The organism is Pedobacter suwonensis, from assembly GCF_044762335.1.
GTDB lineage: Bacteria > Bacteroidota > Bacteroidia > Sphingobacteriales > Sphingobacteriaceae > Pedobacter.
Genome location: NZ_JBIWEB010000002.1, coordinates 173015 through 230685, shown reverse-complemented (window position 1 = coordinate 230685; position 57671 = coordinate 173015). Strand labels below are relative to the sequence as shown.

The following is a 57671-nucleotide window of genomic DNA, read 5'->3' as shown; positions in this document are numbered from 1 at the left end:
TAAGTCCAGCCGTGATTAATCAACCCACTCTTTACCATAGCATCAGCAGCACGTTTTATTTTATCTGCAGATACCTCATGGGCAAAACAGTTCCAGCTGTTCCAGCCCATTGGAGGCGTTAAGGCAATGCGATCGCCACATACTATTTTGAATTTTCGTTCGGCCGTACCCTTAGCATTTTTCGCCTTTAAGGTAACCAGATAGGTTCCTGCTTGAGTAATTTTACCGGTAATCATACCATTTTTGTTGTCGATTTTCAATCCTTTAGGCAAATTCAAAGCGGCAAAAGTCAAAGGTCTTTCGCCTGTTGCCGTAACCCGATGCTGGAACGGGGATCCGGGCCGCACACCAAATACTTTTGCTCCGGTAAATTTGGGAAAAGCTGCTGGTTTTGGCGTTAGTATATAAAGGGTAGAAGAAATTGGATTATACGTTTTGAAAGTGTTTACCCCTATTGCCTCAAACTTAGCATCTGCCCAGTTTACATGATCGTAATAATCGCCATTACCTCCATCTGTAACCATAAGTTCTAATTTGTTTATCCCTTCCAGGTTAACCTGACATAATTTAGCTTCCTCTCCTACTTTCATTATACCACTGCTCCAGAGTCGCTTACCGTCGCCCATAACCATAAATTCGGCTGCTGGTTGTTGTCCTTTCACTTCATCATCAATGCCCACCATGGCAGAAAAGGATTTTGCTTTTCCATCTAGAATAACAGTTAACAGGCTGGTTGCATGGCTTCCGAAACCTCTTTCGAAGGTTTTGCCTGCTATACTCATTGTTCTGCCATCAATGGTTTTGTTTTTTCTGGGGGTTCCATATCCCTGGGTAGCACTGCTTAAGTCTAACTCATCTAACCACACGGTTTTAATAGAAGATTGAGCAATGGCCAAAAAACTTAACATGACAAAGCTGATGCTAAGCATTAGGTGTTCTATTAATTTCATGATGATTTCGAAATAAGTTTGTTTATCAGTGTGCAATAAATATTTGGTTTAAGCATTAATGTATATGCCTATGGTAAATCTAACTACCGTAACAACAAATTTAGTTGGGCGAGGTATAGCAATAGGGTACACTTGTATGGTTAACTTACAATAATGTTAATTAACGGGTTTATCCATCAGCGCTGCACACGGTATTTCGTTTTCAGGCATATCATATCCGGTTTGTGGTTTGAATCAGCAAATGTAACATTTACTTTGTGAAAGGAGTATTTGAATTGGCGGCATAAACTTTACAGCTGCAGTCAAACATTTTTGTATTAAACAGGGTTAGTTTGATACATGAACATTAAATCAAATAACGGAATCTTTAGGACGGTTACCTCAATTATCCTCTACACGGCCGGACTTATCATTCTGCTCTGGTTTCTATTAAAAATTCTAAGCATTGTGCTTCTGGGTATTTTTGCTATCGTTTTAGGACTAATCATTAATGCTCCGGTAAGCCGGCTTGAAAAAAAAGGGATGAAGCGCTGGCTGGCTAGTTTGATTGTGTTTTTTATCATTTTTGGTATTACGGCATTGCTTGGCTGGATGGTGGTTCCACACATGAGCGATCAGCTGGATGTTTTGATCGGTAACCTGCCAAAGTATTATGCCAGCGTATCGGGTTACCTGGATTCGTTGTTACGCAAATTTCCTGAACTGAGGAAAGAAATGAGTGAGGGAGGCTCGTCCATTTCTTCAGCTATACCTTCTATTGGTAACACCGTAATGGGAATTGGAAACTTTTCGTTTTCGATTCTGGGAGGTATTTTTGTATTCATTGTTTTTGTATGCATGGTTGTATTTTTTGTAGGAAATCCCAAACCTATCATCGAGCTTTATCTAACTGTATTTCCGGTAAAACAAAGGGAAAAAGCAGAAAATGCAATAAAACACACTTCGGTAATGCTTGTCGGCTGGATGAAGTCTAATCTCATTGGCGGCGCTATTGAGGCGGTATTGGTATATGGTTTTCTAACCTTAATGAGCGTTCCGGGTGCGTTGGTATGGGCTGCACTGGCTTTCTTTTCTGAACTTGTTCCAAAAATCGGATTTTATATCATGGCGATTCCCCCTACCCTGGTTGCACTCTCCGTGAGCCCGGCAACCGCACTTTGGTGCCTGGTATTCTTTTTATTATTGAATGAACTGATTTCAGATTTTTTGATGCCGAAACTTCGCTCCTCAACCATGAACATCCACCCGATGTCGTCTCTGTTTCTGCTATTGGCCATGGGAACGGCTTTTGGATTAACAGGGGCATTACTGTCTACACCACTTGCAGCCATTATCAAAGCCTATTATGAAGAATTCTATTTACGGCAGTTTCCGGAAGATCCGCAATTGGAGCGACGGACCAATGATATCGTTTATTGATGATTGCATTTAAGCAGCATGGTGCGCAAATGTTACGGCGTAAGGAATGTTCTTATGGCGAAGACCTGGCCAGCTTACTCATCTTATGGATGGGTAGCTATCTATGATAGAAAGATGTGTCGCATAACCTTCGGTTAGTTTTCGCGACATATTTATTATAAATTGATGACAGGGTCTGATTTACCAAAAATTATTTGACCAAATTCACATCAAAGCCTTTCCGGTTTTTTTAAGTGATCTACAAAATAATTACTGATCAAACCGCTGTAGTAATCGCCACTGATCTCATGAACATTACCTGGCAGGATCATTAAGTCAAATCTTTTATTATTTTTAATCAGGGCATTGGCTAGGCTCATGGTGTTTGCGGAATGTACATTACTATCCATATAGCCGGTCATCAGTAAGATCCGGCCTTTCAATTTTGTCAACACTATAATAGTTGCTGCACTGCTGCTAAACGAAGCGTGCAATTTACCTGGCGAATCTACCGTAGTAGGTTTGGTTTGCTCAAGCCCCTGATACGTTTCAGTCCAGAATTTTCCGTAGATGTTATTGTCACGATTGCAAAATGGTAGCGATATTGGCCCTTACTTTTGAAGATGGTCACACTCAAAGCACATTGATCTTGTTCATCTACCTGGTAATTCCCAATAAGGTCGTAGGGCAACGATGGGATAGTTTTATTGGTTTGGGTTAACCGTATGGGATATACTTTTTTCGAAGACAAATTTCCCATTTGCCATTAAAATCACCCTTGGTAAACTTGCCGGTAATTTTTGCCCTTTTTACGTTTAGGTAATCAAGCTCGTAAACAGTAACAATACCATTAATCACTTCCCCTGCAAGCCTGATTTCTGCGCCTATGTTCTCGTAATAGTAAAAACCGCTCAGCTTTCCTTTGGTATTTTTTAAGCTGAAAACAACACCAATTTTACGCCCTAATTTACCAGTGAAGTTGCCGTTAAAGCTTTGTAAATTAGTTGCTGATACAATATCTGCAAAAACAATAAAACCTAGAAACAGCAGGCAGGGAAAATGATTTTCATATTTAATTCCTTTCTTTAAATTCCACCCAATCTTTAAGCATGTAGACAGATGTAGGTTTAATATCAGACTCCTTAATCAAATGCACTTCTACAAAAGCGCCGGTTTTCTTAATATATTTAATTTTGGTATTCTGCATGGCTCCAGACGAATAGTAAGCACCAAACTTACATCTGTAAGGATTATTTTTTACGTCAGAAGTAAAAACAGAGAATAAGATCATCTTTCTGGAGTTGGTATCTGGTTTTTCGTAACCAAAAATTCGATAATCTGCCCTAATATTTTCATAAACAGTAAGCGAGCTGTCGCTGAGGTTGATCATTGCCTTTTGAAAAAACGTCTCATTCATTTGGGTGTCTTTGTCATTTCTAATGGCATCTTTTTTTTCTGTTTTTTTAGCAGGGATGCGATCTTGTTTAACCACAGTTACGCCATCCTTTTTAGATTTTAAAGTATCTGTTGTTGTATTTACTATCTCCGTATTTGGCGTATTTCGGCAACCCAAAAATGTAACTATTATTAATGCAGTTATGATACCTTTCATTCTGTTTAAGCTATTTTTTATGTAGTTATCCATTCGGCTGTATAGATTGACAATGCTCCGTATTTATCCTCTTTTTTTATAATCCCTCACTTTCACCAACCTGGCATTTTCGATTTTGCATTCCTCATAATGCGTATAAGTATCGTTTTCATAAACACGTTCTGCTTTCTGTAATAAGAGTTTTCCGTTTTGCCAGCGATAATACATCTTTGCTTCATTCCCGTTACCATCTGCATCATATTTATAAATTTGTTTTTTAACATCCAAATCATCTAAAGTTTTGTTTTTAATAAAGCTTTTACGTGTTACATCGTATACGAAATACTCATAGCCATAATCTCCTTTTATTCTATCCGGATAAAAAACAGGCAATTTTATATCCAGATAACCATCGAAATTTACATCTTCCAGTTCCACCTTATCTTTAACTAAATCATATTTATCAAAATCATGAAGTATCCATCCGGAATTTTTATTGGCATTAATTTTCAGGGAGAGCAAGGTGAAATAGCCCACCGAATTTTCAGTCATCGAATCCTCGTCAGGCTTGGTCTTCGACATGATAAAATCGAAGCCAAGTGGATTAAAAGCCGGCAAATTTTCGCGACATTGCGACTTGATGTCCAGCGTTTTTTCTCTATCCGGTTTTTTGCCCCAGCTACCCGCTAAGGCCTTTTGCAAGATATAAGCCATTTTGAAATAACCTGTAGTTTCATTTTTTTTGATTTAGCGTTATATGCACTTTCTTTGAGGAACATTTCGTCATCTTTTAAAGTGCCCTCCAGATAGAGCTTGCTACCGTAACCATTTTTGATATAGTAATATTCTCCAAAAATACTGTCATTATAGCTGTTTAAACTCAGTTTCATTTCTATTGGGTATTTACCAATATTACCTGTAAAATTTAGATTAGCAGTCAACTTTGCTTTTTGTGCATTGGCCCGACCAAAAATCATTGCCAGTATCACTATAAGTATTGTTTTCGCCATACTATTTATAGTCTTTATTATTTCGCCCTGATCTACTGCTCGGCCAGATGATCGCTACGGCAACAAGAGGTACGATGAAAATTTAATATATTTTTATAGCGCTGTATCTCCTGCGCACTGGAAATAAAAGTATAAAAATAATATGATATCGGATATTAGCCTGGAAAGACAGTTTAGAATAATTGTAGCCAATTGACTGGGTTATATAATGATCTACAAATCTGCCATAAAGTATATTTCAATAAAAAAGCTTCCCATTTTTATAAGAAGCTTTATATTCCCCGCTGGCACTTTTAACCATTAACTGTGAGCATAAAGCAAATTTTTAGGACCTGATTATACCTTCCTGAGGAACTTGGTTAAAGCGTTGCGCTTGTAAGCGGTCGTACTCTTTTACATAATCCGGATGTTCCGTGCCCATCACCCTATCCCAGATCCTGAAATACAAGCCGTAATTCCCCTTAAATTTGCTGTGATGCAGGTTATGATGGACCGAACTATTCAGGATTTCGAATGCCCAGGTTGATCTGAATCCTTTAGGCATAATTTCATAACCCAGATGCCCATACACATTAATGATGAAGCCAGTTACCGTAAATAGTAATATTGTTAAGGGATGCATTGGCAGCAGCATCACGACGGGCACCAACACAAATCCTTCGGTGATGGCTTCCAGTATATGAAAACTATAGGATGTCCATGGTGAAGGATTGGTGCTCTTATGATGGACCAGATGGGCAAGTTTAAATAATTTTTTGTGATGTAATAACCGGTGCATCCAATAAAAATAAGTGTCGTGTATAATCAGGCTCAATAACAGCATCACACCCACATACCATATCGGGAAATCATTAATATGTGTGTAAATCAGGGTATATTGTTGCAACGGCGTAAAAAACAAGACAACTGCGATGATTGAAAACACCAATGTACTCTGCATAGAGTGCCATACCTCACGGACAAAGTCTTTTTTTGTGGCCAGTTTTTGCTGAATTTTAAATTTAGCCACCTTATCAGCCATAAGCAGGTAAAACAGCGCAAAAGGAATTCCGGCGATTATAAAATACCGGATAGCTGAAATACTAAAAATACTGATGGTGGCTTCTATTATCTTTTCCATATCTTTTATTATTGACAATCCAAAAGTATGAGACACATGGATTTTGTGGCGTTAACAAAAGATAATTTCAAGGCTTAACAAAGGATAATTTATTTTACTGTTTACCTTTTGTATACATCCTTTTGCGAATCCGGCTTAATGACACCGGCGTGATGCCAAGCATGGATGCGATATATTTATCGGGCACGCGGTTTACCAGATCGAAACGCTCTGACAGGAGTTCCCGATAACGTTCTTCCGGCGATTGTGTAACAAAGGATTCCAGCATTTTTAAAGATTCCGCCAGCATTTTCATCAAAAAAAAGTTACGGAGTGGTTCATATTCCGGATGGGTTTTCAGAATCTCTTCCAGAACACCATAATCAATCTGCAGCAATTTCACAGGTTCCAATGCACGGTAAATAAACCTTGAAGGCTGGCGATTAATAATGGTATCATGCGAGGCGATAAACTGGCCTTCCCAGCGCAGGAGAAGTGTAGCTTCATCTCCATTTTCCTTAATGGTATATGCGCGAATGACGCCTTTTTCAATAAAGGCCAACCGACGGCTGTTTTCTCCTTCGCGAATGTAGGCTTCATTGGTTTCCAGCGATACCGGAGTGGTCATTGCAAATAACGGTTCCGTATCGGCAGGTAATACACCAGCTAAATCGAACAACAATTTTTGTAAGGTATCAATTGTACTCATGTTAAATAGAAAACGGTGTTGACCAATTACTAAATTAAAAATATCCGGCAAACCTGCAAAAAGTAGTGCACCAACACTGAGCAATATAAAGCTAATCTTTCACATCAATTAAAAGAGGCCTTATTCGCAGAAAATATTGAATTATTTACCACCTTAGCAACTGCTAAACTTTTAGTACAGTAGATGGTTGATGAGGCAATAATAGCCATTATTTAGTATGACTGGAAACAAATTTAATTGTTGAATCAATGAAAAACAATTTACAAAAAATAACTTTTTTTTGTCTTTAATAGGATTCTGTTATATACCCTTGCGCATGTTTGTTCAATCGCAACAGCTGGTAGCAATCAATGGAAGAATAACACAGGTTAGTGCTTCAAAAACCAGAATACCCTACTTCTCTTTTCAAATTGAGGGCAAGCCCTGTATATTTTTTAACCCAGGCAATGGTTCGCTGTCATTATTTAAAACTAAAATAATTGATACCGGACAGCCCGTTTCTTTCAAGATCAGAAAAGAGGACCTACCAAAGATAAAAGTGGACAACAGGATACTATATTTCGCTTATAATGGACATTATCTATGGATCGATTTATATTACAGTATCGTGAGGCCCAATTTAATTACGCAATTCGTCCATATGATATATTTCTTTTTCTTAAGTATTGCGAATCTGATTTGTATCTACCGCCATAACCAGACCAAATTATTTACTAATCTGTTTAAGTGTTCTATGATATTTTTCTTCATGATGATGTTGTTGTAAGAGAAATCCTCTGCAAATTGATTTACCACAATATCCTTATTTCCTCTTGGTGAGGGCTGGAAAAAATTTTGCGTTTTCGTAAGAATAAATAACGCTTACAATTTTCCATTTTCCGTCTGCTTTGATAAGGTGCCAGTATTCACTTCCCCAATTGGTGACAGTATTTTCTTCCAGGAATGAGTAATCGAAACTCACACTGGCAATCACATCATCATTAATGATCCTGATCTTATCAAATTTTTCTTCTTTGCCACCTTTTTCCATGATATAGCGGAAGAAATTTTCATAAGTATCTTTGAAGTAATTTTTACGGTTCGCCGGATTAATTTCCAAACGCTTCTGTTGAGATCTGTTTTTCACAACACCAATCCAGACTACCGGGTTTTCATGGAACAGCCTGTTAAAAGTGGCCGAATCTTTTTTAATGATGCTTTCTCTGAATTGCCAGACCACACGTTGGATTTCTTTTTTCTCCTTAGTGAAGTGCTGAGCTACAGCAAAATGAGACATCAGGATGAAGATGCTTAAACTAATTGTTTTCATAAAATAATTGTTTAGTAGTCGCGATTAAACCTGTTAAGGACTTTATTTTTGATGGTTGCAGATGGTTTTTCTATACAGTAGCGATAAACTAGGCCGGCAAGAATACAGCAGGCAAAACAGATCAGCAATCCAGTTGAATAGGATGCCGGAATTTTAATTCTTTCAAGAAACAACTGTACTAGATGGATGACAATTTTATGGGACAAATAAATTGCGTAAGACAAGGCTGCTAATTGAGTGGTGATCATGTTGGATTTCTTACTTAGGAAAGAAGTGCCCGAAATAGCTCCTGTTACCAGTATTCCGTAACTTACAGCTACCAGTGTAAATCCGAAGAGAGAGGCCTGCTGCGAATAGGCGTCTCTGCAGAACCACAGCGAAAATGTAACGGCTGTTATTCCGGTAAAGACCAGTAGATTCCCATTTCGATTGATCATCGCTTTGAATGTTGACGACTGAAACAGCACCCCAATCAGCACGCCAATCACCAGCCCGTCCAACCTGGTATATGTAGGGTAATAGATCTGCATATACCAGTCTTTCCAGAAACCGGGCGTTTCCAGTTTCGGGAGAACATATTCATTCCAGGAAAAAACGCGCAGAAAAAAAGTAGAGATCAGCAGCAAAACAATTATGATTTTCAGATATTTCATTTGCTTCAATCTGATCAAAAACAGCAGCAAAACCGGTAGCGCCAGGTAAAATTGTTCTTCAATGCACAATGACCAGGCGTGAGAAAAGGTTCCCTGGTTAATCACATCCAAACCGAAATTCTGAGTAAAAGAAAGAAATTTCCAAAGGGGTGGCAAAGCTTCCCGTTCCCTGAATACCGGAAAACAAAAATACAGTAACAGGGTGAACAGATATGGAGGAATGATCCTGAAAAAACGTTTGGTAAAGAAGATTTTTAGCCTAATGGTTTGGTTTGCGCTAATTTCCCGGAAGAGCTGACTGGAAATTAAAAAACCACTTAATACAAAAAACAAATCAACTCCTGTCCATCCGATCCAACCGATAGTATCTACCCAGGCGGGATGCTCAAACATTCCATAATGATACAGGAAGACCAGCAGGATCGCAACCGCCCGTAAATGATCTAATCCAACGAATTTTTCTTTTTCCATCATTTTTTCTGCAATAATCTTACTATTCACCATGGGTATCAAACGACGAATGCAGAAAGACTGCTTCTGCCTGCATACAACATTATTTGTTGTTCGAATGCCTGCTCCCGCAATTCATCACCAAAATGCATACTTCTGAATCCTATCAGCACATACAAAGCTTTTTAGTAATATCTTTACGTTCTGTGAGCAAAATATCAAACGGCAAGTTAAGAAAGGAAATCAACTATCAAACCGGACTCTGGATTGCTCTATTTATTTTTGGAATATTCCGTAATTACGGCGAACCTGAGCAGCCTGATTTCCGGGAAGTATTTTACTATGGTGTATGTCATTGGATCTTTCAGATCATTGGCGCCAACTGTATTTACTTCATTCTGATCCGCAGATTTTTCGAGGCTAAAAAATATTTTCATTTTATGCTCTACCTTATTGCCGGGATGTACATTTTAAGTGTGTTAAATCGGCTTTTTATTGTATATGCTGCAGAACCTTTATTTTCAAACTATCCTCAAAACAGTGTTTTCGATATTCTAACGGATGTTAAATATCTTCTGTTTCATTACATCCTGCCCATTATTTCCGGATCTTTCATTTTTGTTTCGATGATGTTTATGCTTAGGTACAGGGATGAAAAGCAAAATGCGCTGCAGCTTCAGAAAGAGAAATCAGAGCTTGAATTAAAAGCACTGAAGGCACAGCTGAATCCTCATTTCCTGTTTAACACCCTGAATAATATTTATTCATTATCCATCACCAGTTCGGATGTCGTATCCAAATCCATCAGCCGGCTTTCAGACATCCTGGATTATATTCTTTATCACGGACAAAAAGAAATGGTACCAATTACAGCAGAAATGAAAATCGTTAAAGATTATATTGCGCTTGAAATGCTGCGCTATGATGAACGCCTGAAACTTGAGATAGAAGAAAAAGTAGCATTTCCCGGCCTCATCCCGCCTTTGCTGTATCTGTCTTTTGTAGAAAATGCATTTAAACATGGTGCCGAAAAAACAAGTGGAAACGTAACCATCAGCATTTCCATTGAAACCCATGCAAACGCTTCGTTTTTCAGGATAGAAAATCAGTTCTTTGGGAAACATAAAAAACCAGGAACCGGAATAGGATTGGAAAATATCAGAAGACAACTCGATCTTTATTATCCGAATCAATATACATTAGCCATAGCGCAAGCAGATAATTGGTTTAAGGTAAATTTAATGACTCCAACAACATGATTAAATGTATTGTGATAGATGATGAGCCTTTGGCCGTCAGACTTTTGGAAAACCATATTTCAAAGATAGCGGAACTAAAGCTGGTAGCTACAGCAGCAAATGCACTCGAGGCTTATAGAATTTTACAAACGCAGGAAGTGGATCTTCTTTTTCTGGACATTCAGATGCCCGATCTCAACGGCATAGAATTTCTGAGGTCGCTGAATAAAAAGCCGTCTGCCATTTTTACCACCGCTTACCGGGAATTTGCCATCGAGGGCTTTGAGCTTGAAGCCGTAGATTACCTGCTGAAACCCATCACTTTCGAACGCTTTTTCAAATCTGTAGACAGGGTCCTCAGAAATGTAAAAAAGGAAAACGAAGATGATTTCTTGATTTTAAAGTCAGAGGGATTTAGCCGCAAGCTTTTGCTGAAACATATTCTTTATTTCGAAAGCATCGGAAACGATATTAAGGCGGTGCTTCAGAACGAACTTTTCGTGGTTTCTAAAATGTCAGTTTCGGAACTTGCAGTACATCTTCAGCACAAAGGATTTTTAAGGATTCACCGGTCATTTATCATCAATCAGCATCAGGTAACTGCCATCAGCAACCAGGAGGTATTGATAGATAAAATAGCCATTCCGGTTGGTAGAAGTTTCCGTAAAACATTTGACGATTTTGCACGGCTTTTTTCGGCAAAGCGTTTGTTTTAAGCTTTTGAAACTGGATTTTCGTTTCTATAGGGAAAATGGCAAAACGCATGCTAGCTGTACCATCCAAAGATTCGTTTTGCGCGATCACCTGATAACTGACTTGCCAGCACAGTATTTAAAGCATAATTAGGCTAACTATCATTACGCTACTTTTAACCGGAAAATCATCTGGTTATTGTTAATATTCTGTTAATATGTGTATCGTTTTTGAATTTTAATTTTGTGGCCATAATTTATGCCCCAAAACACTATTGCCGGACTTAATGCTGATAATAACAAGAAGTTTGATGAAAAAACCTTCGAAGACCTTTATCGCCGCATGTACCCTACTCTAAAAAAATACGCCATTTATCTTGTTAAAGATGTGGAAGATGCTCAACTCATCTTAAATGATGTATTTATATCTATCTGGAAAAACGGCACTATCCTCAATAACGAAAAAGCATATCTCTTCCGAGCCGTTAAAAATGCTGCTACAAATTACCATAAGGCAGCCAAAGCCAATCTTTGGTACATGGATAGCGAAGAAGAGTTTTCTGAAATTATAGACGTGAAAGAAACCCCTTCGCAGGCTTTTCAGAACAAAGACCGCAACCGCGTACTTTACACGCTTATTGATCAGATGCCCGAACGCAGAAGGCTTATTTTTTACATGTACCGAATTGATGGATTTAGTTACAGGGAAATTGCAGTTTTACTGGACATATCAGTACGTACGGTTGAAGACCACCTGGTAAAAGGCTTTCAATTTCTTCAGCAAAAAGTATTAGAAAACAAGTCAGAATTCAGATAAAAATACCTCTTAACAATTTCTTAACGCAAAGTTAACTTTTTTGGGCCCGTAGTGCGCCTGCTATCCTTGTCCTGTAAGCATAAAAGCATGTGAATGGATCAGGAAACGTGGAAATTAGTACTCGAATATTTAGCTGTAAAGGAAGATTTGAGCAGCAGCAAAGCTGAAATTGCATTGTTGGAAAAAAGGCTTAGGAACTGGGTAGATGAAGATGATGATCGTGAGGAGCAATTAGAAGCGGTATTATTGCTATGGCAGGAAACGGCTCAACTACCGGACGACGGGTTGTGGAAAGAAAGTTTTGCCGGCCTCAGAGAACAGATCAATCAGGCTCCGGTCAAAAAGTTTAAAATATTAAAATGGTGGACAGCGGCAACTGCCGCGGCAGTTATCGGGGCACTAATCTTCTTTATTGCCGGAGATAAAAAGTTATTGACTTCCAAACAGAATCAGGTTGTATGGACAACCAAAACTGCAGCGCCAGGTAAAATCATTACCATGCTACTTCCGGATAGCTCCGAGATCTGGTTAAACTCAGAGAGTAGCATCAGCTTTCCTCAAAACCTGAAACATGCCGGCATCAGAATGGTCAAACTCAATGGAGAGGCTTTTTTTAAAGTAAAAAGAGACCCTGCTCATCCTTTTGTAGTAAAAAGCCAGAATATCCAAACCAGGGTACTGGGAACCAGTTTCAACATCCGGGCATGGAAAAATTACAGGCCTGAAGTAACTGTACTCACCGGAAAGGTAGCCGTTTCGAGAGATTCTGCAGGCACCCAGTCAGTAGCTGTCCACCTTCTTCCAAATCAGAAAGTAACTTACGATACAAAATTGGCACTCCTGGTACGCGAAAATGTAGAAGATGCCAAAACATCAACTGAGTGGCGGACTGGAAAAATGTATTTCAATAAAACGCCGATGGAACACGTATTCCAGACCATATCAAGAAAATATTCCCTTAAAGTAGTTTCAGACAGATCATTTGACAACTGTGAATTAACTGCAAAATTTGATAATGTAAGTATAAAAGAGGTGTTGCGCACACTGGAGCTTACATTCGACATCCGGTATACCATAAACAAACAGACTATTTATATAAAAGGAGGTAGATGTAATTAAACAACCAGTAAAAGATAGCTGCAGCATGTTGGCGCATGCCACAGCTAAGAAATTTTAAATTTTATTTTAACCCATCAAGATTAAAACAAACAAAGTTATGAAAAAGTCCGCAGTGACTAGTCAATTAATTTTTAGCGCAATGCGTTTTTTTACCCTAATTTACATCATGCTCTCGACCATGCTCTTTGTAGGGCAGGCATCGCCGGTAAATGCACAACAATTAGACGTTAAAGTAAGCATCAATATCAAAAAGGGATCTTTAACGGAACTTTTTAAAAGCATAGAAAAGAAAACCGGCCTATACTTTGTATACACCAACAAAGACGCCATAGAGAAACAAAACCTAAGTGGTTTTAAGGCAGAAAATGAAGCTGTAAGCGCTTTGCTCGACAGGATATTACCTCCTTTTCAGCTCAGCTACCTGATCGAGAAAAACCAGATCATCATCAAAAAATCAATACGAATCAAAGGTAAGGTAACAGACGAAAAAGGTATGCCACTGCCGGGAGTAAACGTAATTGAAAAAGGAAGTAACAACGCTACCAGCACCAACTTAAATGGCGAATTTAACCTGAACGTATTAAACAGTCAGTCCTTGCTGATCTTTAAAATGATCGGTTATCAGAGCAGGGAAATTGCACTAAAGGGCGAAACCGAATTAAACATCAACCTTTCCCCTGATGAAACAGCACTCTCTGATGTAGTAGTTACCGCACTTGGTATTAAACGTGCCGAAAAGGCCCTTGGTTATTCGATCGCTACCGTAAAAGGAAGTGATGTTAATACAGTAAAAGAAGTAAATGTGATCAACTCACTGGCCGGAAAGGTGGCTGGTGTAAATGTGGTCAGCACAGGTGCTGATCCCGGATCAAGTTCATTTATCACCATCAGGGGGCAATCATCAATCGCAACCGACAACCAGCCTTTATTTGTGGTAGATGGTGTTCCCGTAGCACATTCCCTCCGGGCAACATCAGAGGTTGGCCGTTCATCGGTTGATTATGGTAGCCCGATTGCGGATATCAGTCCGGATGATGTAGAAAGTATCACCATATTAAAAGGTGCAAGTGCTGCCGCATTGTATGGAAGCAGGGCCGGAAGTGGTGTGGTTTTGATTACCACAAAAAGTGGCCTGATAAACAAAAAGGGTTTAGGAATAAATTTTAATTCAAATGCCATGTACGATCAGGCTTGGATGTTCCCACATTTTCAGCACACTTTTGGGGGAGGCGAATATACCGACGATCAGGCATCTTCCACCACATCTGCCTGGGGGCCGCGGCTTGATGTGGGTACCAAACACCTGCAATGGAACAGCCCTCTGGATGCCAGCGGGAAACCAATTGCTACCGATTGGGTATCGCATCCGAACAATCCGCAGGACTTCTATGAAACCGGTTCTACCTATACCAACAACATTTCCATTACTGGCAAAAATGCAGATGGTCATTACCGTTTATCATACACCAACCTGAGCAATAAGGGGATTGTCCCCAATACCGACCTCAAAAGGAATACGCTTAATCTTTCGGCCACCTATGTGTTGCACCCCAAATTAAAAATTAGCACCAATATTGGTTATGTAAACAATAAAAGCGACAACCGGCCATCGGCTTACCGGGAAAGTGTAACACAGATGCTGTATTCACTTCCACCAAATATGAACATTAACGACCTGAAAAACTACTGGAAACCGGGAAGGGAAAACATCGAGCAGTTTTCAGCAGATGATTCTGACAACCCCTATTTCGTAGCTTACGAGCATACCAACGGCTACGACAGGAACCGCTTAACCGGGAATATACAGGTGGTTTACGATATTACCAAAAACTTAAGTTTAATGGCACGTACCGGGCTGGACATGTACAACGAAGAACATGAGACCAAACGCCCCTTCAGTTCAAAACGTTTTAAATTTGGCGGATATGGAGTCGATAATTCTTTCTTTAAGGAACAGAACACAGATTTTTTACTGAGTTATAAAAAACTGTTAAATCAGGATTGGTCTCTGAGTCTTTCTGCCGGAGGAAACCAAATGGATCAAACCAACCGGTTTACCGCACAGAAAACAGAGAGCCTGAGTATTCCGGGTGTTTACAATATTGCCAATGCGCAGGCAGGTACCATCGTAAATTCGCAATATAATTCCCGCAAACGCATCAATAGTATTTATGGTCTTGGCCAGGTATCGTTCAAGGATATGGTTTTTCTTGATGTAACGGGCAGAAACGATTGGTCGAGCACACTCCCCGCTGGCAACAATTCCTACTTTTATCCTTCTGCATCATTAAGCACCATTGTAACGGATGTGTTCAAGATCAAATCTGATGTACTTTCTTTCCTTAAACTGAGGGCCAACTGGGCGCAGGTGGGCAGTGATACCGATCCTTACCAATTGTATAATACCATTCCCTTTAATCAGGATTGGGGCGATGTAAAAAGAGCCACCATTGAGTTTAACCTTAAAAACAACTTCCTGAAGCCCGAAATCGCCACATCATATGAGTTTGGTGGTGACCTCCGGTTTTTCAAGAGCCGGGTAGGTGTAGATGTAACCTGGTACAAAACAAACAAGAGGAACCAGATCATCAACATCCCTACAACCATTGCGTCAGGTTCATCAAACCGGTTGATCAATGCCGGAAATATCCAGAACAGCGGATGGGAAATCGGCTTAAATGCTGTTCCTTTTGATGGCTTTTTTAAATGGGAAACCAATGTAAACTTTACCAAAAATGAAAACAAGGTGATAGCGTTATCAGAAGGTTTAAAAGAATATTCGATGGGCAGTGCCGACGGAGACAACATTCGTTACCTGATTAAGGAAGGCACCAAAATCGGCGACTTCTACACTCCGAGTTATACCAAAGTAACCAGCGGACCAAACGCGGGAGCAGCCTTGCTAGACAAAACCGGGCATTACATTCGTAACAATAGCGAATACCTTAAAGTCGGAAACTATAACCCCGATTTTACCATGGGTTTCAACAATACTTTCAGTTATAAAAACTTTACCCTAAATGTACTTTTAGACTGGCGTAAGGGCGGCAATTTTTACTCTTACGTAGTAAAATCACTTATCAACGCAGGCTTAACCGATAACACACTGGTGGGCCGAGATGCAGAAACCGGAGGTTTACCATGGACGGACTCGCAGGGCAGAAAACGGAACGACGGAATGATTATTCCGGGCTTTATTGCGGATGCGAACGGAAACCTGACACAAAACACGGTCATTATCGCCGCTTCTGATTTTTATAACAATACCTACAACAAATACTATGAAAGGTTAACCTATCAGGCCTCCTTCCTGAAAATCAGGGAAGCCTCATTAACCTATGTATTCGATAAAAAACTGATCCGAAAACTGCCCATCAGCAACCTGTCGCTATCACTTATTGGGAGGAACCTGTATACCTGGACCGCCAATGGACTGGGTTATGATCCTGAAACGACCATGAGTGTTACCGAGGGCTTTAAACTGGGCGTAGGTCACTGGACACTTCCGGGAACACGCTCATTCGGTTTTAAATTAAGTTGTAACTTTTAACCTGTACAGAAATGAAATTCAAATATACAACGCTACTTTTCGCTATACTGGCTTTGATTACAAGCTGTACCAAAGATTTTGAAAAGTTAAATACCAACCCAAATGCTCCTGAAACCACCAATACCGAATTCTTAATGTCTGACGTATTGGTTTCTACCGCTTACGCCTATCAGGAAAATGCTGTTAACCGAAGACCCGCCTCAGCAGCGCGCTACCTTACCCTGGTTCGAAATACCGGCTATGACCTGTTGGATTGGGGGCCGGTTGATTGGGACGATATTTACGCCCGCTTAGCCGTAAACAAAACCTTCATGGAAACTGCACAAAAACGTTCTGAAAACCAGTACGTGGCCATCGGTAAAATTATGAAAGCTTTTAACTTTGGTTACCTTACCGATTTATATGGCGATATCCCCTATTCGCAGGCGTTAAAATCGAAAGAGGCTAATATTATTTATCCTGAATACGATCAGCAGCAGGTCATTTATCCTGATCTGTTGAGGGAACTAAGGGAAGCCAACGATATGCTAAAAGGCAACGTTCAGGAAATCAATGCTAAAGGCGATGTAATGTTTAAAGGTAAAACGCTTGCCTGGCGCAAATTTGCCAATTCGCTACGCCTCCGGATGTTATTGCGAATCTCAAAAAATTATGTGCCAGCCTTTACCGAAATGCAGGAAATATTGAACGATAAAATAGCTTATCCGATCTTCGAAAGCAGTGCAGACAATGCGGAAGTAGCCTATTTGGGCAATATTGCGGCCTATAGCTGGCCTGGTGGACCTCTGGCGATGATCGATTTTGATTACCTGAAAACAAAAGTAAGCAAAGAACTGGTAGACAGATTAATACAAAGGAATGACCCAAGGTTGAATGTCTGGATAGAACCGGTAAAGAGTACCACAGGATCAACTGTTGATCTGAACCGCTATGTGGGAGTGCCTAATGCCATTGACGCACCTTCTGCCTATAACGGCGGCGAAGATCATGTTTCGGTTTTCTCTTCTGCTTTTTTCAGGAAAAATGGCGGTAGTTCAAATGCATTACTAAAAGCCAGCTTAATCACTTATACCGAGCAGTGCTTTATTTTGGCTGAAGCCGTACAAAAAGGAAAACTAAGCGTAAGTGGTGAAACTGCAGAATCGCTGTACTATAAAGGCATTAAAGAATCGATGAGCAGCTACGCTGTAAGTGCAACACAGGCCTATTATGATCAACCTTTGGTAAAATACGATGGCACACTTGAACAATTGATTACCCAAAAGTGGCTCGCTATGCTGTTTAAAGGTGCTGAAGGATGGTTTGATCAGCGCCGTACCGGATACCCTGCCTTTGTAACAGGTCCTTTAGCAGCTGGGAGAGGCATTCCAAAACGTTATATCTACCCGGATTCGGAAAGTGCAAAAAACCGTGTCAACTATCAAAAAGCCGTTTCCGTTTTCGGTGCCGACAATCAGTATACCCTAATGTGGTACCTGAAATAAATTAATTCCTTTATTACCAAATAAAATAACATGAAATTATATATCACTTTTTCTTTTTTACTTACACTCTCTGTTTTGGCCATTGGCGTTAAAACACATGCCCAGGATTTTAAACCCGGGCATTTTCCCGATCGCGTAATTTTAACATGGGCCGGAGATCCCGCTACAAGCCAAACCGTAAACTGGCGTACCGATACCACTATTAAAGCCTCAAAAGCCCAAATCAAGGCTGAAGATTCCAATCCGGCGCTTGAACAATCGATTACGAATTACAATGCTACTTCTACCTTACTTGGTAGCGGAAATAATTACGATATTGCAAGCTACCATCATGTTAATTTTACCAACCTTAAACCGGCAACGGTTTATGCTTACCGCGTTGGCTCTGGTGAATATTGGAGCGAGTGGTTCCAGTTTACCACTGCAGCAGTTAAAAACATTCCATTTTCTTTCATTTACCTTGGCGATGCACAAAACGACATCCGTTCGAAATGGTCGAGAGTAATCCGTAAAGCATTTTCCCACCAGCCTGATGCCAGATTTATCATCCATGCCGGCGACTTGATCAATCGTTCCAATAACGATCAGGAATGGGGCGAATGGCATTATGGAGGTGGTTTCATCAATGGTATGATTCCCAGCATCCCCTCCCCCGGAAACCATGAATATGTACGCGATGACAAAAGAAAACTGGTACTTGACCCACATTGGGGCGTACAGTACACCTTTGCCGGCAATGGCCCGAAAGGTTTGGAAGAATCGGTTTATTATGTCGATTATCAGGACATGAGGATCATTTCCCTGGATTCGCAAATGATTATATTGGACGAAGCTTCGGCCAAAGCTGAATATGAGTGGCTCGAAAAAGTATTAAAGGAAAATACTAAGCTATGGACAATAGTTACCTTTCACCATCCCATTTTTTCAACAGCAAAGAGCAGGGATAACAAGGAATTCAGAGATCGGTTTAAACCCTTATTTGATAAATACCATATAGATCTTGTACTGCAGGGCCATGACCACACGTACAGCCGTGGCCAAAACCTGCCAAGGGGACTATCGGGAAGGGAAGTGAGCGGGCCGGTTTATCTGGTTTCGGTCGCAGGCCCTAAAATGTACAAAGTAGATGGAGCAAAATGGATGGATGTATCTTTAGAAAACACCCAGCTGTTCCAGGTTATCCATGTTGATGGGCCAAACCTTAAATTTGAGGCCTATAAAACCTCTGGCGAGCTTTTCGATGCTTTTTCCTTAAAAAAATCTGACAGAAACAGCGCAGCAGCATTCACAGATATGAACCCGACACAAAATCCCTAGTCATGAGCATAAATATAACACCGGTTTTACTGGCCATCTTATTTAGCTGCCTCTGTATACCTGTATTCTCACAACATGCGATGAGGCCATTACCGAAATCAAAAAATGCTTTTATCGTGATTGCCCACCGTGGTAGTCATTTAATCAAACCAGAAAATACAATAGCTTCCATCACGGAGGCTATTGCACTAGGTGCGGATTATGTGGAACTCGATCTGCGTACGACAAAAGACGGGCACCTGGTACTTTTGCATAACGACCGTGTAGACGGTTTAAGCAATGGAAAAGGACAAATAAAAGACCTTGATTTTGAAGCGGCAAGACAACTTATTTTTAAAGGAAAAGACAGTAGTTTACACCGGATTGCCAGCTTTGAGGAGGCATTAAAGGCTTGCAAGGGAAAAATAAATATTTATTTGGATTTTAAAGCGGCTGAAGCGGAAAAAGCATATAAGGCCATTAAAAAGGCAGGTATGAAGTATAATGTATTGGTTTATGTAAGTAGCCATCGCGACTACCTTTCGTGGCGGAAAACAGCACCCGAAATGCCTTTAATGTCTCATTTGGATAATACCATCACAACCGAAAACGCCTTGATGCAAGCAATGTCAAAAGCCCCCTTAGAGGCGATTGACAATGCCCCTAATGAAACATTACTTCCAGTTCTAAAAACCATGGGCATCAGTATTTTTATAGATGTACAAAAAGCAAATGAAACACCCGATGACTGGATGAAAGCAATAAAATCAGGCATTCAGGGATTACAGACCGATCACCCGAAGTTGCTAATTGACTATCTTTGGGAGCATAAAATAAGAAATAGGATATAAATAAAATTTATATAATGAAGATAAATCCTGCTACCGGATTTATCTTCAATTCAGACCTTATTAAAAATCACAAAGGCTTAACCTTGTCAGTTTCCTTCAACCAGCGTTTGGCTTCCTCCATGTCGTAAAAAAAGCGAACATTAGCTTTACCGTCCGATACATCGAAACTTTTTTGAGCGGCAAGTTGCGCAAAGATACTTCGAGAAAAAATCCAGGCAAAATCCTGCAGGCCAGCTTCAATCATCATCGGAAACCAAACCTTTCCTACCCAATCTGATGCCTCCGACCAATTCCCAAGCACTTCTCGATTATCATTAAGCACTTTTTTAAGTCCTGATGACCTAAGCATCTCTATCATCTGAAGCCCCCCATTTTGCACACTTTTAAAATTCTGATGCCCGGTCCAGTTTGCTTCCATCCAGTCTTGCTGATCATTGTAGCTAATGGTCAGGTATTCATCGCTATAGTTAAGTCCTTTTGCAACCGAACCTTTTGTAATCCCAGTTTCACTCATTGGAACGCGTATGTAAACTGTAGTTCCTATCCCGAGCTCACTTTCGATCCAGAATGTACCCTGATGAGCTTTAATAATTTCGGAGGAAATAAAAAGGCCTAAGCCCAGTCCGCCAAAGCGCCCCGCAGCATTATCTGATCGGTAATAACGGTCGAAAAGTTTTTCAAGCTCATCACTATCTATACCTATACCATGATCTTCGACTGCGACAATAATCGATTCCTGTTCAACCCTGAACGTAACATTTACCACATCTGCACTGGGAGAATATTTAACAGCATTGCTGAGTAAATTATCAATTACCTGTTCAATCCTGAAACGATCGGCATATATATTAATTTGTTCGTTCGCTGTAAAGACGATCCGATGGGTATTAACGCTTAGCTGAAGGTTTTCGCAGCATTCCTGAATCAGCTGGTTAAGATTGAAAATCGATTTATTGAACTGGAGCTTACCTGCATTGATCTTGCTTACGTCAAGCAAATCGTTAATCAGGCTCTCCAGTTTAGTCGTAGCTAGATCTACTTTTTGTAAGTAAGATTTTGCCCGATCAAGATCATTGGTTCTGGCGAGCAGTTGATTAAATGCTTTAATACTGGTTAATGGTGTTTTCAACTCGTGCGAAGCAATTGAAATAAATTCATCCCGCTGCTCCTCTCCCTTCTTTTGCAGGTCTATATTGGTATTCGAACCAATCCATAACATAACCTCACCATTTTCGAAAATAGGCACGGCCCGCCCCAAATGCCATAGATATTGACCATCTGCCATTTTCAATCTAAACTGGACTTGATATTCGGTACCATTGCCAAGCGAAAGCATCCACACCCGTATACACTCCTGTAAATCATCAGGATGAACGTAGTGTTGCCAGCCGATACCAAAAGGGGATTCAGGATCGAGTGCAAAATCACGGATGATCACGCCATTAACATAATCAATTGTACCATCAGCCCTGGCCGTCCATACTTGTTGTGGTAGGGTATCAAGAAGTTTCGATAAATGAAGTTTCTCCTTCCTTACAATAGTAATATCCCTAAAAATAACCAAAAGTCTAACCTCAGAAGCGTCATCTAAGATTTCGGGAATGATATGAAATGAAAAATAATAGCGGCTTTCCTGCATTCCTGCCTCCAATTCTCCGGCAATATTTTTTCTGGTAACAAGTGCCTGTTTCAATTCATTCCAGATTCTTTTACTCAACGATTGAACATCTGAATCAGCAAACTGTGGAAGCTTACTGATTTCCTGATTGATATAGATACAATCCAGGTTTTCATCAAAACGCATAATCAGATCCGGAAGATTTTCAGCCAAAGTCTTATACTCCGTCTCGCTGGCCTTAAGCTCACGAAAAATACTTGCCATGGGCTTATCAAACGCCATTTGCACATTGGCTTTGTAAATAAGAAAGAAGGAAATCAGTTTCCCATAATGTCCCCACTCATTTAACTGTCCGTAGTTTGATGTATAAGTGGCAAAGCAGCATTCACTTAGAATGGCAACTATAATAGACCCTGAAAGAAGATGGTAAGTTTTCCGGTCAAAATTTGCCCTTCTCCGGTAAAGCAAGAATAAGCTTGCAAATAAAAATAAGATGATAATGTACTCACATACCACCTTGAAAAGGGTTTGACCAGCTCCCGGCACAAAACAAACGGGAAATACTTTCCATACCAAAATGCTTGCAGCAATGAGTGAAGCCACCACAAAATATAGGAGGAAAAGCAGTTCGGTATTAATTTTTCGTTTGCGTCCAATCATTAAAAAACCGCCTAAAAAAATCATTGCCTCCATGCCACGTGTTGCCACCCAGAACTGGTTGGCAGGATATCCAGGTAACGGAATGATATTCATTCCCTTATAGCTCAGAGTATGTAACAAATCCAGCGCGCCAATAAACAGATAGGATATTCCCACAACATGCAGGTATTTGTTATCCTGCATTTTTCTGGAGTTCCAGGCCACAATAAACACCGCGAAAGCGATTACGATGGAAAAGAGTTCCACCAAAGTATGGAAAAGCATGTAGCCATACCGCTTGCTGTAAACAAAAACCAGTATCAGGCAGATAATACCAAATGCAGTACGATAGTAACGGTTGAAAAGAGAGGTGATGTTTCGCAAGGATATCATTAATATAAAAGCAAATATATGGTTTTAAAGAGCTTTATAAAAAATTGTTTCTTACACTGGTTGTGTGTGCCAAATGATATTTAAAATGCTTGAGAGACATATGATTTGATCTGTGCAAGCCCCTCGGCATAACTAACCGCAAGGCCTCATTTTTGCGTATATAATAAGCCGCAGAAGGCATTTTTTACCAGAATATTCTATTACCTGACATCTGCCACTTACTTTTTCTCGATTAGCAAACTATCGAACCGTTTTTAATGTTAACTCAATAAAGAAATTATGGAAGACAATAAAAACAAAAAAGAGCAGCAGAAAGAAGGCCTTACTAACCAGGAACAACTTGCCCAGGCCGCATTGGGGAACAGCGAAGCAATTCAACCTTCAGCAGACAACAACAACGACATAATAACCATACCCGAGATCTCGGGGACCGGAAGCAATCCATCATCTGCCGCACCGCATTCGCTTATTGTACATGAGGATGAAAATGGAGAAAAAAAGTATGAAGAGGGCAGCACTGAAACTTCTGAAAAGGAACAAGAATAAATACAGGCATTTCATGCCGCTCGAATATTTCAATCCACAGACCTGAAACCCGACCATCCATATCTACTGCGCAAATAAATATGTACATCTCGACAAGTGGGCCCGCATGGCCAATATCATTAATATGCGCTGCTGGAAAAGGTTTTCGGATTAAAGCAACTGCCAGGTTAAATGATTTTTATCAAATACCTGAACCCGGATTTATTCAACCTGACTTCATGTTGCCAGATTGGATCGGAATGGAAGTGTGTAGGCTCCTGAATCAGACAATGCAAAAAATGTTGTTGTACTGTGATGAGCTTCACAGGGCTGGCATAAGGGTAAAAAGAAGATCTGACCAAAACCATTAATACCCATTTACTGGTGAGGAATTCCAGGCAGATCAACTTTTTTGAGAAATATTTACATTTAACTTAAACTGATTCACACAAAATAAATCTCAATATGCAGGATATCGACTGGACCAAAATCATGGTAGGTGAAGAACAGTGGGGATTTCTCATCGAAATTGCCATACGCACCATACTGATGTACTTTATCATACTCATCGGGTTAAGGCTTCTTGGCAAGCGCGGAGTAGGACAGTTATCGGTATTTGAAATGGTAGTCATCATCAGTCTGGGTTCCGCAGCCGGAGATCCGATGTTCTATAAAGAAATCGGGCTCATGGTACCTTTAGCCATATTTGCCATCATTGTAGGTGCCTACAGGCTTACTACCTACCTAATGGCTAAAAGCAAGCGGTTTGACGATCTGGTTGAAGGCAAAGCTACCTACATCATTGAGGGGGGCATATTCTCCGTAAATGAATTTCGGAAAGAAACCCTCGCCCAGGATGAGTTCTTTTCCGAACTGCGGCAACAGGGCGTTTCCCATCTCGGTCAGGTTAAAACGGCCATATTGGAAACTTCTGGCTGCGTAAGCATCTTCTTTTTTCCAGATGAAGAGGTGCAGCCAGGCCTGCCGATCATGCCCAAAGATTTTGCGAAAGCGTCCAAAATTGTAGATCTTGCCGGACTTTACGCCTGTAGCTTCTGCGGCAAAGTTCACAACATCAATAAAGAACAAAAAGCCGAATGCAACAATTGTAAACATGATGAATGGGTAAAAGCAGACGACAGGCCAAGGATAAAGTAATTTTTGGAAAAGGATTATTTCATGCAGTATTTACTTTTGGTATTTATCCCTAAATTTCTGTCAAAGCTAACAGCAAACATGATCAAATCGGTTTAAAACAGCCGTAAATTAAATTTGATCCTGACTTTTCATACCTATTTCGTACCAAAAACAAAAAAGCACGTAGATTTACATCTAAGCGCTTGATTGTCAGTGGACCCAAATGGGCGCTTCTCGAACCATTTCATATCTGATTTACGTTTAATCGCTGATTTGGCTAAAAAAATTGCTTAAATTTTTAGGAACATCTTAAGGAGTCAACAACAAAGTTTATATCAATGAATTTGCGTTTGATTGGGATTTACAAATTCACGCATTTACAACACCGGATCGGAAATACTTTTAACAAAAAAAGGTGCAGGAGAAATAAGCAGAGCACATTGATTCACTAGTTCTTATCCATCGATTTAAAACAAAGGCTCAAAGGGGAAATATTTGTAATGTTTCCAGGGACCATCCAGATAACTTAAAGGTTGTCAATGGGTAATAAAATCCGAAATCAAATCAATTGTCCTGACCATGTTTTTGCGTTGTGCGATATAATGGGTTTCATTTCTATAAACTTCTATACGCGTACTTTTTAATAAAGATGCTTTTGAAAGCATGGCCAACCGATCTTTATCTGCAATCATAAATCGTTGTCTCCATAAATAAATAACCTTTTGGCGTTATAACTTTTAAAACTATCCTCCGTTCCTGACAGATCGACTACACTATTGATTTCTGCTGAATATGAATCGGCATAACCATGGGCAATCTTAGCACCATAACTAACGCCAATTAAAGAAACTTTTCCGCTGATCCTATACTTTATAACCATACCTCTCAGATCCCTGTGAACATTTAAAATCTGATTGCTTAGAAGATTACTATCTTCCCTTGATTCATAAATATTACCGATTCCGGTCGATCCCAGATAATTTAATACGATGATCGCAATGCCTTTGTCCACCAAGGAATTAATGTACACATTGTAACGCTCCTGGTTTTGCTCCCATGATCCCCCATGTAAATAAACCGCCCATGCTTTAATTTTTTCTTTGGGCTTATAAATAAAATGGGTCATACCCTCTCCGTTCCTTTCGGCAATTGGGATTATTGTATTGTCAATTGTTGCATTTGGTCCCTTATAGACGGTTTTGCCATCTGTCGAGACATCAAATGTAGCTGGAGTACCAACATTGGAATACAGGCTGAAAACCACGCCAGATTTTGTCTTAAAATAATCGTAGTAGACGCCTTTTTCAGAAATATAGGATACACCTTTTGGAGTAAGTTTATTTATTAAAACATTTCCGTTCTCTACCGACCTGAAATACAACCCGTCTTTACTTTGTGGATAATTAAGTAGATATTTATCTGAAGCTGAGGCATAAAATAATGAACTGCCTTTGCCCTTTTCAAATCTATATATATCATTGAATCCAGTTTTGGTGTCATCTAGATAATAGAATATATCTGGGTTCTGGTCATCTGAAATAATATTCCTGTTTCCATAGAAAAAAGATTTTGCTTGTACCAGTTGACAATATTTTCTTAGCTTGATATCATACGACCAAATATTCGAGTCAGCATCCTCCAACAGCAATTCTGCCCCATCCAATGACCATGTCAGTGCACGAAAGTTAATATCCATTGGACCCAGCTCTAAATTTTTGCGGCGTTTATAATCATAAATCGTAATTTCCGACACTGAGATATAAGCTAACAAAGTTTCCCTGGGAGAAAAAGCAGGCGATCTTACACCTCCTTCTTCCTGAAAAAACTCATTATTCCCAGTCCTTAAATCCGAATATGCCAAATAATACCCATTGTTATTTGTAGCTTCTACCAGCGATGCTACCTTTTTGCAATCACATGAAATTGATTGTATATATGCCGATCTGTCATTTATAATTTCTAATCTTATCGGTTTTTGAGAATAAATTGAATTGAAAGATCCCACAAAGAATTCGGGAACGAAAAACCTATCCCTGTTTATTGAGTACCCAAAAAAATTGCAGGGCTGAGAAACAACGATCCTTTTATTGATCTCAAAAGGAATTTCGAGATTTTGCTGACAGGAAGCCATTAATAAAATAAAAGCCACAATATACAAAGTTCTCATTTACCGTGCTTTTCTATATAACTACTTGCTTGCATTTTCATAAAATCAATGTCTCCTGATGGAATTTTTACTGGTAAGGACATTATCTCTTGTGCTTCTGCGAAAGCATCGGCGTGGGCGCCTATTTTCTCGCACAATTTTAGCTTTTTATACCTCGAGGAAAATCTGCTAGGAAAAATATATCGTGCCATTTTATACGATTCGAGTGCTTTTGAGAAATCTCCGATTGCCTGGTATGTATCGCCAAGATTGATGAAGATCTGATCATTTGGATAGAGGTTGGCAGCAATCTTCAGAACCTTGATACTTTCTTTATTTTGATTGGCATATGACAACTCAGATCCGTAATCAAACATGAATCTGCCGTCGTATTTAAGGTATCTGTAACAAGCTTTGAACTCAGTATTTGCCGCCGAAAAATTTCCCTCCAAGCCCAACAGTGCCGCTCGCGACCATCTCCGTTCGCTTTTTGCAACCTGCAATTGAGCATACCCCAAATAAATGCACCACGCCAAAAAGCTGATTTTGAAAATAACTTGATAGTTTGTGATTTTATCCAGTACAATTAACCTGTTTTCTTTATAAGGTAATGTGGAGAAAAAAAAAATAATATTGATAAGAACGGAATAAAGGGATAATGGATATGACATCAGGCCGCATATCAATACAGATAATAATGATCCGACCGCACCCATACAATAAAAGTTAAGCTTCCTTTTTTTTATTCCTACGATGGTTACCAAAATAATTAAAAATAGAATTACGCTACCAATAATACCATATTCCGCAAGTATGCGAAGTGGCTCGTTAAATGACTCATAAGTATTTGCCGCGAGTAGTTGATCATTTTGAGAGTCATTACTATTCTTTGCGAAATATTTCGCCTGCCACAAATTATAATTTGATGAAAAACCGCCCGGTCCACAACCCAGTGCTAAGTTTGATTTGATGAGATAAAAGGAAACCTTATAAATCAGAAAACGCCCTTGAACAGATTTGGGATTGAACTGATACAGGAAGTAGCAAAAAAAAACGAAGATAATAGTCAGTAACCATAGGTTTATATAATTAGCGAATATCTTTTGGAAGGTTATAGTTCTACAAAGCCAGAGTACGGTAAAGGGCACAGTAATTAAAATGGCCAGCAAGCTAATCCTTGAGTGGCTCTCAACAATTATGACAATCGAAAAAATAAGTAATAATATATTCAGGCATAGGAATATTTTATGCCTCAATATAAATTTCCTACCGAAGAAAAAAGATAGGCAAAATGGAGTTATAGAAGCGAAGTAATTTGCATTGAGACCGGTATTAATTGAGGAGTTGCTTGACAAATAATCCAAAAAGTCAAAAAGATGCTGATTTGTTAAATATAATATTGCTGTAACAAGATTCGCAACAACAAAGCAATGGAAGAAAATCCACCTGTTGTTAACAAAAAGCTGGCGTATTACAGTGAAAATCAAGAAAAAAATAAGGGCTAATGATATATATTCCTGTCGATTTGTTAAATGTGCCCCGAGAGCAATATATAATGAGAACATCCCGACTATAATGGTTCGTAGCGTAACCCTGCAGTAGAATTTCCTAAACAGGAAAAACACTCCAATCAGTATCAATATGACAAAAAGAGCATGCCTATCATAATTTATAAAATTTGAAAAGGCATGCTCTAATGCTAAAAAATGCAGGCTGAACAATGCAGAGGCAAACAGGATAACGAATAAGCTGTTAAGAACCTTATTGGTCCGACCTACTGTTATAACTTGCTTCACAATCAGCTTTTATAAAAAATGTTTACTTATTGTTTGAAAATTATATTTTTCAAGATTTCAGGTAAGATCTGAGATGCCTTACTTTTGTTTTCCTTCTCAAATTCAATAAGTCCATTAACTAAAGAGGTCCCATTCGCATTTGTTGCATAAAACCTTATCTTGTTTTCAGCAGAATTTTCGATCACCAGTGCCTTTATACCATTGACATCAACGATCTTTGAACTGTAGGTAGAAGAACCGCTGCCAAATTCGTCAAGTCCCTTTTTTAATTTTGCAAGATCGACATTGGCTGCTTTTTCAGAAGATGATAAAGTAACCAGAAGATCACCATAAGCATATGAAGCTTTATTTAGCTCTTTAGGTAGTTCTACGGCTTTTATCTGCCTACCCTTGGCTATCATCATTTTTTCAGAGTCTGTTTTCTTGATAAATCCCTGAGGGGCCGAGAAGCTTGTTTTACTGTTTAAAGTAGCGTTTTGTGCGAAAGTGTTTGCGGAAATAAGAAACATTCCCACACAAACAACAAAAATAGTTATCGTTTTCATAATTTCAGTTTTTAGTAATAACAAGGTTTTCCCTGAACGGTAAAACCAATTTTTTCCAATGGCTCAAAAGTATCAGAACCGGGTTCGGCTTTGTAAACCCTGATCTTATCCCCCATCAAACTCATCAGTGCCCATATTCCGGCGGTACCATTATCAGTCGAGTTATTTGCAAACATGTAGTTCTGTGCCTCTGCAATATAATCATTATTATATCCCGTATTATCCATCATAAATTTCTGTCTTTCCATAGAAATACCAGCCCAGTCATTAATCTGGACAACGTAGGTAGTGCCGTTCGGGGTATATGTGGTTATCGACACGTTGGTCTGGTAATAGTTCTTTGCATCTGGACCTGCAGCGACCAACTGTGAATTATAAAGATTATCGTACATCCAAAACACATCCCTCGGAGATGGTCCCGTTCCTCCGGGATGGCCGTGTGCTGCTCCCAGTGTATAACCATCTGTCGCATTCCACACAAAGGTCGGCGTGAAAGAATTTGATGCTGTCCCTGCCCTCGCTGCGACGTTGTTGTAGCTGGTACCGCCCGGCCAGGCGTTGATGTTCTGCTCCGTACCCCATTCGACGCTCGTCGAGTTACTGATAATGGTAGATTTCTGCGAGGAAACAGCTGCTGAGGCTGCTCTGGCAGACACGTTCTGCCTCTCTACACAGGGGTCTTTAGGACACGCAGGTATTCCGGTTTCCCCTCTTATACAACCACACGCTGCCATATATGCGGTTCCATTAAGAGTTCCATAACAATCATAGACAAGAGTTTCGCCCCCAGGAGAACCTCCTCCGCCATCGCCGGGACCTCCACCGCTTCCACCACAATCCATGTATAAAAAATCCCAGGTCTGGTCATAGGCCTGTCCGTACGCATCATAGTATGTTGTAACTAGATAGTAAGCGGTACACTGTCCTTCAGCACGTTGGGTAACAGGCGTTGCCGATTTGGGACTTGCCTGGCTTTTCTTTCCAATATTAGCACGACCAGCGATTGATTTTCCATCTTTAAATATCCTGCCCACTATTAAATGGTATTCTAGATCATAAACGAGTATCCTACCGTTAAATCCTTCAAAAGACTCCCTGTTATAATTTGCCAGAATCTTTTGGTAATTTTTTTCTAGAAACTCATTATCGCCAAATATTTCAACGATAAATCCTTCCTGTATTTTTGCACGGTTTTGCACGAACAGATAAGATCGTCTGTAGGACCACTTATTACTTGATATTTTGTAGTCAGGATATTTTGTGAGGATCAGCCTTGTACCATCCTCCTGAACTGTTTCTGAAGAAGCGTCCCATTCAGGTTGACTTTTTTTCAATTTTTTTAAGAAGAGCGCTTGAAAGGTTCTCTTTTTTGACCTTCGTGCCATAAAAGATTTTTGCTTGCTCAATTATATTCGAGTTGACTGGCAGGTCAGTAACGAGCGATTCGTTATCCTTCCTACATGCATACGCGAAAATAAGAGCACAAATTGCTACGAGAGCTAGAATTTTGCCTGTTTTCATAGATTGATTTGTAGTTGTTAAAGGTTAATTTGTGATATAGATTACCTTCTAAGTATATCAGAAAACAATACTTCTCGAACTAATAAACAGCTAAATGCAAAAGGAAAAGAATGTTTTTTTTTCGTTAGGTGATTGAATGTGAGGCATTGCTTTAGATATATAACTCTAATATCAATAATATTTAATTTATACGTGATTTGTATCAGAAAAAATACAGACATTCTACTTCTATTTGTCGTGGCTGATAATATTTGTCTATCGGTAAAGGAAAACCTGTATCAGACCTAATGACGAACTATAGCAGGACAAAGCCGCTGAACGAAAAAATCGCCCGAATCATAGTGATCACTTCATTTTACCACAACCTAACAAAAAGAATTGGATGTCAGCTCAGTCGAGCTACAGAAGAAAAGTCCGAAGGTTTTGTGATAACCTGGGTGTTGATTTTCTTGGTGCTGCTTCCACAGGTGTAAATTCAACAGGCTTGTAAATGATTTTGTGGCTTTTTACCCTAATTAAAATTTCTTTTTCTGTAGCCTTGGCAAGATCCGCCAAATCAAAAAATGTGCAGTTTAACTGGAGCTTACAAAGCAGAGGGCTGGATGTATAGCCATCCTTTTTTTATGCGCTTATTTTTCCATCTAGATTTTTGGGGTACCACTGTATCCTAATATAGAAATCACTTTTTTTATCTATATGGCAAATGGGGATACCACCATTTCTAAAAGTATGATCATTTTCTTTTCTGGGCGATTTTAGAACTGGCCCGCGCTTGATTGCGCGAGCCGATTTGCCTGTCCTTTGGGCATCGTCCACCTGCTTCGAAGTTTGCCCTAGGTATGATAAAATCTGAAAATTTTATCCTAGTCATAGGAGCCATTAGCCCTGTCCTTTTCTGGACAGCGGCCGGTAGCTAGGTTAGGCGATGTTTTTGGCGGTAACCGAAGATAAAAACCGATGATTTTATCTATAGAGATATAGGACAGAATTTACCAAACGCGTTCAAAAACGACCTGTCGTTTACCGTTTGAAAACGTGTTCGGACCTTAGTTGAAACTTTTGGAAAAAGCTCGGTATAACATAATATAAGATTAGGGGGCGGCGTGGGGATTATTCCAAAAGTGGCCACTTGTTTTTCTGCAAAGTGGTCACTTTTTTCGGTTTAAAATGGCCACTGTTTTCGCTTCAAAGTGGTCACTCGGCTCATTTTAAGCGGTTTTAAGGCTTATTTAAAGCCAACTTGATTCAATGTTTGTTTTTGTGCTCAAGGCAGCTTCAGCGGAGCGCTAAAGCGCTTAAAAATGGTTTTTTTAAAAAGGGTGTTGCTGGAGTTTTTTGTCTGTCGGTTTTTGGATGTAATCTTTCCTCAGAACAGCTTTATTGACTGGATAATCATATCCGGGATGTCGTGGAGTGAAGTTTTGTGCGGATGGGAGGCAGAGCATTGACAAAATTTCTTTTGCGGTGGTTCTGATAGGAATGGATATATTTGGGACTCTTCTCAAGATGTCCTGCTCAAAGTCGGGCTAATCTACGGGTGTACAGTTTGGAACGGAATCCTCTGTCTACTATTGCCGAAATCCCCATCTAAAGGAAGAAATCGGTATTATCACTATTATCACTGTACCTCAGCTTGTGGATGCAGATACAAAGCTGAAGATGTCAACAATGCAATTTTAAAGGAATTAAAAAAATTTGTGCCTAAAGCTGGTATGGCCGAAGTGTGCGCTAGGTTAGTGAATGAGATGTATACTTTTGAGTTTTCTTCGAAAGGAGATAATAAGAAAGAAATACTTTGTAAAATCGATAGTTTAAACAACCGGATTAAAACAGCAAGAGAACTACTCTTGAATGGTGATCTCGACGGCATAGATTACAAAAGCGTGAAGTCGGAGTGTGAGGAGCAAATAACTAAGTTAGAAGCTAAACTCTTGAACGTTGAAACACCGAAGATTAATATCGAAGCTCAACTAAAAAAAGCCGTTGACGTGCTATTAAACCTAGATTTACTATATCAAAATGGGAAAGTAGCTCTCAAACGAGAGATAATTGGTTCGATCTTTCCCGAAAAACTGAGTTTTGATGGAGAGCAACATCGAACCACTCGTATTAACGAAGCGGTGTCAATTATCTATCAGATTTCCAGCGATTTAGAGAGCAAAAAAAAGTGGACAAACATCGTAAAAACGAGTTTGCCCACTAGGGTGGGCCCACCTGGGCTCGAACCAGGGACCAAAAGATTATGAGTCTTCTACTCTAACCAGCTGAGCTATAGGCCCGGAAAAAAGGCATTCCTTTTTTGCGAGTGCAATGTTACAAATTTGTATTGAAATTAGGAAACTGTTTTCGGCATTTTTTCACAAAAAGAATGAATATAAACTCATTTTCAACCGCTTAATTTTAATTTTCATTATAGCAAGCCTGGCCACTACTTAAAAAATGTGGATAAAACGCCTGCTCACCTACCCGTAAATCCATTTCGAATAGGTTAATTTTGCAGTTGATATGAACACGCCCGACCAGGACAACCAACTTCTTTTAGACTTTTTAGCCACTACCAATCAACCCGTATTTTTAACAGGTAAAGCCGGAACAGGTAAAACTACCCTCCTGCGCAAAATCAGGGATACCACCAAAAAGAATTTTGCCATTGTGGCGCCTACCGCTGTTGCGGCCATAAATGCTGGTGGTGTTACGCTACACTCCTTTTTTCAGATTCCTTTCGGGCCATTGGTTCCGGTTGTTGATGAACATGCAGAAACCAGTTTTAAGTATTCAGATGAGAAAACAAGACTTTTACGTTGCCTTGATTTATTGATTATTGATGAAATCAGTATGGTCAGAGTAGATCTGATTGATTTTATCGACCGTACTTTAAAGCGTGTTAAAGGTTCAAATCTTCCCTTCGGTGGCGTGCAGGTATTAATGATCGGTGATCTTTACCAGCTCTCCCCTATCTTTCACGATGCCTGGCACATCCTGAGCAGTTATTACTCCAGTCCTTATTTTTTTGACAGCCTCATTTTCAGGTCTACGCCGATGCTGACGTTTACCTTAGATAAGGTTTACCGCCAGTCAGACCCTGTATTTCTTGACATTTTGAATGGCATGCGTGAAAACAGCCTTGATGCAGAACTTCTGGCCAAACTGAATGAACGTTACGATCCATCTTTGGATCAGGAATGGAAAGATGATTACATCACCCTTACCACGCACAACCAGTTGGTTAACGAAATTAACGAAGGCTGTCTGGAAAAATTACCAGGGGAAATTTTCGAATTCGATGCAGAAGTCAGTGGTGATTTTCCTAAAGACGCTTATCCCACCGATGAAAAACTTCAGTTAAAACTGGGTGCGCAGGTCATCTTCATTAAAAATGATTCTTCAGGTAAAAAGCAATTCTACAACGGAAAAGCGGCTAAAATTACTGCAATCAGTCAGGATGCGATAAAAGTAACTTTCACCAACGGTGGCAGAGAAATCGAAGTAGAAAAAGAAATCTGGCAAAATGTTAAATATAGCCTGAGCGATGAGGAAAATAAAATAGACGAAACCAGTACCGGATCCTTTTCACAATATCCCTTTAAACTGGCCTGGGCCATCACCGTACACAAAAGCCAGGGCTTAACTTTTGATCAGGCGATAGTAGATGTAAGCACTGCATTTACCCATGGGCAGGCCTACGTGGCGCTGAGCCGTTGCAGAAGTTTGGAAGGGCTCATTTTAAAATCGCCTGTGCTTGCCGAAAATATCATTACCGATGCTAAAGTAATCAGTTTTACAAAAGCCGCCCATCAGGATAAACCTACCCCCGAACTGTTAGCCCGTTATACGCAGCAATATAGCTGGCGATTGATCCACGAACTACTGGATTTCTCGCTGGTTGCCAAAGACTGGGAAAAACTGGGGCGCTCCAAGCTGATCGACAGAGATGAGCAAAATGCGTTTTTAGCTATTTACGATACTGGAAATCAGATCTTTCAGAACGATATTTTTAAAGTAGCCAAAAATTTTATTGCAAAGGAATTTTCGAAAATCAATACCGATAACAACACGGCAGATGAAAGAGCTTTTATGGATCGCTTGCAAAAAGCGTCAGATTATTTTGTTCCAAAAGTGGAACAGCTCATTACTTTAACTTCCAAAATTGTGGCCATCAACTTTTATAACGACACACATTCTGATAAACTACTTACCATATTAAACGATTGCAAAGACGGGTTCCAGATCAAATTGGCCCTGTTTAAAATTTCCTGGAATCCATTTTCCATTATAGACTATATCAATACTTTACACGCCGCAGGAAATAAACAAGCAGAAAAAAAACCGGTTAAATCGAACATTAAACCAAAAGAAATTTCAAATCCTCAGGTTTATAAAAACCTCGTCGAATGGCGTAGCACAATTGCACAGCAACGCGGCACGCAGGATTATGCTGTACTTTCTGATTTAGCATTACTTTCTATTGCCGAAAAAATGCCAAGAACGACCGATCAGCTGGCAGCAATCAAAAGCGTAGGAATTGGTAATGCAAAAGAACTCGGCCAACAGATTACCCGCATCATTAATGCACATTTGGGTACCAGCGAATTATTTTAAAAAAAATTTACTTCTTAACACTTTTTTTAATACTTTCGCAACCCCATTTTAGCCCCGCCAACCCCAGCATAGCAAGCCATGAGTAATTTTCTATACGGAATCGACTTTGGAACAACCAATTCGGCACTTTCCATTTACGATGAAGAAAAGAAAGAAATTGTAGATACCATTTCTATTCCATCCTTAATTTATTTTACAGAAGTAAAAAGTCTTATTGATGGCGAAAGCCATATCGTTGGCGAAAAAGCAATAGATGCTTATTTAAGCGATGGCATGAAAGGCCGTTTTATAAAATCCATCAAACAGATCCTTTCCAGAACCACTTTTACCGAAACCCGTATCCATAATAAAAGATATACTGCGTCAGACCTGGTCACTTTAATCCTGAGGGATTTGAAGACGAAGGCGGATCAGATTATTGGCAAAGAATGTAACAAGGCCATTATAGGTCGCCCGGTATTTTTCGATGATGACAATACGATGAAAGATACCCTGGCACAAACAAGGTTAAAAAAAGCTGCAGAAAGTGCCGGCTTTACCGATGTCCGTTTTCAGTTTGAGCCTATCGGGGCTGCTTTTGCCTACGAAAAAACAATTACCAGGAAAGAGCGCGTACTGGTGGCCGATCTGGGCGGAGGTACAACAGATTTCACTTACCTCATCCTTGATCCCGATAAAGTTGGCAGCAAAGACCGTAAAAAAGATATGATTGCCTCTGGTGGAATCTACATTGGGGGCGATAGCCTTGATTCGGCATTTATGTGGGACAGGGGAACACCATATTTCGGTAAAAACACGCTGTATGAAGCTACACCAGGCAAGGTCTTAAATGTGCCCAAATCGCTCTTTGCAAATATCTGCACCTGGGATAAAATGAATTTCTTTAACGGTTTAAAAATTCAGAAAGAAATCGAAGAATATTATTATTACTCTGGAAACGATCCGAAATTCAAAAACCTGATTACCCTGATCGAAAATAACCTGGGTTATTCTTTATTCAGATCGATAGAAAAAACCAAAATCGAACTTTCTGATCAGCCTGATTCTACTTTTGCCTATAGCAATATGGAAATCGAGATTGATGAAAATATTTCGCTGCAACAGTACAATTCCATTATCGAAAAAGACATTAATAAAATAGATGCCTATCTGGACCGGTTTATGGAAACATATAAAATCAACCCGGCAGATATTGACTGTTTGTTTTTGACCGGGGGAACCTCGATGGTATCTGCCGTTCAAAACTTATTTAAAACCAAGTTTCCACACATTCCGTTAAACTCCGGCGATAATTTTAAAAGTGTAGCCAAAGGTTTGGCTTACAGCGGTTATCTCTTTGAAAATTAACACAGTCCAAAGGCTTTATTAGGGAATTTACAGCAGAGCGCAATGAACTATATTGTGGCAGAAAAAACAGTTTTTTTTTATAAAGAGCGCAGGTAATTCAATGCACCAGGTTTCTTCCTGTTTGATGTTTTTACGCTTTGCTGCCTCGTACACAATTGCAGAAATTTATCGCTGTTCAACCTGAAAAGGATCGTTTTTTCAACAAACTCTAGACTGGCCAAATGTATATCTCCCCCTTGTAAAACGGCAACATCCCGAATTGTAAATACTAAAATACAAATACGTAATATATTTAGGAATATTTCTTCTTCTTTAAATTAAGATTTTATAATTTAGCAAACATAAATTGGTGCGGCTGATAAAATAGAAACAGTGAGCAAAGCTTTACGCGTTAGGCGAGAAACAATTAATGTGGTGAGGTGTGGAATACCTGTTTTCTAGAAGAGATCAAATCAAATTGATGGAAGTTTCTTTGGCAGACGCACCAATTTTTATTTTAACTGATGCTTAGGCGGCTAAATTGAAATACCGACATGCCTTTATGTCGTTTAAAACTGGTATTAAAGCTAGTGGTTTGTTCAAAACCCAGTATTTCGGCTATTTCATCAATTGTATAATCACTATGAAGCAACAGCACTTCCGCTTCGCGCATAATACGATCTTTAATCAGCACGGTCAAGCTTTTTCCAAGCACCCGATCTAAAAATTTATTCAATCTGCCCGGACTCATCCCCATGCCTTCAGCATAAAACTGAATGGATCTTTCCTGCTTATAAAATTGCTCTAAAATTGCCCGGAACCTTAATACCTGCTGTAAATCATCTAATGTTAAAGCTGCAAGATAGCCATCCAAACCAGCTGTAAAGCCCAAAAACAACGATAAATATTGTGCTATATAAGACATATCCTTTTTATGATCAATTTCTCTTTTCAGCTGATCAAGTAAATTATACGTTTTGCTTGATTTTTGCGGATCAAGATCCCTGAAAGAAAGGTTTAAAAAGAGATTTTTAGCTTGCGGATCCAAGTGCTGCAGTAAAAATTCTGCATATAACAAACTACTAAAACTTAGCCAATAACCCGAACTCATTTCTCCATCGAGCCTAACCAGGCCCTCTTCCGGAATAAAAAAAATCCGGCCATTCAAAAGTGGGTAATCGCCAGAATTCATACACAGAAAGCCTTTTCCATGGCATACAATCAACATGCGCATAGGATATATAGCCTGTAAGGCACGCTCTCTGTGAAAAAAACCGCTAATTGGCTCTAGCTGAATCATAAAAACTTGAGAATAAACAACAATAAGACCAAATTTATCCGACTTGGTTACAAGTTGTTAAAATATATTATGAACAGGAGGCATTGGTCTTCAGGAGCCAGCGTAATATGGATACTGTTATTAAGCCGTCCGGACCCGCAAAATTTTCTACCATACCGCTCATTCGCTGTCCTCCTTCCAAATCAAAATAATCATTTCATTATAAGCTGACCGCTATTAGCTACTCTTGCTTGTAGATAATTAATATCCGAAACTTATTTCTACGCCGACAGCACAATTACCTTAGTGGCTTCGATGCCATTTTGCGTAAATTCGATATCAAACTGAACAATGTTACTGGTTTTGATGTGATCAACCACGCCATGGGCAAAAACGCTTAATTCTTTCCCTCCATTTGAAGGTATAATACTACCCATCCCCTCTTCAGGGTTATAAAACTTTACAGTACCTAATCTCATCGAATTATCAAATCTTTTTAACATCAACTGCGTTTGTGCCTTTTTTCCCTTGTACTACTTCAAATTCAACCCGGTCATGCTGGCTTACTTTATCGCTTAAGCCGGTAACATGAACAAAAATTTCTTCTCCGTTTTCTGTTATAATGAAACCAAATCCCTTAGTTTCATTATAAAACTTTACTGTCCCCTGCATTTTCTCTGGAATTTACTGCTTAAACATAAAAAAGATCAAAAGGTTTAGCTATTAAATACTTTTTTTGCAAGTTCAATAAATATGGAGATCATAACAATGATTTAAAGCTAAGCCCTTATGATATGCGCAGCAGCCAGGCACGATATGCAAAATTTAACTACATGATGTAGTACCATCTACATGGCAAAAAGTTAGATTGAAGTAACCGGTCAGATTGGGCATATTACCGATATCAAGATCCCGCGATTGGCATCTGAAAGATTGTGAGCATTTGATACAGCATGATTTTACAATGCCACATGTAACAACAAGGTGGAATATTAACCAATCAAATTTTATTTCGATACAGAATTTAAGAAGTCAAAAAAGGAAGATTGCGTTCTGCTTTTAAAAAAACAACTAACCCTTTTTTCCGCTAAAAATCACAAAGAAAACACTAAAACCGCTTAAGAGGAAAACTACTCCAAGAATAAAATTAATTTTATCGTTCATTCCGTAATTTACATATTAAAACCACAATGACAATAGACTGACATAAGATAAATGCAAAAAACAACTCTTGGTTGTTGGATTTTCAAGAGCAATTATTACAATTTGCAATCCTTTTGATGCTGTTTTTTTAATCTACACAACTAATAATGAGATAATTATTAAATTTTAAATTCGCTTCAGAAATACGCACTGCTTAGTAAATTATGCTAAAACCTTTCGCATAAATTTTGATACAATACCCCAGCCTACAAAACTATACCCTATATTTATTGAAAATCATTCAACCAAATAAATGAAAACAGCACTTAGCCTATTTTTATCTGCTCTTGCACTTATCTTTATATCGGCAACAACTTTAAACAAAAAAGTTTTTGAGCACAAAACTTTCAATTTTTTTCCAAAACAAAAAATAGATACACCAGATCAAGACCGCTTTGTGAAAGTTACCCTGGCGCAGGGAGAATTTACAGAGCCAACTGAGATGGCAGTGCTCCCTAATCTGGACATTTTAGTTGCCCAGCGCAGAGGTGAAGTATTGATTTATAAGAACCAAACTAAAAAAATAAAAGAAGCGGGCAAGCTTGATGTCTATTTCAAAACCAATACCCCGAATGTAAATGCTGAAGAAGGTTTACTGGGCATGGCCGCAGACCCAAAATTTGCCGTAAATCAATACATTTATCTTTTTTACAGCCCTTTTGACAAATCTGTAAACCGCCTTTCGAGATTTAAACTGGTTAACGATCAGATTGTTAAAGAATCTGAAAAAATTGTGCTCGAATTCTATTCTCAGCGCGAAATATGTTGCCATACCGGCGGCTCCATTGCTTTTGGATCAGATAATTTGCTTTATGTATCAACAGGCGACAACTCTACCCCATTTGATGCACCAAAACAACAATATGTAAACAAAGGTTATGCTCCCCTTGATAACAGAAAAGGATTTGAGCAATATGACTCCAGAAGATCGGCTGGGAACACCAACGATTTAAGGGGAAAAATACTCAGGATCAAAGTAAATGAAGATGGCACCTATAGCATACCGGATGGCAACCTTTTCCCAAAAGATACCCCAAAAACCAGACCTGAAATTTATGTAATGGGCAATAGAAACCCTTACCGTATTTCGGTTGATCAGAAAACCAACTTTTTGTACTGGGGCGAAGTTGGCCCTGATGCCACCAACGACGATCCACTAAGAGGCCCCAGAGGTTATGATGAGGTGAACCAGGCGCGTAAGGCAGGTAATTTTGGATGGCCCCTGTTTATAGGCAACAACTATCCATATAAGGCTTATGATTATACCAACGGCGCAAATGGAAATGCATTCGATCCCGAATCACCTATAAACAACTCGCCAAACAATACCGGTTTGGAGAAACTTCCACCTGCACAACCAGCTTATATCTGGTATCCTTATGGCGAATCCAAAGAGTTTCCGCAAGTGGGTGCGGGCGGGCGTACCGCAATGGCGGGCCCCGTATATTATGCTACTGCTAACTCACCTTACCCAGCTTATTACAATGGAAAGCTGATTATTTATGAATGGGTACGGGGCTGGGTTAAAGCGGTAACCATGAATGCGCAGGGTGATTACGTAAGTATGGAGCCATTTATGGCTAACGTTTCTTTAGCCGCGCCTATCGATATGGAATTGGGACCTGATGGAAAACTATACATCCTTGAGTATGGTAAAGGCTGGTTTAGCAAAAACCCTGATGCCGCAATTACCAGAATTGATTACCTGAAAGGTAACCGTCCGCCGGCTATTGAACGCCTTACTATCGCAAAAACCAGTGGTTTAATGCCTTATAAAATGACGGCAACCGTTACGGCTAAAGACCCTGACGGCGACCCTTTAAAATACATATGGAACTTAGGGAAAGGAATTACCAAAACCACCAGCACCCCAACATTAAATTATACTTTTACTAAAAAAGGTGAATATCCGGTAAGCGTTACGGTGATAGACAACAGTAAAGCTTCTGCAAAAAGCCAGGTAATACCTGTTTATGCAGGTAACGAACACCCAACTGTAACCATTAATTTAAGTGGTAACAAGAGTTTTTATTTCCCGAATAAAGCAATTGATTATAAAGTTTTAGTAAGCGATAAAGGTGCAAAGGTGAATACCAACCGCATTTACATCTCAAGCACCTATACCGAAGGGACTGATTTGGCCGGCGCACAACTAGGGCACCAGCAGGCAGCACAAACGCTAATTGGCAAATCGCTCATGCTGAAATCCGATTGTAGCACCTGCCATAAAGAATCAGCTGCTTCTATCGGCCCTGCTTTCGAAAAAATAGCAACTAAATATAAAAATGATAGTAAAGCCGTTGATTACCTGGCATCAAAAGTAATTGGTGGTAGCCATGGTGTATGGGGAGAAGTACCAATGCCTGCACACCCTGCAATGAAAGAAGCCGAAGTGAAGAAAATTACCGAGTGGATTATGACTTTAGGCAACAAAGAAGCCGTTAAAGCCTCACTGCCAACTTCGGGAAAAATCGTTCCTGCAACAGCTGCAGATAAAAAGAAAACGGTATTCACTTTAAAGGCAACCTATACCGATGCCGGTGTTGCAGGTTTAAAACCGTTAACCACAACAAACATAATCAACCTCAAAAGCAATATCATCGATGCAGATGACATCAAAGATTTTGCAGGTTTTGAACGTAAAGACATTTATGGCGGCGAAAAACTCATTCTCACCAAAGACAATGGTTGGATAGCCATTAAAAATGTGGATTTAACCGGTATTTCTGGTTTTAGCTATTCATTTCTGAACCTTGATCCTGAATCCGACGGAGAAATCGAAATCAGATTAGATGATAGTAAAGGCATGTTGATTGGTAAGTCTACCTTTCGAAAAAGTGTGCCGGTACAAATGATTTCGGACGGGAAGTCACACGATATTTATTTTGTGTTCAAAACCCTAAAAACGGGTGATAAGAAGAAACGGATCATAATCCAGGCGATTACAGTAGCGCCTAAATAAATAATTTTTTAACATTGGATTTCCGCCTACGCGGGAATTCAATGTTAATCGATATAGACTGACAGGCTTTTTTGCCAAATGGCGGGCTTCAATAGCTCATCAAAGCATCTTGCTGGCTGTTTCGACTACCTGCCCCCAACCTTAGGAGGCTCAACATGAGCATCACAAGCAGATATCAGCTCGATATCCTCATTTTATAAAAAAATGGTGTTTTAATATCCATCATTAATATCTTTGCAGTAAATCAGGATGAATCTCATGCAAAATATTAAAAACATAATTTTCGATTACGGAAACGTAATATTTGATATCGATTTCAAAGTTGCCCAGGCTTCTTTTCAAAAGTTAGGCGTTACTGATATTGAGAATTTCTTTGCGCATAAAGCGCACAATCAATTATTTGATGATTTTGAAACCGGTGCCATTTCTCCTTCCGAATTTAGAACAGGAATTAGAAATGCCGCAGGCAATTCCGAATTAACCGATCAGCAGATTGACGAAGCATGGAACAGCCTGTTAATCGGAACCATACAGGAGAACCATAATTTATTACTTGAAGTAAAAGAAAAGTACCGTACGTTCTTGTTGAGCAATAACAATGAAATCCACTATGACTGGATTATCAATTACCTGAAAACCACTTTCGAAATCAATAATTATGATGCTTATTTTGAGAAAGCTTATTTCTCTCAGCACATGAAGCTCCGTAAACCCAATACCAATATTTTCGAACAGGTTTTAAAAGAAAATAACCTTGATCCGGCCGAGACGCTGTTTATCGACGATAGTCCACAACATATAGAAGGCGCCAAAAAAGTGGGCTTAAATACTTTATTAATGACTGAAAAACCGTCACAATTGGGCGCATTTTTAAAAGCGAACGGAATTTTATAAATTAATATGTCAGAAAAAAAGTTTAAGTCGCTAAAAGAGTTCTACCCATTTTATTTATCAGAACATCGCAATACCACATCTCGTGTGCTGCATTTTATCGGTACCGGATTAGTTTGCCTGGCTTTTTTTACCGGATTTCTTTTTCATAACTGGCATTTCTTTTTGGCCATGCCAGTATTGGGTTATGGCTTTGCATGGGTTGGACATTTCTTTTTTGAAAAAAATAAACCCGCTACCTTTCAATACCCGCTTTATAGTTTAGCCAGCGATTTTATCCTCTTTTATGATCTGCTGACAGGCAAACAATCTTTTGTAGTAAGGAAGTAATTTGGTTCTGGAAAACCTTTCAACATAAACTCGATTGAAGCGGCATCCTTTTTGGCTGTCATCCTGAGCGTAGTCGAAGGGCAGCCAAAAAGATATAGCGGAAAGCGAGACTGCACGTCCCAAAGGACTACTGCACTCTCATTTCCAAAAACAATGAAAAAACTATAAGACATGAAAGATGCTGAACTAAAAGAAAATCGTCATCTCGAATAAAGTGTAGCAGAGATCCTTAGACTACGCTCAGGATTGACAATCACACTTATTTAGAAATGACGACGCTGTTAACTGAAAACTACTAACTGCCAACTGAACTACAGTTTTCTTCTTTTCAATTCTCTTTCAATCAAACCAAGTTCACGGCCAGTTTGCCCCGCTACTGAAGTATTTTCCTGTGCTCTTCTGAACAGATAAGGCATTACGGCTTTAATCGGGCCATAAGGAACATATTTGGCCACATTATAATTTGAGTCAGCAAGATTAAAACTTAAGTTATCACTCATGCCCAATAACTGGGCAAAGTATACATGCGGATGATTGTGCGTAATCTTTTTTTCCTCCAAAAGGTAAGTCAATAACCTGCTGCTATCCTCATTATGCGTTCCGGCAACAATGGCAATATCTTCAATATGATCCACACAATAGCGTAAAGATTCATTGTAATCGTGGTCTGATGCGGCTTTATCCGGCTGAATCGGTGAGGGATATCCCATTTCCGCAGCACGTTTACGCTCTTTTTCCATGTAAGCGCCACGTACCATTTTTACGCCCAAAATAAAGCCATCCGCTTTTGCAATCAAATGATCAGCTTTCATATCGGCCAGCTTATCATGGCGGTACATCTGGTAAGTGTTGTACACAATAATGCGCTCGCGGTTATATTTACGCATCATATCCAGCGCCAGTTCATCAATGGTATCCTGAATCCAGGTTTCTTCTGCATCAATCATGATAGGCACTCCTCTATCATAAGCGGTTTTACAGATCATTTCGCAGCGTAATTTCACCTTTTCATATTCTGACTGTTCTGCTGCAGTTAGCGTTTCTTTGGCATCCAGTTTTTGTAATAGCGCAAAACGGCCGATACCTGTTATCTTAAATACCGTAATCGGAATTTTGGGATCGCCATCGGCACGCACAATGGTTCGGATAATTTCGGCACAGGTCTCATCAAAAACACTTTCTTCTTCTTCTCCTTCCACCGAATAATCTAAAATGGTACCTACCCCACCTTTGTCCAGTTGCGCAATGGCCTTATCACATTCTGCAATGGTTTCACCGCCGCAAAACTGCTGAAAAATGGTTGCTTTAATGGCGCCCTGAATCGGCAGGCCAATATTTAAAAAAAAGTTTGTAATGGCGGGACCAACTTTCGTGAGGAAATTATTTCCAATCATTTTAAAAAGCCAGTAAGCTTTTTTAAGTTCATGGTTAGATTTTTGGCGGAATGCAATTTCCGTATTATCGAAATTTGGCAGTTTCTTGGTGGATAAATCCATTTGTTACAATATAATAAGTCAGATTGATGCAAAATTATAAAAAGCATTGGTTGTTAAAACTAAAAACCTTTAAATAATCGTATTTTTGCACAAAATGATACAATTCAAATTAGAGGGCGAATTTATTCCATTGATCCAGCTGTTAAAAGCAAGCGGATTGGTAGGCAGTGGCGGTGATGCCCAAACCGTTGTTGAAGATGGTTTAGTAAAAACCAACGGCGAGGTCGAATTCCGCAAACGTTATAAGGTTAGAGTTGGCGATATTGTTACTTTTGGCGAAAATAAAATAGAAATTATTTAATGGAACCACTTACCAGCGCAGGCCATACGCTTTATTTCGAAAGCAATTTAGACGCTTTAAAAACACTTTTAGCAAGCAATAAATACAGCAAGGTTTTTGTACTGACTGATGAACATACCAGTGAAGTTTGCCTGCCCCTGTTTCAATCCATCTTAGACTTTTCTGAATTTGACCTGATTGAAACTTCAGCAGGTGAAGAAAATAAAAACATCGATTTCTGCATTGGCATCTGGAAAACCTTACTGGATTTTGAAGCCGACCGTAAAAGCCTGATGATCAACCTTGGTGGAGGTGTAATTACCGATATGGGTGGCTTTATTGCCTCTACCTACAAACGCGGAATCGATTTTATCAACATTCCCACCACCCTCCTTTCTCAGGTTGATGCCTCAGTTGGCGGTAAAACGGGAATTGATATCGATAATGTAAAAAACATGGTGGGTACCTTTACCCTCCCGCAAATGGTTTTTATTGAAACCGCATTTTTGAAAACACTCCCCCCGCGCGAACTTTTATCGGGCTTTGCCGAGATGATTAAACATGGTTTAATTTACGACAAAGCTTATTACGAAAAACTTAAGGTTAGCAACTATTTAACGCCCTCAGCAGCAGATATTTACCGATCAGTTGAGATTAAAAATGAAGTGGTAACCATCGATCCGCATGAGAAAAACCTGCGGAAGATTTTAAACTTTGGACATACCATCGGCCATGCTATTGAAGGTTATTCTTTGGCAAATGACGAAAATCCGCTTACACATGGTGAAGCCATTGCCATCGGTTTTGTGTGCGAGGCGGCGCTTTCAATCAATAACAGCACATTGAGTACAGAAGAACTGGAAGATATCAGCAAGTATATCTTATCGTTGTATCCCAAATACAATATTAAAAAAGAAAGCTATAACAGCCTTTTGGAATTAATGAAAAGTGATAAAAAGAACGAAGACGGAAACATTCTCTTTTCACTTTTGGAAAACATAGGTAAATGCACGTTTAACTGCCGTGTAAGTACAACCGATATTTTAAGCAGTTTAGATTATTATAACAGTTTATAAAATGAAATATACCGGAAGTGATATTTCTGTTATCGGGCTTTTTAGCTTCGTAATCGTGTTAACCCTGGTTGAAATGTATTTTAGCTACCAGCACGACAGAAAATTATATACCAAACGCGATACCTGGACCAACATCTATCTGATGACTGCAGCTGTTGTGATTAATTTAGGTACCAAAACATTTACTTTTTTCTTATTGGCCTATTGTTACCAGTTCCGCTTGTTTCAGATTTCCAATATTTGGCTCTATTGGATCGTGCTGATTTTAGCACAGGATTTTTTATACTGGTTTCTGCATACCGTAGGTCATTACGTACGCTTTTTCTGGGCAATGCATGTTACCCATCACTCTTCTGAACACTTTAACTTAACTACGGGTTTCCGTTCAACTGTTTTTGAACCATTATACCGCGTTTTCTTTTACCTGCCCCTGGCCTTTATGGGCTTTACGGCAGTTGATATTCTTTTTGCCTACCTGGTTACCCAAATTTATGGCAACCTGGTTCACACCCAATACAATATCAGATTCCCGAAATGGTACGAGTATATCTTTGTAACGCCATCTCATCACCGTGTACACCATGCCAGTAATGTGCGTTACCTTGATAAAAACATGGGTATGGTATTAATTCTGTGGGACAGGTGGTTTGGAACCTTCCAGGCCGAGTTACCTGAAGATAAAGTTAAATATGGCTTAACCACCCAGCCTACCGATACAGGCCCTGTAAATATTATTTTCCACGAATTTATTGCCCTAACAGCAGATGTAAAAAAGGCACCCACCTTCATGGATAAAGTGAAATACATTTTTAACCCACCTGGGTGGAGCCATGACGGAAGTACCAAAATTGCAAAAATCATGCAAAAGGAGCTGCGTGAAGAAGAACAGAAAAGACATGATGACGAGCAAAAGCAAAAAGTAAAAGCACTTAACGACCATGGCGAGCTAAGCTCTGCAGGATAAAAATAAACCAAGGTCTGTGTCTCCACAGACCCTTTTTATGATATACTACATCTAATTTTATCACTGATTACGCTCCATCAGGCACAGTAGTTTGGAATTTCTCTCTTTAAACTTAATATCTCTTTTACTTAGGTATAATTCGTATTTTTGTATACATTGAAAGATATTTGAAATGAAATTAAGATAGTCTATTTTCCAATATTTATAAAAAAAGCCAGGCAACTCATAAGAAAATAATAGAGAGCTTATAATTTCAATCAATATCTGACTTAAATTCTGCTTTTTATATCAGCTATCTGGAGTTAAAATCGATAGTTGCATATCAACTAAACAATAGATTTAAATATTATATACTCATTGCCAAAACGGTTCAAAAATTAAAAAATTAAATTTCATTAAAAATATTTTCAATTTACTATTGACAAATTAAATTTTGTTACTACATTTGGCTCAACAAAAAAAGAAATGCAAAATACAAACACATATTACTTTGGCTACTTTTACTATTTTAGTAAGAGCCGGGGCTAATATGCAAAAAGATATATAACAATATTAAAATGTATAAAAAAGTCCCGGCAACCAGCCGGGACTTTTTTGTTTTAACGCAAAAATGGAAACGACAAAACGAGTAGCAATTCAGGGTATTAAGGCATCTTTCCACGAGGAGGCCGCATACAAATTCTTTGGTAGGGACATTGAGACTGTTGAGTGTAATTCTTTTAAGGAAACCTGCGATAAATTAGAGAAAAACGAGGCAGATTTCGTTGTAATGGCGATCGAAAACTCTATCGCCGGCAGTTTATTACCAAACTATACACTGATCAGAGATTTTGGTTTTTCAGTTGTAGGCGAGGTTTACTTAGCTATCCAATTGCACTTGATGGCACTACCAGGCGTAAAGTTTGAAGATATTAAAGTCGTTACTTCGCACCCCATCGCCATCCGCCAGTGTATCGATTTCTTTTATGATTATCCACACATTAAAATCGTAGAAAGCAATGATACTGCAGCCTGTGCCAAACGCATACAGCAAGAGCAACTAACAGACACGATGGCCATTGCAAACAACTTAGCAGCAGAACTTTACGGCTTAAACATTTTAGAACGCCGTGTAGAATCAAATAAGAAAAACTATACCCGTTTCCTGATCCTGAAAAAAGACAAAACAGACGAAGGCAAAAAAATAAACAAAGCATCTATTTGCTTTCAGGTTGGCCACAAAGCCGGTTCATTGGCAACAGTGTTAAATATCTTCGCAGAACAAGAAGTAAGTTTAACAAAAATACAATCTATGCCGGTTTTAGGTAAAAGAAACGAATATTACTTTTACGTCGATTTAGAATGGCCAAGCACCGAAAAATATGATAAGGCCATTAGAAAAGCATTAAAATATACATCGAACTTTAACATATTAGGAGAATATCAAAAGAACGATAAAGTATAAATAAGTCCGAAGTCTGGGACGAAGACAAATAGTAGAATATTCAAACTTGTAATAATAAAATAATTAAAATATAATTCCTGACATCCGACTGCGGAATAAGGACTTTAAACAAACCCGTCATCATGAAACTTAATTTAAACATTCAACCTTTAAACACCTGGTTAAACGTAAACAACGAACCACTAATCATTTCCGGTCCCTGCAGTGCAGAAACTGAAGAACAATTATTAACTACAGCACACTTATTAGCGGCTACCGGTAAAGTGTCGGTATTACGTGCAGGTATCTGGAAACCACGCACCCGTCCGGGAGAATTTGAAGGTATCGGAAGTATTGGCTTAGAGTGGTTAAAACGCGCCAAAGCGGAAACTGGTTTACCTACAGCTGTAGAGGTTGCAAATGCAAAACACGTTGAAGAGGCTTTGGCCGCTGGTGTAGATATCCTTTGGATCGGTGCACGTTCTACAGTAAATCCGTTCACCGTTCAGGAAATTGCTGATGCTTTAAAAGGCCATGATGTTCCGGTATTAATTAAAAACCCGGTTAATCCTGATTTACAGTTATGGATCGGCGCAATTGAGCGTATCAATGGTGCAGGAATTACTAAAATCGGTGCTATTCACCGTGGATTCTCATCTTTCGAGAAAAGTTCTTTCCGTAACGAACCAATGTGGGAGATGGCTATCCAGTTAAAAACTTTATGCCCTGAACTGCCCATCATTAACGATCCAAGCCATATCTGTGGTAACCGTGAGTTAATCCCTTACGTTGCTCAAAAAGCTTTGGATTTAGATATGCAAGGTTTAATGATCGAATCTCATGTAGATCCCTCAGTGGCCTGGACAGATGCCAAACAACAAGTTACACCAGCTGCTTTAGCTGATTTGGTAGATCGTTTAACCGTACGTGAACCTGAAGTACCAAATGAAGCATCTGCCGATAAATTAGCCGAGCTGCGTAAATCAATTGATAAAATTGACGATATCTTGTTACAGAAATTAGGTGAGCGTATGGCTATTGTAGAAAAAATCGGTGAATTTAAACGTGATAACCAGGTAACGATTTTACAGGTGAACCGTTGGGATGCCATTATTAAAAAAGGCCATGCTTTTGCAAAAGCTTTGAAACTAGATTTAAACTTTACAGAGAAATTCCTGGAATTAATGCATGGTGAATCCATCCGTAAACAAACTGAAATTATGAATGCTGGTAAAGCCGAGAAAGGCATCGCTGCTGAGCAACATAATGAAGTTAAAGCCTAAATAAGGTATAAGGCTGGAAGGTGTAAGGTAGAAGGTGAAACCTAACCTTAAAAAGAAATCTTCTCCATATAACATTATCGATGTGGTGTCAGATGTTAACATCTGACACTTACATTTAAGTTTAAAACAGAATAAAAATGTCTAAAAATGCCTTAGTTTCTTTTAAAGGAACCAAGAATATTAATGCGGAAATCCAGTTAACAGGCTCAAAAAGCGAATGCAACAGGGCTTTAATTATAAGCGCTTTAAGTAAAAATCTGGTTAAAGTAGATAATCTTTCCAATGCAGCTGATACCGTAACATTAAATGGTATCCTGAACAAGCTGGGAATTGAGGGTAGTGAGTTGAGAGTAGACGCTAAACGGAAAACTACAAACTCCGAACTGGTTGATGTGGGACCTGCCGGAACCGCTATGCGTTTCTTATCGGCATATCTTTCGGCAAAAAACGGCAACTTTTTACTTACGGGAACCGAACGCATGAAGCAACGCCCGATCGGTATTTTGGCCGAAGCCTTAAAAACCATTGGCGCTGACATTTCTTATGCAGAGGCTGAAGGTTTTCCGCCGCTGAACATCAATGGTCCGTTAGACCAGAAAACGAACCAGGTAAGAATTAAAGGCGATATCAGTAGTCAGTATATTTCGGCCTTGTTAATGATTGCCCCTGTCCTGCCCCAAGGTTTGACTTTAGAAATTGAAGGTGAGCTTACCTCCAGGCCATATGTAGATATGACTTTGGATATGCTTGCAGAAGTTGGTATCGAACATCGCTGGAACGGGAATTCGATCACTATTGAACCCCAGGCTTTTAAACCAGGGACTTTAATTGTAGAGCCCGACTGGAGTGCAGCATCATACTGGTACAGCATTGCAGCTCTGGCAGATGAAGCTGAAATTAGTTTACCGGCTTTAAAAGAGAAAAGTTTGCAGGGCGATAGCAAGATCAAAAACATCATGAAGATTTTTGGCATTGCAACCAGTAAAACGGAAAAAGGAATTTCGATCAGCAACTTGGGCCTGTCTTTAGATAACAATCAGGTACTAGACCTTAAAACCTGCCCTGATTTGGCACAAACCGTTATTGTTATTGCTGCAGCTTTGGGTAAAAACATGGCTTTTACAGGCTTGGAAACTTTAAAAATCAAAGAAACAGACCGCATTGCGGCTCTTCAGAACGAACTGGCAAAAATTGGTGTTACGCTGACTGAAAACAATCTGATTTATACACTAAACACAGATAATCTTCATTTCCCGGATAAAATTACCATTGCAACCTACGAAGACCACCGTATGGCCATGGCTTTTGCACCACTGGCATTGTTGATTAACGAAGTCGAAATTGAAGACATGCAGGTGGTAGAAAAATCATATCCATATTATTGGGAAGATTTGAAAAAAGCAGGGTTTGAGGTGAAAGAGATTTGAGAAGTGAGATACCAGATGTTAAACATAAGATTTGACAGAGGATAAATCGTTGTGGAGACATCAGATTAATTAAGACAAATAAATAACAAGATTTGAGGGGAAAACTTCTCAAATCTAACCCCTAAATAATTTAAAAACTGAAGTTTAGATACGAATTTGGTTCTTCTCAAATCTCATATCTACCTTCTCTTATCTAATAAACATGGCAGGCAACTCATTCGGACAACTTTTTCGAATCACAACCTTTGGCGAATCTCATGGTGTGGCTATTGGTGTAATTATCGATGGCTGTCCGGCACAATTGGATATTGATTTGGATTTTATCCAATCAGAACTGGATAAACGTAAACCAGGTCAATCTAAAATCACCACGCAAAGAAAAGAAAGTGATACGGTTCAGATTCTATCAGGTGTATTTGAAGGAAAAAGTACCGGGACTCCGATTGCACTTTTAATTCCAAATGAGGATCAGCGTTCAAAAGATTATGGCCATAATGTGGATGTTTACCGCCCCAGCCACGCCGATTATGTTTACGATGCCAAATACGGAATCCGCGACCACCGCGGTGGCGGGCGCTCGTCTGCACGCGAAACCGCTACCCGTGTAGCAGCCGGAGCAATTGCCAAATTGCTTTTAAAGCAACAGGGGATCGAAATTTTCGCCCATGTAACTTCAGTAGGTACAATTGAAGCGCCAAATTTAGAAGGCAATGACCTATCTGCTTTATTGCAAATCAGAGAAGACAATATTGTTCGCTGTGCAGATCCTGCAACTGCACACGAAATGATTGAATTTATAGATTCGGTTAGAAAAGATGGCGATACCGTTGGCGGAAAAATAAGCTGTGTAGTAAAAGGTTGCCCGGCAGGTTTAGGTGAACCTGTTTTCGATAAATTACACGCTGATTTAGGTAAAGCCATGCTCAGCATTAATGCCGTTCACGGTTTCGAATATGGCTCTGGTTTTGCAGGAAGCGAATTAAAGGGTTCACAACATAACGATATCCCCCAACCAAAAGCTGCCGATTCAAAAGTGTTTAAAACCACCACCAACTATGCGGGTGGTATTTTAGGCGGGATATCCAACGGAATGGATATTACCTTTAAAGTGGCATTTAAACCTGTAGCTACCATTATGCATAACCAACAAACTATAAATGCGGCGGGTGAAGCCTCGGAGATTAAAGGCAAAGGCCGGCACGACCCTTGTGTAGTACCCAGAGCAGTAGTTATTGTTGAAGCCATGGCTGCACTGGTTTTAGCCGATCAGTTTTTAAGAAACAAAGCCAGTATCATCTAATTTCCCTCAATGAAAATCATCACCTTTCTCTTGCTCCTCATCAGCATGAACAGCTTTGCCCAAAGCTACGCTGAACAGATTGCAAAGCACCGTGAAGCTTACAAGCAGGATTTTATAAAAGACGAACGCGCTCCACTAAAGAAAAGTGACCTGCAAAACCTGCACTTTTATGACGCGGACAGTACCTATAAAATCCTCGCTACCATAGAATTACTAAAAAACGAAAAAGTTTTCAAGATGCCTGCTTTTAATGGTTCAAGCAGCGATTATTACCGGTATGCACATGTCAACTTCGTTTTGGATGGGAAAAAAATCCAAATGACTTTGTATAGAAGTGTTGCTTTGTCAAACAACCCATTATATAAAGATCACCTCTTTTTACCTTTTACAGATGAAACCAACAATAAGGAAACTTATGGTGGTGGCAGGTACGTTGATCTGGATGCTAAAGAAATTGTTGATCATCACATCGCAATCGATTTTAACAAGGCTTATAATCCCTATTGCGCCTATAGTGAAGGCTATCGCTGTCCGGTACCACCAGAAGAAAACGACCTACAATTGGCCATAAAAGCAGGAGAGAAATTATATACGGGAAAAAAGAAACATCAAAACTAAGTGATACCAAAATTACGCTAAAATCGTTGATACAACTTTTGCTCCTTTCTAATGAACTCATTTCAGATTAAGTTTGATTTATTAAAGAAAAAATGAGTAAAGAATCACTTTTTTAATCATGCCTCAACACTAAATCATCCCCATAGAAATAAAAAGACGATGATCAATCATCTAACTATCGAGCTATTCGTCAAAATAGCGATGGATATTTAGAGGGATTTGCATCATGCATCATCTGGTAAACTGCTTCAATTACATCATCAACAGAAGGCTTACTGAAATAATCACCATCTGATCCGAATGGTGGGCGATGTGCTTTGGCCGATAATGTTTTTGGCTGACCATCTAAATGAAAATAACCGCTCTGTTCTTCCAGTACCTGTTGAAGGATATAGGCCGATGCCCCTCCCGGAACATCCTCATCCACCACCAATAATTTATTTGTTTTGGCAAGTGATTTTACACAAACCTGGGTAGTATCAAAAGGTAAAAGCGTTTGTGGGTCTATAATTTCTACAGAAATACCCAATAAGTTCAGCTCTTCTGCTGCTTCCTGAACAATTCGTAATGACGAACCGTAAGAGATAACCGTAATATCAGTTCCTTCTTCTAAAACCTCTGCCCGGCCTAAGGGTACCGTAAAATCGCCGGCATTACCTGGCAGTTTTTCTTTAAGGCGGTAACCATTTAAACATTCAATTACAATGGCTGGTTCATCAGCCCTGAAAAGGGTATTATACATACCTGCAGCCTGGGTCATATTTCTTGGTACGCATAAATGCATACCTCTTAAGGCCCCTAAAATCATGCTGATTGGCGATCCGGAATGCCAGATTCCCTCCAGTCGATGACCACGGGTGCGCACAATAACCGGCGCTTTCTGAATTCCTTTGGTGCGGTATGAGAGCGAGGCCAGGTCATCACTAAGCACATTTAAGGCAAAAATCAAGTAATCAAGATATTGGATTTCGGCAATAGGCTTTAAACCCCTCATGGCTAAACCTATCCCCTGCCCCATAATGGTCATTTCCCTGATGCCGGTATCGGTGATCCTTAACTCGCCATATTTTGCCTGCAAACCCGCAAAGCCTTGATTTACATCTCCAATGTTTCCTAAATCTTCTCCAAAAGCAACCAAACGCGGATCGCGTGCAAAGTTTTCATTAAAGCAGGCGTTGAGCACTTCCCTACCATCAACCATTTTCGATTGTTCATCATATACGGCTTCAACCAGTGCAATCTTATCCGGACTTTCCTTACCATTGGTATGCAGTTTGGAATTGTAACGGTCGTAATTTAGATGATCCTGTTGTTTATACCATTCCACCAGTTTATTACGTTCAGGACTGCTAAAAGCAGCTGATAAACGTATGGCTTTGCGTGCAGCTGCAAATACTTCCCTGCGTTGCGCATCGGCAATTGAAGCTAATCCCGCCGCAATTTTTGCCAGTTCGGGCTGATGTTTAGCTACGCCACTAACCAAATCGACTACTTGCTTCTGTTCTGGTTTAATGCTGTCCAAAAACTCATTCCAGGCTTCTTTTTGTGCGTTGCGAACAAAAATCTTTGCCTCTTTTTCAAGCGCTGCGATTTCCTCTTCGGTTGCCAGGGCCGATTCGAGCATCCAGGCACGCATTTTCTGGATACAATCGTATTCAGTTTCCCACGACAGGCGTTCCTTAGATTTATACCTTTCGTGCGAGCCAGATGTGGAGTGACCCTGAGGCTGGGTGAGTTCGGTAACATGGATTAAAACAGGTACATGTTCATCCCGGCAAACCTGTATCGCCTTTTCATACACCTCACATAAAGCCGGATAATCCCAGCCTTTTACTTTATAAATTTCATATCCAGGCTGGCCGGCATCACGCTGAAAACCTTTTAAAACCTCAGAAATATCTTCTTTTGTAGTTTGATATTTTGCCGGAACAGAAATGCCATAATCATCATCCCAAATTGAAATGGCCATGGGTATCTGTAACACACCAGCAGCATTAATGGCCTCGAAAAATACCCCTTCAGAAGTTGATGCGTTACCAATGGTACCAAAGGCCACCTCATTTCCGTTTACAGAAAAGTGTTTTAAATAATCGAGTTCTTTATTTTGCCTGAATAATTTAGAAGCATAAGCCAAACCTACCAAGCGGGCCATCTGCCCACCGGTTGGCGAAATATCAGATGAGCAATTTTTAATCTGCGTTAAATCGTTCCAGCTGCCATCTTCATTTACAGATTTTGTTGCAAAATGGCAGTTCATCTGTCTTCCCCCCGAAAATGGATCCGCACCTTCTGCTGGATTAGCATAGAGCTGCGCAAAAAATTCTTTGATAGTAGAAATCCCGGTGGCAAAGGCAAAAGTTTGATCGCGGTAATAACCCGAGCGCCAGTCGCCATTTTTAAATGCTCTAGCCATGGCCAATTGCGGAACCTCTTTACCATCGCCGAAAATGCCAAATTTAGCCTTACCTGTTAATACTTCCCTGCGGCCTAAAATACTCGCCTGCCTACTTTCGAAGGCAATTTTATAGTCGTTTATAACAATAGATTTAAAATCGTTAAAACTAAGTTCGGAAGCATCAATAGTTTTGGTCATCAATTTTTCATTCGGCATAGTAATCAAAGATTGGTTGCGGCAAATATATGGAAAATTAAAAGTTTGCCTTTACCCTACATTGTAAAATTATATATGGATTTGCAAAATATATTTGGAATAGTTTTTGTTTTATTAGGAAAACATTAAATTTGTTTAAGAATTATTAAAAAATAAATCACACCACATAACATGAAAAAGATCTTAGTATTATTCGCTTTTGTTTTAGGTTTTGGTCTTGCAGCAAACGCACAAACCAAACCTGCAGAGTTCAAATTTGAATCAGAAACGCACGATTTTGGTAAAATTGTTTTGAACAAACCAGTAACTTACGATTTCAAATACACCAATGTTGGCGAAGCACCTTTAATTATCACCAAAGCTGAAGCAAGCTGTGGGTGTACAGTACCTAAATATACTTCTACGCCAATAAAAAAAGGTGAAACCGGTGTAATTTCAGTAACGTTTAACGCAGCTGCTGGTCCGTCAACCTTTTCTAAAGCCGTAACCATTACTTCAAATGCAAAAACACCAATTAAAGTGCTTTACATTAAAGGCGAAACAGTTGCCGCATCTTCAAAATAATTTTTAAACGATAATATTTAAAAAGTCCGGATTTTCATCCGGACTTTTTTATTTTTGTGCCATGCCAAAAATTTCACAAAAGGGTGTGCAGATGCCTGCTTCACCAATCAGAAAGTTAACTCCATTTGCAGATCAAGCTAAAAAAGATGGTAAAAAAGTTTTCCATTTAAATATTGGTCAGCCAGACATAGAGACACCGGAAGGAATGTTAAATGCCATCAAAAACATTGATTTTAATGTTTGGGCCTATACACCATCAGAAGGTACACTTGCTTACCGTTTAAAACTTACCGAATACTACAATAAACTGGGTTACAATATTACGCCAGAAAATATCCTGGTAACCGTTGGTGGCTCAGAGGCCATTACCATTGCCATGCAAACCTGTGTAAATGAAGGAGATGAAATTATCATTCCAGAACCTTTTTACGCCAATTACAATGGCTTTGCCTGTATGAGCAATGTTGTGGTGAAACCGATTCTTTCTTATATCGAAAATGGTTTCGCATTGCCACCGATTGCCGAATTCGAAAAATTAATTACAGAAAAAACCAAAGCAATTATTATCTGCAACCCTAATAACCCAACGGGTTATTTATATTCTAAAGAAGAATTAGAGGCTTTAAAAACACTTTGTGTTAAATACGATCTGTTTTTATTCTCTGATGAAGCGTATCGCGAATTCTGTTATGATGGCAGGGAATTTATTTCGCCAATGCATTTGGATGGTTTGGATGAAAATGTGGTGGTTATGGATACGGTTTCTAAACGTTACAGTGCATGTGGCGCACGCTTAGGCTGTTTGATTACCAAAAACAAAGAAGTGATTGCATCAGGATTAAAATTCGCACAGGCAAGATTAAGCCCGGGCATGGTAGAACAGATTGCTGGTGCGGCAGCTGTAGATACTCCGGACAGTTATTTCGAAAAAGTAAATACCGAATATACTTTACGCAGAGATACATTGGTTAACCGGTTAAATAATATTGATGGCGTTTTTTGTCCTAATCCGGGGGGTGCATTTTATGTAGTAGCCAAATTCCCGATTGATGATGCCGATAAATTTTGCCAGTGGATTTTAGAGGATTTTGACCACAATAATCAAACGGTTATGATGGCGCCTGCTACCGGCTTTTACTCTACCGCTGGCTCTGGCAAAAATGAAGTCCGTATGGCTTACGTTTTAAATACCGATGACTTAAATGCGGCTATGGACTGTCTGGAGATAGCGTTGAAGCAATATCCTGGAAGAGTGGATTAACGATACCTTATTTAAGCCGGTTGCTTGGTGAACAGCGGTTCATTACAATTAACCGGCTTAAGTAGTTAAGCCAGAGTGGCTGAACGTATATGATAACATTTAAAAATCAAAGCAGATCCAAAAACATTTCTTTCAACTAATCCCTGATAGTTGTTTGTGTATTCTGATCACCTACTTGATTTTACCAAAACAATAAACAAAATGCAATGGTTTTGAGATCATGAATGCATTTAATATTGAAA

46 protein-coding genes and 1 tRNA gene (2 of these 47 running past the window's edge) are annotated in these 57671 nt (G+C 39.4%); 27 read left to right on the top strand and 20 right to left on the bottom strand.

Annotated features, from left to right (window positions below; translation table 11 throughout):
- On the bottom strand, positions 1 to 950 hold the 5' portion of the coding sequence (locus tag ACIQXP_RS04580) for an NPCBM/NEW2 domain-containing protein (protein WP_387504640.1). 1084 nt of this gene lie to the left of the window's left edge; the window shows 950 of its 2034 coding nt (coding positions 1-950); it begins with the start codon at positions 948 to 950; the stop codon falls past the left edge of the window.
- 339 nt (positions 951 to 1289) lie between these two features.
- Between ACIQXP_RS04580 and ACIQXP_RS04575 the strand changes: the two genes are divergently transcribed.
- Positions 1290 to 2369 (top strand): AI-2E family transporter, encoded by a 1080-nt coding sequence (locus tag ACIQXP_RS04575; protein ID WP_387504639.1) that lies wholly within the window; start codon positions 1290 to 1292, stop codon positions 2367 to 2369.
- Between the two features lie 209 nt (positions 2370 to 2578).
- On the opposite strand, the gene ACIQXP_RS04570 is transcribed toward ACIQXP_RS04575, so the two are convergent.
- The 8 genes from ACIQXP_RS04570 to ACIQXP_RS04535 form a co-directional block, all read right to left on the bottom strand.
- On the bottom strand, positions 2579 to 2842 hold the full coding sequence (locus ACIQXP_RS04570) for an alpha/beta hydrolase family protein (protein WP_293742444.1): 264 nt from the start codon (positions 2840 to 2842) through the stop codon (positions 2579 to 2581).
- Between the two features lie 578 nt (positions 2843 to 3420).
- On the bottom strand, positions 3421 to 3960 hold the full coding sequence (locus ACIQXP_RS04565; RefSeq protein ID WP_387504637.1) for a hypothetical protein: 540 nt from the start codon (positions 3958 to 3960) through the stop codon (positions 3421 to 3423).
- A gap of 63 nt (positions 3961 to 4023) precedes the next feature.
- Positions 4024 to 4653, bottom strand: a complete 630-nt coding sequence (locus ACIQXP_RS04560; protein WP_391527739.1) for an XAC2610-related protein — start codon at positions 4651 to 4653, stop codon at positions 4024 to 4026.
- Entirely contained in the window at positions 4626 to 4949 is a 324-nt protein-coding gene (locus tag ACIQXP_RS04555) for a hypothetical protein (RefSeq protein WP_387504635.1), read from the bottom strand. The genes ACIQXP_RS04560 and ACIQXP_RS04555 overlap by 28 nt, the downstream gene beginning before the upstream one ends.
- A gap of 325 nt (positions 4950 to 5274) precedes the next feature.
- Positions 5275 to 6069 (bottom strand): sterol desaturase family protein, encoded by a 795-nt coding sequence (locus ACIQXP_RS04550; protein ID WP_293742440.1) that lies wholly within the window; start codon positions 6067 to 6069, stop codon positions 5275 to 5277.
- A 94-nt stretch (positions 6070 to 6163) separates the two neighbouring features.
- Positions 6164 to 6757 carry a Crp/Fnr family transcriptional regulator gene (locus tag ACIQXP_RS04545; RefSeq protein ID WP_293742439.1) on the bottom strand — a complete coding sequence of 198 codons (594 nt, stop codon included), beginning with the start codon at positions 6755 to 6757 and terminating at the stop codon, positions 6164 to 6166.
- Between the two features lie 802 nt (positions 6758 to 7559).
- The gene (locus tag ACIQXP_RS04540; RefSeq protein WP_387504634.1) at positions 7560 to 8066 is read right to left on the bottom strand and encodes a Cif family virulence factor; all 507 of its coding nucleotides are present in this window, start codon (positions 8064 to 8066) and stop codon (positions 7560 to 7562) included.
- A gap of 11 nt (positions 8067 to 8077) precedes the next feature.
- Positions 8078 to 9223: an acyltransferase family protein gene (locus ACIQXP_RS04535; RefSeq protein WP_387504633.1), complete on the bottom strand. Its 1146-nt coding sequence runs from the start codon at positions 9221 to 9223 to the stop codon at positions 8078 to 8080.
- Positions 9224 to 9375: 152 nt separating this feature from the next.
- On the opposite strand from ACIQXP_RS04535, the gene ACIQXP_RS04530 reads away from it, so the two are divergent.
- The 8 genes from ACIQXP_RS04530 to ACIQXP_RS04495 all read left to right on the top strand — a co-directional run bounded on the left by ACIQXP_RS04530 (position 9376) and on the right by ACIQXP_RS04495 (position 20216).
- Positions 9376 to 10428: a sensor histidine kinase gene (locus tag ACIQXP_RS04530; protein WP_387504632.1), complete on the top strand. Its 1053-nt coding sequence runs from the start codon at positions 9376 to 9378 to the stop codon at positions 10426 to 10428.
- The gene (locus ACIQXP_RS04525; RefSeq protein ID WP_293742435.1) at positions 10425 to 11123 is read left to right on the top strand and encodes a LytR/AlgR family response regulator transcription factor; all 699 of its coding nucleotides are present in this window, start codon (positions 10425 to 10427) and stop codon (positions 11121 to 11123) included. Before ACIQXP_RS04530 ends, ACIQXP_RS04525 begins: the two co-directional genes overlap by 4 nt.
- A gap of 235 nt (positions 11124 to 11358) precedes the next feature.
- Positions 11359 to 11916, top strand: a complete 558-nt coding sequence (locus ACIQXP_RS04520; RefSeq protein WP_090980363.1) for an RNA polymerase sigma-70 factor — start codon at positions 11359 to 11361, stop codon at positions 11914 to 11916.
- Positions 11917 to 12009: 93 nt separating this feature from the next.
- On the top strand, positions 12010 to 13035 hold the full coding sequence (locus ACIQXP_RS04515) for a FecR family protein (RefSeq protein WP_387504631.1): 1026 nt from the start codon (positions 12010 to 12012) through the stop codon (positions 13033 to 13035).
- 97 nt (positions 13036 to 13132) lie between these two features.
- Entirely contained in the window at positions 13133 to 16585 is a 3453-nt protein-coding gene (locus ACIQXP_RS04510) for a SusC/RagA family TonB-linked outer membrane protein (RefSeq protein WP_387504630.1), read from the top strand.
- A gap of 11 nt (positions 16586 to 16596) precedes the next feature.
- Positions 16597 to 18069, top strand: a complete 1473-nt coding sequence (locus tag ACIQXP_RS04505; RefSeq protein ID WP_387504629.1) for a SusD/RagB family nutrient-binding outer membrane lipoprotein — start codon at positions 16597 to 16599, stop codon at positions 18067 to 18069.
- Positions 18070 to 18099: 30 nt separating this feature from the next.
- Positions 18100 to 19386, top strand: a complete 1287-nt coding sequence (locus ACIQXP_RS04500) for a purple acid phosphatase family protein (protein WP_387504628.1) — start codon at positions 18100 to 18102, stop codon at positions 19384 to 19386.
- Positions 19387 to 19388: 2 nt separating this feature from the next.
- The gene (locus ACIQXP_RS04495) at positions 19389 to 20216 is read left to right on the top strand and encodes a glycerophosphodiester phosphodiesterase (RefSeq protein WP_293742430.1); all 828 of its coding nucleotides are present in this window, start codon (positions 19389 to 19391) and stop codon (positions 20214 to 20216) included.
- A 67-nt stretch (positions 20217 to 20283) separates the two neighbouring features.
- Here the strand turns inward: ACIQXP_RS04495 and ACIQXP_RS04490 are convergent, their stop codons facing one another.
- Positions 20284 to 22866 (bottom strand): MASE3 domain-containing protein, encoded by a 2583-nt coding sequence (locus ACIQXP_RS04490; RefSeq protein WP_293742429.1) that lies wholly within the window; start codon positions 22864 to 22866, stop codon positions 20284 to 20286.
- A 279-nt stretch (positions 22867 to 23145) separates the two neighbouring features.
- Between ACIQXP_RS04490 and ACIQXP_RS04485 the strand changes: the two genes are divergently transcribed.
- Both ACIQXP_RS04485 and ACIQXP_RS04480 read left to right on the top strand, forming a co-directional pair.
- Positions 23146 to 23412, top strand: coding sequence for a hypothetical protein (locus ACIQXP_RS04485; RefSeq protein WP_293742428.1), 267 nt, complete (start codon positions 23146 to 23148; stop codon positions 23410 to 23412).
- Between the two features lie 444 nt (positions 23413 to 23856).
- Positions 23857 to 24549 carry a DUF421 domain-containing protein gene (locus tag ACIQXP_RS04480; RefSeq protein ID WP_293742427.1) on the top strand — a complete coding sequence of 231 codons (693 nt, stop codon included), beginning with the start codon at positions 23857 to 23859 and terminating at the stop codon, positions 24547 to 24549.
- Positions 24550 to 25216: 667 nt separating this feature from the next.
- On the opposite strand, the gene ACIQXP_RS04475 is transcribed toward ACIQXP_RS04480, so the two are convergent.
- The 5 genes from ACIQXP_RS04475 to ACIQXP_RS04455 all read right to left on the bottom strand — a co-directional run bounded on the left by ACIQXP_RS04475 (position 25217) and on the right by ACIQXP_RS04455 (position 32815).
- Positions 25217 to 26299 carry a hypothetical protein gene (locus ACIQXP_RS04475; protein WP_402759888.1) on the bottom strand — a complete coding sequence of 361 codons (1083 nt, stop codon included), beginning with the start codon at positions 26297 to 26299 and terminating at the stop codon, positions 25217 to 25219.
- A gap of 392 nt (positions 26300 to 26691) precedes the next feature.
- Positions 26692 to 28470 carry an O-antigen ligase family protein gene (locus tag ACIQXP_RS04470; protein ID WP_387504626.1) on the bottom strand — a complete coding sequence of 593 codons (1779 nt, stop codon included), beginning with the start codon at positions 28468 to 28470 and terminating at the stop codon, positions 26692 to 26694.
- Positions 28471 to 28496: 26 nt separating this feature from the next.
- On the bottom strand, positions 28497 to 29015 hold the full coding sequence (locus tag ACIQXP_RS04465; RefSeq protein ID WP_387504624.1) for a hypothetical protein: 519 nt from the start codon (positions 29013 to 29015) through the stop codon (positions 28497 to 28499).
- 11 nt (positions 29016 to 29026) lie between these two features.
- Positions 29027 to 30400 (bottom strand): hypothetical protein, encoded by a 1374-nt coding sequence (locus ACIQXP_RS04460; RefSeq protein WP_387504623.1) that lies wholly within the window; start codon positions 30398 to 30400, stop codon positions 29027 to 29029.
- 2341 nt (positions 30401 to 32741) lie between these two features.
- Positions 32742 to 32815: transfer RNA gene (locus tag ACIQXP_RS04455), tRNA-Ile, on the bottom strand.
- A 226-nt stretch (positions 32816 to 33041) separates the two neighbouring features.
- Between ACIQXP_RS04455 and ACIQXP_RS04450 the strand changes: the two genes are divergently transcribed.
- Both ACIQXP_RS04450 and ACIQXP_RS04445 read left to right on the top strand, forming a co-directional pair.
- Positions 33042 to 35135 (top strand): HRDC domain-containing protein, encoded by a 2094-nt coding sequence (locus ACIQXP_RS04450; protein WP_387504622.1) that lies wholly within the window; start codon positions 33042 to 33044, stop codon positions 35133 to 35135.
- A gap of 78 nt (positions 35136 to 35213) precedes the next feature.
- The gene (locus ACIQXP_RS04445) at positions 35214 to 36482 is read left to right on the top strand and encodes an Hsp70 family protein (RefSeq protein ID WP_293743724.1); all 1269 of its coding nucleotides are present in this window, start codon (positions 35214 to 35216) and stop codon (positions 36480 to 36482) included.
- A 496-nt stretch (positions 36483 to 36978) separates the two neighbouring features.
- On the opposite strand, the gene ACIQXP_RS04440 is transcribed toward ACIQXP_RS04445, so the two are convergent.
- From ACIQXP_RS04440 to ACIQXP_RS04430, 3 genes are all read right to left on the bottom strand, one after another.
- Positions 36979 to 37761, bottom strand: a complete 783-nt coding sequence (locus ACIQXP_RS04440) for a helix-turn-helix transcriptional regulator (RefSeq protein WP_293743725.1) — start codon at positions 37759 to 37761, stop codon at positions 36979 to 36981.
- Between the two features lie 260 nt (positions 37762 to 38021).
- Positions 38022 to 38243 (bottom strand): S1 domain-containing protein, encoded by a 222-nt coding sequence (locus tag ACIQXP_RS04435; protein WP_145860925.1) that lies wholly within the window; start codon positions 38241 to 38243, stop codon positions 38022 to 38024.
- A complete protein-coding gene (locus tag ACIQXP_RS04430; RefSeq protein WP_293743726.1) occupies positions 38227 to 38412 on the bottom strand; it encodes a cold-shock protein in 186 nt (61 codons plus the stop codon). The genes ACIQXP_RS04435 and ACIQXP_RS04430 overlap by 17 nt, the downstream gene beginning before the upstream one ends.
- Positions 38413 to 39196: 784 nt before the next feature.
- Here ACIQXP_RS04430 and ACIQXP_RS04425 point away from each other — a divergent pair.
- From ACIQXP_RS04425 to ACIQXP_RS04415, 3 genes are all read left to right on the top strand, one after another.
- Positions 39197 to 41905, top strand: coding sequence for a PQQ-dependent sugar dehydrogenase (locus ACIQXP_RS04425; protein WP_387504620.1), 2709 nt, complete (start codon positions 39197 to 39199; stop codon positions 41903 to 41905).
- 258 nt (positions 41906 to 42163) lie between these two features.
- Positions 42164 to 42799, top strand: coding sequence for an HAD family hydrolase (locus ACIQXP_RS04420; RefSeq protein WP_293743728.1), 636 nt, complete (start codon positions 42164 to 42166; stop codon positions 42797 to 42799).
- Positions 42800 to 42805: 6 nt separating this feature from the next.
- A complete protein-coding gene (locus tag ACIQXP_RS04415) occupies positions 42806 to 43126 on the top strand; it encodes an Mpo1-like protein (RefSeq protein ID WP_387504619.1) in 321 nt (106 codons plus the stop codon).
- A 311-nt stretch (positions 43127 to 43437) separates the two neighbouring features.
- Here ACIQXP_RS04415 and ACIQXP_RS04410 read toward each other — a convergent pair whose 3' ends face one another.
- Complete coding sequence (locus tag ACIQXP_RS04410; RefSeq protein ID WP_387504617.1) at positions 43438 to 44622, bottom strand: proline dehydrogenase family protein; 1185 nt, start codon at positions 44620 to 44622, stop codon at positions 43438 to 43440.
- Between the two features lie 94 nt (positions 44623 to 44716).
- On the opposite strand from ACIQXP_RS04410, the gene ACIQXP_RS04405 reads away from it, so the two are divergent.
- The 8 genes from ACIQXP_RS04405 (at position 44717) to ACIQXP_RS04370 (ending at position 52993) form a co-directional block, all read left to right on the top strand.
- The gene (locus tag ACIQXP_RS04405) at positions 44717 to 44923 is read left to right on the top strand and encodes an RNA-binding S4 domain-containing protein (RefSeq protein ID WP_134203316.1); all 207 of its coding nucleotides are present in this window, start codon (positions 44717 to 44719) and stop codon (positions 44921 to 44923) included.
- Complete coding sequence (gene aroB, locus ACIQXP_RS04400; RefSeq protein WP_293743731.1) at positions 44923 to 45978, top strand: 3-dehydroquinate synthase; 1056 nt, start codon at positions 44923 to 44925, stop codon at positions 45976 to 45978. Before ACIQXP_RS04405 ends, aroB begins: the two co-directional genes overlap by 1 nt.
- Position 45979: 1 nt before the next feature.
- Positions 45980 to 46942: a sterol desaturase family protein gene (locus ACIQXP_RS04395; RefSeq protein ID WP_387504615.1), complete on the top strand. Its 963-nt coding sequence runs from the start codon at positions 45980 to 45982 to the stop codon at positions 46940 to 46942.
- Positions 46943 to 47552: 610 nt separating this feature from the next.
- Positions 47553 to 48386 carry a prephenate dehydratase gene (locus ACIQXP_RS04390; protein ID WP_090987951.1) on the top strand — a complete coding sequence of 278 codons (834 nt, stop codon included), beginning with the start codon at positions 47553 to 47555 and terminating at the stop codon, positions 48384 to 48386.
- A gap of 122 nt (positions 48387 to 48508) precedes the next feature.
- Positions 48509 to 49648 carry a chorismate mutase gene (locus ACIQXP_RS04385; RefSeq protein ID WP_134203313.1) on the top strand — a complete coding sequence of 380 codons (1140 nt, stop codon included), beginning with the start codon at positions 48509 to 48511 and terminating at the stop codon, positions 49646 to 49648.
- 137 nt (positions 49649 to 49785) lie between these two features.
- On the top strand, positions 49786 to 51075 hold the full coding sequence (gene aroA, locus ACIQXP_RS04380) for a 3-phosphoshikimate 1-carboxyvinyltransferase (protein ID WP_293743733.1): 1290 nt from the start codon (positions 49786 to 49788) through the stop codon (positions 51073 to 51075).
- A gap of 202 nt (positions 51076 to 51277) precedes the next feature.
- The gene (gene aroC, locus ACIQXP_RS04375) at positions 51278 to 52375 is read left to right on the top strand and encodes a chorismate synthase (protein ID WP_387504614.1); all 1098 of its coding nucleotides are present in this window, start codon (positions 51278 to 51280) and stop codon (positions 52373 to 52375) included.
- 9 nt (positions 52376 to 52384) lie between these two features.
- The gene (locus ACIQXP_RS04370; RefSeq protein ID WP_387504613.1) at positions 52385 to 52993 is read left to right on the top strand and encodes a DUF1684 domain-containing protein; all 609 of its coding nucleotides are present in this window, start codon (positions 52385 to 52387) and stop codon (positions 52991 to 52993) included.
- Between the two features lie 190 nt (positions 52994 to 53183).
- Here the strand turns inward: ACIQXP_RS04370 and ACIQXP_RS04365 are convergent, their stop codons facing one another.
- Positions 53184 to 55604 carry an alpha-ketoacid dehydrogenase subunit alpha/beta gene (locus tag ACIQXP_RS04365; protein WP_293743736.1) on the bottom strand — a complete coding sequence of 807 codons (2421 nt, stop codon included), beginning with the start codon at positions 55602 to 55604 and terminating at the stop codon, positions 53184 to 53186.
- 171 nt (positions 55605 to 55775) lie between these two features.
- On the opposite strand from ACIQXP_RS04365, the gene ACIQXP_RS04360 reads away from it, so the two are divergent.
- The 3 genes from ACIQXP_RS04360 to ACIQXP_RS04350 all read left to right on the top strand — a co-directional run.
- Positions 55776 to 56168 carry a DUF1573 domain-containing protein gene (locus tag ACIQXP_RS04360; RefSeq protein WP_293743737.1) on the top strand — a complete coding sequence of 131 codons (393 nt, stop codon included), beginning with the start codon at positions 55776 to 55778 and terminating at the stop codon, positions 56166 to 56168.
- Between the two features lie 61 nt (positions 56169 to 56229).
- Positions 56230 to 57429: a pyridoxal phosphate-dependent aminotransferase gene (locus ACIQXP_RS04355; RefSeq protein WP_293743738.1), complete on the top strand. Its 1200-nt coding sequence runs from the start codon at positions 56230 to 56232 to the stop codon at positions 57427 to 57429.
- 220 nt (positions 57430 to 57649) lie between these two features.
- Positions 57650 to 57671, top strand: the 5' end (the start) of a protein-coding gene (locus tag ACIQXP_RS04350) for a hypothetical protein (RefSeq protein ID WP_293743739.1). 251 nt of this gene lie beyond the right edge of the window; the window shows 22 of its 273 coding nt (coding positions 1-22); it begins with the start codon at positions 57650 to 57652; its stop codon lies off the right edge, out of view.

Coding starts and splice junctions, on each gene's coding strand:
- ACIQXP_RS04575 (WP_387504639.1), top strand. CDS start 1,290: ATGAACATTAAATCAAATAACGGAATCTTTAGGACGGTTACCTCAATT.
- ACIQXP_RS04565 (WP_387504637.1), bottom strand. CDS start 3,960: ATGAAAGGTATCATAACTGCATTAATAATAGTTACATTTTTGGGTTGC.
- ACIQXP_RS04560 (WP_391527739.1), bottom strand. CDS start 4,653: ATGGCTTATATCTTGCAAAAGGCCTTAGCGGGTAGCTGGGGCAAAAAA.
- ACIQXP_RS04555 (WP_387504635.1), bottom strand. CDS start 4,949: ATGGCGAAAACAATACTTATAGTGATACTGGCAATGATTTTTGGTCGG.
- ACIQXP_RS04550 (WP_293742440.1), bottom strand. CDS start 6,069: ATGGAAAAGATAATAGAAGCCACCATCAGTATTTTTAGTATTTCAGCT.
- ACIQXP_RS04545 (WP_293742439.1), bottom strand. CDS start 6,757: ATGAGTACAATTGATACCTTACAAAAATTGTTGTTCGATTTAGCTGGT.
- ACIQXP_RS04540 (WP_387504634.1), bottom strand. CDS start 8,066: ATGAAAACAATTAGTTTAAGCATCTTCATCCTGATGTCTCATTTTGCT.
- ACIQXP_RS04535 (WP_387504633.1), bottom strand. CDS start 9,223: ATGGTGAATAGTAAGATTATTGCAGAAAAAATGATGGAAAAAGAAAAA.
- ACIQXP_RS04525 (WP_293742435.1), top strand. CDS start 10,425: ATGATTAAATGTATTGTGATAGATGATGAGCCTTTGGCCGTCAGACTT.
- ACIQXP_RS04520 (WP_090980363.1), top strand. CDS start 11,359: ATGCCCCAAAACACTATTGCCGGACTTAATGCTGATAATAACAAGAAG.
- ACIQXP_RS04515 (WP_387504631.1), top strand. CDS start 12,010: ATGGATCAGGAAACGTGGAAATTAGTACTCGAATATTTAGCTGTAAAG.
- ACIQXP_RS04510 (WP_387504630.1), top strand. CDS start 13,133: ATGAAAAAGTCCGCAGTGACTAGTCAATTAATTTTTAGCGCAATGCGT.
- ACIQXP_RS04505 (WP_387504629.1), top strand. CDS start 16,597: ATGAAATTCAAATATACAACGCTACTTTTCGCTATACTGGCTTTGATT.
- ACIQXP_RS04500 (WP_387504628.1), top strand. CDS start 18,100: ATGAAATTATATATCACTTTTTCTTTTTTACTTACACTCTCTGTTTTG.
- ACIQXP_RS04495 (WP_293742430.1), top strand. CDS start 19,389: ATGAGCATAAATATAACACCGGTTTTACTGGCCATCTTATTTAGCTGC.
- ACIQXP_RS04490 (WP_293742429.1), bottom strand. CDS start 22,866: ATGATATCCTTGCGAAACATCACCTCTCTTTTCAACCGTTACTATCGT.
- ACIQXP_RS04485 (WP_293742428.1), top strand. CDS start 23,146: ATGGAAGACAATAAAAACAAAAAAGAGCAGCAGAAAGAAGGCCTTACT.
- ACIQXP_RS04480 (WP_293742427.1), top strand. CDS start 23,857: ATGCAGGATATCGACTGGACCAAAATCATGGTAGGTGAAGAACAGTGG.
- ACIQXP_RS04465 (WP_387504624.1), bottom strand. CDS start 29,015: ATGAAAACGATAACTATTTTTGTTGTTTGTGTGGGAATGTTTCTTATT.
- ACIQXP_RS04460 (WP_387504623.1), bottom strand. CDS start 30,400: ATGGCACGAAGGTCAAAAAAGAGAACCTTTCAAGCGCTCTTCTTAAAA.
- ACIQXP_RS04450 (WP_387504622.1), top strand. CDS start 33,042: ATGAACACGCCCGACCAGGACAACCAACTTCTTTTAGACTTTTTAGCC.
- ACIQXP_RS04445 (WP_293743724.1), top strand. CDS start 35,214: ATGAGTAATTTTCTATACGGAATCGACTTTGGAACAACCAATTCGGCA.
- ACIQXP_RS04440 (WP_293743725.1), bottom strand. CDS start 37,761: ATGATTCAGCTAGAGCCAATTAGCGGTTTTTTTCACAGAGAGCGTGCC.
- ACIQXP_RS04435 (WP_145860925.1), bottom strand. CDS start 38,243: ATGTTAAAAAGATTTGATAATTCGATGAGATTAGGTACTGTAAAGTTT.
- ACIQXP_RS04430 (WP_293743726.1), bottom strand. CDS start 38,412: ATGCAGGGGACAGTAAAGTTTTATAATGAAACTAAGGGATTTGGTTTC.
- ACIQXP_RS04425 (WP_387504620.1), top strand. CDS start 39,197: ATGAAAACAGCACTTAGCCTATTTTTATCTGCTCTTGCACTTATCTTT.
- ACIQXP_RS04420 (WP_293743728.1), top strand. CDS start 42,164: ATGCAAAATATTAAAAACATAATTTTCGATTACGGAAACGTAATATTT.
- ACIQXP_RS04415 (WP_387504619.1), top strand. CDS start 42,806: ATGTCAGAAAAAAAGTTTAAGTCGCTAAAAGAGTTCTACCCATTTTAT.
- ACIQXP_RS04410 (WP_387504617.1), bottom strand. CDS start 44,622: ATGGATTTATCCACCAAGAAACTGCCAAATTTCGATAATACGGAAATT.
- ACIQXP_RS04405 (WP_134203316.1), top strand. CDS start 44,717: ATGATACAATTCAAATTAGAGGGCGAATTTATTCCATTGATCCAGCTG.
- aroB (WP_293743731.1), top strand. CDS start 44,923: ATGGAACCACTTACCAGCGCAGGCCATACGCTTTATTTCGAAAGCAAT.
- ACIQXP_RS04395 (WP_387504615.1), top strand. CDS start 45,980: ATGAAATATACCGGAAGTGATATTTCTGTTATCGGGCTTTTTAGCTTC.
- ACIQXP_RS04390 (WP_090987951.1), top strand. CDS start 47,553: ATGGAAACGACAAAACGAGTAGCAATTCAGGGTATTAAGGCATCTTTC.
- ACIQXP_RS04385 (WP_134203313.1), top strand. CDS start 48,509: ATGAAACTTAATTTAAACATTCAACCTTTAAACACCTGGTTAAACGTA.
- aroA (WP_293743733.1), top strand. CDS start 49,786: ATGTCTAAAAATGCCTTAGTTTCTTTTAAAGGAACCAAGAATATTAAT.
- aroC (WP_387504614.1), top strand. CDS start 51,278: ATGGCAGGCAACTCATTCGGACAACTTTTTCGAATCACAACCTTTGGC.
- ACIQXP_RS04370 (WP_387504613.1), top strand. CDS start 52,385: ATGAAAATCATCACCTTTCTCTTGCTCCTCATCAGCATGAACAGCTTT.
- ACIQXP_RS04365 (WP_293743736.1), bottom strand. CDS start 55,604: ATGCCGAATGAAAAATTGATGACCAAAACTATTGATGCTTCCGAACTT.
- ACIQXP_RS04360 (WP_293743737.1), top strand. CDS start 55,776: ATGAAAAAGATCTTAGTATTATTCGCTTTTGTTTTAGGTTTTGGTCTT.
- ACIQXP_RS04355 (WP_293743738.1), top strand. CDS start 56,230: ATGCCAAAAATTTCACAAAAGGGTGTGCAGATGCCTGCTTCACCAATC.